54 protein-coding genes, 1 tRNA gene, 1 pseudogene and 2 other annotated features (2 of these 58 cut by a window edge) are annotated in these 57,671 nt (G+C 38.8%); of the genes and pseudogenes, 18 read left to right on the top strand and 38 right to left on the bottom strand.

The features are described 5' to 3' along the window. Nucleotides 1–175, top strand: partial view of a methylated-DNA--[protein]-cysteine S-methyltransferase gene (locus AB3217_RS10140; RefSeq protein WP_057784834.1) — the 3' portion only. 326 nt of this gene lie to the left of the window's left edge; the window shows 175 of its 501 coding nt (coding positions 327–501); its start codon lies off the left edge, out of view; its stop codon occupies nucleotides 173–175. On the opposite strand, the gene AB3217_RS10145 is transcribed toward AB3217_RS10140, so the two are convergent. Beyond that, nucleotides 172–624, bottom strand: a complete 453-nt coding sequence (locus AB3217_RS10145) for an ASCH domain-containing protein (RefSeq protein ID WP_057784835.1) — start codon at nucleotides 622–624, stop codon at nucleotides 172–174. The two genes, AB3217_RS10140 and AB3217_RS10145, sit on opposite strands and share 4 nt — an antisense overlap. A gap of 186 nt (nucleotides 625–810) precedes the next feature. On the opposite strand from AB3217_RS10145, the gene AB3217_RS10150 reads away from it, so the two are divergent. From AB3217_RS10150 to AB3217_RS10160, 3 genes are all read left to right on the top strand, one after another. Continuing rightward, complete coding sequence (locus AB3217_RS10150; protein WP_068805045.1) at nucleotides 811–1,827, top strand: tagatose 1,6-diphosphate aldolase; 1,017 nt, start codon at nucleotides 811–813, stop codon at nucleotides 1,825–1,827. Nucleotides 1,828–1,945: 118 nt separating this feature from the next. Continuing rightward, nucleotides 1,946–2,539 carry a hypothetical protein gene (locus AB3217_RS10155; protein ID WP_367366082.1) on the top strand — a complete coding sequence of 198 codons (594 nt, stop codon included), beginning with the start codon at nucleotides 1,946–1,948 and terminating at the stop codon, nucleotides 2,537–2,539. Continuing rightward, entirely contained in the window at nucleotides 2,536–3,147 is a 612-nt protein-coding gene (locus tag AB3217_RS10160; RefSeq protein WP_068805040.1) for a hypothetical protein, read from the top strand. The genes AB3217_RS10155 and AB3217_RS10160 overlap by 4 nt, the downstream gene beginning before the upstream one ends. 154 nt (nucleotides 3,148–3,301) lie before the next feature. Here AB3217_RS10160 and AB3217_RS10165 read toward each other — a convergent pair whose 3' ends face one another. From AB3217_RS10165 to AB3217_RS10190, 6 genes are all read right to left on the bottom strand, one after another. Then, nucleotides 3,302–4,105 carry a Cof-type HAD-IIB family hydrolase gene (locus AB3217_RS10165; protein WP_057784839.1) on the bottom strand — a complete coding sequence of 268 codons (804 nt, stop codon included), beginning with the start codon at nucleotides 4,103–4,105 and terminating at the stop codon, nucleotides 3,302–3,304. A gap of 91 nt (nucleotides 4,106–4,196) precedes the next feature. Continuing rightward, nucleotides 4,197–4,439 (bottom strand): hypothetical protein, encoded by a 243-nt coding sequence (locus tag AB3217_RS10170; RefSeq protein WP_068805038.1) that lies wholly within the window; start codon nucleotides 4,437–4,439, stop codon nucleotides 4,197–4,199. 153 nt (nucleotides 4,440–4,592) lie between these two features. Further along, nucleotides 4,593–5,858: a sensor histidine kinase gene (locus AB3217_RS10175; protein WP_367366083.1), complete on the bottom strand. Its 1,266-nt coding sequence runs from the start codon at nucleotides 5,856–5,858 to the stop codon at nucleotides 4,593–4,595. Beyond that, nucleotides 5,858–6,544 (bottom strand): response regulator transcription factor, encoded by a 687-nt coding sequence (locus tag AB3217_RS10180; RefSeq protein WP_057784843.1) that lies wholly within the window; start codon nucleotides 6,542–6,544, stop codon nucleotides 5,858–5,860. The genes AB3217_RS10175 and AB3217_RS10180 overlap by 1 nt, the downstream gene beginning before the upstream one ends. 107 nt (nucleotides 6,545–6,651) lie before the next feature. Next, nucleotides 6,652–7,308, bottom strand: a complete 657-nt coding sequence (locus tag AB3217_RS10185) for an ABC transporter ATP-binding protein (protein WP_057784844.1) — start codon at nucleotides 7,306–7,308, stop codon at nucleotides 6,652–6,654. A gap of 55 nt (nucleotides 7,309–7,363) precedes the next feature. Continuing rightward, nucleotides 7,364–8,797: an ABC transporter permease gene (locus AB3217_RS10190; RefSeq protein WP_367366084.1), complete on the bottom strand. Its 1,434-nt coding sequence runs from the start codon at nucleotides 8,795–8,797 to the stop codon at nucleotides 7,364–7,366. Nucleotides 8,798–10,217: 1,420 nt separating this feature from the next. Here AB3217_RS10190 and AB3217_RS10195 point away from each other — a divergent pair. Continuing rightward, the gene (locus AB3217_RS10195) at nucleotides 10,218–10,622 is read left to right on the top strand and encodes an iron-sulfur cluster biosynthesis family protein (protein ID WP_057784080.1); all 405 of its coding nucleotides are present in this window, start codon (nucleotides 10,218–10,220) and stop codon (nucleotides 10,620–10,622) included. A 50-nt stretch (nucleotides 10,623–10,672) separates the two neighbouring features. Here AB3217_RS10195 and AB3217_RS10200 read toward each other — a convergent pair whose 3' ends face one another. Beyond that, entirely contained in the window at nucleotides 10,673–10,990 is a 318-nt protein-coding gene (locus AB3217_RS10200; protein ID WP_367366085.1) for an ROK family protein, read from the bottom strand. A gap of 117 nt (nucleotides 10,991–11,107) precedes the next feature. Here AB3217_RS10200 and AB3217_RS10205 point away from each other — a divergent pair, with 117 nt between their 5' ends. Continuing rightward, nucleotides 11,108–12,484 (top strand): ISLre2 family transposase, encoded by a 1,377-nt coding sequence (locus tag AB3217_RS10205; RefSeq protein ID WP_367366086.1) that lies wholly within the window; start codon nucleotides 11,108–11,110, stop codon nucleotides 12,482–12,484. Nucleotides 12,485–12,734: 250 nt separating this feature from the next. On the opposite strand, the pseudogene AB3217_RS10210 reads toward AB3217_RS10205, so the two are convergent. Beyond that, nucleotides 12,735–13,274 (bottom strand): annotated as a pseudogene (locus AB3217_RS10210) (ROK family protein); the annotation flags it as partial. A gap of 98 nt (nucleotides 13,275–13,372) precedes the next feature. Beyond that, the gene (gene efp, locus AB3217_RS10215) at nucleotides 13,373–13,951 is read right to left on the bottom strand and encodes an elongation factor P (protein ID WP_057784076.1); all 579 of its coding nucleotides are present in this window, start codon (nucleotides 13,949–13,951) and stop codon (nucleotides 13,373–13,375) included. Nucleotides 13,952–14,254: 303 nt separating this feature from the next. Here efp and AB3217_RS10220 point away from each other — a divergent pair, with 303 nt between their 5' ends. Beyond that, nucleotides 14,255–15,967, top strand: a complete 1,713-nt coding sequence (locus tag AB3217_RS10220) for an aryl-sulfate sulfotransferase (RefSeq protein WP_260266690.1) — start codon at nucleotides 14,255–14,257, stop codon at nucleotides 15,965–15,967. A gap of 64 nt (nucleotides 15,968–16,031) precedes the next feature. Here the strand turns inward: AB3217_RS10220 and AB3217_RS10225 are convergent, their stop codons facing one another. From AB3217_RS10225 to licT, 8 genes are all read right to left on the bottom strand, one after another. After that, on the bottom strand, nucleotides 16,032–16,679 hold the full coding sequence (locus tag AB3217_RS10225; protein WP_057784073.1) for an FMN-dependent NADH-azoreductase: 648 nt from the start codon (nucleotides 16,677–16,679) through the stop codon (nucleotides 16,032–16,034). A 132-nt stretch (nucleotides 16,680–16,811) separates the two neighbouring features. Then, a complete protein-coding gene (locus AB3217_RS10230) occupies nucleotides 16,812–18,635 on the bottom strand; it encodes a glycosyl hydrolase 53 family protein (protein WP_260274266.1) in 1,824 nt (607 codons plus the stop codon). A 156-nt stretch (nucleotides 18,636–18,791) separates the two neighbouring features. Then, entirely contained in the window at nucleotides 18,792–20,069 is a 1,278-nt protein-coding gene (gene pepT / locus AB3217_RS10235) for a peptidase T (RefSeq protein ID WP_068805026.1), read from the bottom strand. Nucleotides 20,070–20,072: 3 nt separating this feature from the next. Continuing rightward, nucleotides 20,073–21,719, bottom strand: coding sequence for a peptide ABC transporter substrate-binding protein (locus tag AB3217_RS10240; RefSeq protein ID WP_057784067.1), 1,647 nt, complete (start codon nucleotides 21,717–21,719; stop codon nucleotides 20,073–20,075). A gap of 34 nt (nucleotides 21,720–21,753) precedes the next feature. Then, nucleotides 21,754–21,987: a binding site (T-box leader), on the bottom strand. 325 nt (nucleotides 21,988–22,312) lie between these two features. Further along, a tRNA-Thr gene (locus tag AB3217_RS10245) sits at nucleotides 22,313–22,385 on the bottom strand. Nucleotides 22,386–22,694: 309 nt separating this feature from the next. Beyond that, nucleotides 22,695–24,137, bottom strand: a complete 1,443-nt coding sequence (locus AB3217_RS10250; RefSeq protein WP_367366087.1) for a glycoside hydrolase family 1 protein — start codon at nucleotides 24,135–24,137, stop codon at nucleotides 22,695–22,697. 14 nt (nucleotides 24,138–24,151) lie between these two features. Further along, nucleotides 24,152–26,038 carry a beta-glucoside-specific PTS transporter subunit IIABC gene (locus AB3217_RS10255; RefSeq protein ID WP_260266688.1) on the bottom strand — a complete coding sequence of 629 codons (1,887 nt, stop codon included), beginning with the start codon at nucleotides 26,036–26,038 and terminating at the stop codon, nucleotides 24,152–24,154. 84 nt (nucleotides 26,039–26,122) lie between these two features. Continuing rightward, the gene (gene licT / locus AB3217_RS10260; RefSeq protein ID WP_057784060.1) at nucleotides 26,123–26,962 is read right to left on the bottom strand and encodes a BglG family transcription antiterminator LicT; all 840 of its coding nucleotides are present in this window, start codon (nucleotides 26,960–26,962) and stop codon (nucleotides 26,123–26,125) included. Between the two features lie 413 nt (nucleotides 26,963–27,375). Here licT and nagE point away from each other — a divergent pair, with 413 nt between their 5' ends. Then, a complete protein-coding gene (gene nagE, locus AB3217_RS10265; protein WP_260266687.1) occupies nucleotides 27,376–29,379 on the top strand; it encodes an N-acetylglucosamine-specific PTS transporter subunit IIBC in 2,004 nt (667 codons plus the stop codon). Nucleotides 29,380–29,480: 101 nt separating this feature from the next. Here the strand turns inward: nagE and AB3217_RS10270 are convergent, their stop codons facing one another. From AB3217_RS10270 to AB3217_RS10285, 4 genes are all read right to left on the bottom strand, one after another. Continuing rightward, complete coding sequence (locus AB3217_RS10270; RefSeq protein ID WP_367366088.1) at nucleotides 29,481–30,635, bottom strand: glycosyltransferase; 1,155 nt, start codon at nucleotides 30,633–30,635, stop codon at nucleotides 29,481–29,483. A 12-nt stretch (nucleotides 30,636–30,647) separates the two neighbouring features. Beyond that, complete coding sequence (locus tag AB3217_RS10275; RefSeq protein WP_260266686.1) at nucleotides 30,648–32,027, bottom strand: sugar porter family MFS transporter; 1,380 nt, start codon at nucleotides 32,025–32,027, stop codon at nucleotides 30,648–30,650. 251 nt (nucleotides 32,028–32,278) lie between these two features. Then, complete coding sequence (locus AB3217_RS10280) at nucleotides 32,279–32,800, bottom strand: GNAT family N-acetyltransferase (RefSeq protein ID WP_068805009.1); 522 nt, start codon at nucleotides 32,798–32,800, stop codon at nucleotides 32,279–32,281. 1 nt (nucleotide 32,801) lies between these two features. Beyond that, nucleotides 32,802–33,254, bottom strand: a complete 453-nt coding sequence (locus AB3217_RS10285) for a MarR family winged helix-turn-helix transcriptional regulator (protein ID WP_367366089.1) — start codon at nucleotides 33,252–33,254, stop codon at nucleotides 32,802–32,804. A 170-nt stretch (nucleotides 33,255–33,424) separates the two neighbouring features. On the opposite strand from AB3217_RS10285, the gene AB3217_RS10290 reads away from it, so the two are divergent. Then, nucleotides 33,425–33,700 (top strand): bacteriocin immunity protein, encoded by a 276-nt coding sequence (locus AB3217_RS10290; RefSeq protein WP_260266685.1) that lies wholly within the window; start codon nucleotides 33,425–33,427, stop codon nucleotides 33,698–33,700. Nucleotides 33,701–33,794: 94 nt separating this feature from the next. Here AB3217_RS10290 and AB3217_RS10295 read toward each other — a convergent pair whose 3' ends face one another. Continuing rightward, a complete protein-coding gene (locus AB3217_RS10295) occupies nucleotides 33,795–34,910 on the bottom strand; it encodes a 5-methyltetrahydropteroyltriglutamate--homocysteine S-methyltransferase (RefSeq protein WP_260274273.1) in 1,116 nt (371 codons plus the stop codon). Nucleotides 34,911–34,965: 55 nt separating this feature from the next. Then, nucleotides 34,966–35,212: a binding site (T-box leader), on the bottom strand. A gap of 326 nt (nucleotides 35,213–35,538) precedes the next feature. On the opposite strand from AB3217_RS10295, the gene AB3217_RS10300 reads away from it, so the two are divergent. Both AB3217_RS10300 and AB3217_RS10305 read left to right on the top strand, forming a co-directional pair. Continuing rightward, nucleotides 35,539–36,009 (top strand): NUDIX domain-containing protein, encoded by a 471-nt coding sequence (locus AB3217_RS10300; RefSeq protein WP_057784046.1) that lies wholly within the window; start codon nucleotides 35,539–35,541, stop codon nucleotides 36,007–36,009. Beyond that, on the top strand, nucleotides 36,002–36,412 hold the full coding sequence (locus AB3217_RS10305; RefSeq protein ID WP_068805004.1) for a peptide deformylase: 411 nt from the start codon (nucleotides 36,002–36,004) through the stop codon (nucleotides 36,410–36,412). Before AB3217_RS10300 ends, AB3217_RS10305 begins: the two co-directional genes overlap by 8 nt. Nucleotides 36,413–36,434: 22 nt before the next feature. On the opposite strand, the gene AB3217_RS10310 is transcribed toward AB3217_RS10305, so the two are convergent. Further along, nucleotides 36,435–37,247 (bottom strand): Cof-type HAD-IIB family hydrolase, encoded by an 813-nt coding sequence (locus AB3217_RS10310; protein ID WP_068805001.1) that lies wholly within the window; start codon nucleotides 37,245–37,247, stop codon nucleotides 36,435–36,437. Nucleotides 37,248–37,533: 286 nt separating this feature from the next. Here AB3217_RS10310 and AB3217_RS10315 point away from each other — a divergent pair, with 286 nt between their 5' ends. Beyond that, nucleotides 37,534–38,313 carry a helix-turn-helix domain-containing protein gene (locus AB3217_RS10315; RefSeq protein ID WP_367366136.1) on the top strand — a complete coding sequence of 260 codons (780 nt, stop codon included), beginning with the start codon at nucleotides 37,534–37,536 and terminating at the stop codon, nucleotides 38,311–38,313. Nucleotides 38,314–38,428: 115 nt separating this feature from the next. After that, a complete protein-coding gene (locus tag AB3217_RS10320; protein WP_367366090.1) occupies nucleotides 38,429–39,226 on the top strand; it encodes a Cof-type HAD-IIB family hydrolase in 798 nt (265 codons plus the stop codon). 372 nt (nucleotides 39,227–39,598) lie between these two features. Here the strand turns inward: AB3217_RS10320 and AB3217_RS10325 are convergent, their stop codons facing one another. After that, a complete protein-coding gene (locus tag AB3217_RS10325; RefSeq protein ID WP_057784034.1) occupies nucleotides 39,599–40,981 on the bottom strand; it encodes an amino acid permease in 1,383 nt (460 codons plus the stop codon). 328 nt (nucleotides 40,982–41,309) lie between these two features. On the opposite strand from AB3217_RS10325, the gene AB3217_RS10330 reads away from it, so the two are divergent. Next, a complete protein-coding gene (locus AB3217_RS10330) occupies nucleotides 41,310–41,639 on the top strand; it encodes a PadR family transcriptional regulator (RefSeq protein WP_057784032.1) in 330 nt (109 codons plus the stop codon). Further along, nucleotides 41,639–42,307, top strand: coding sequence for a hypothetical protein (locus tag AB3217_RS10335; RefSeq protein ID WP_367366091.1), 669 nt, complete (start codon nucleotides 41,639–41,641; stop codon nucleotides 42,305–42,307). The genes AB3217_RS10330 and AB3217_RS10335 overlap by 1 nt, the downstream gene beginning before the upstream one ends. A 121-nt stretch (nucleotides 42,308–42,428) precedes the next feature. On the opposite strand, the gene AB3217_RS10340 is transcribed toward AB3217_RS10335, so the two are convergent. Together AB3217_RS10340 and AB3217_RS10345 are read right to left on the bottom strand one after the other, a co-directional pair. Then, nucleotides 42,429–43,118, bottom strand: a complete 690-nt coding sequence (locus AB3217_RS10340) for a 2,3-diphosphoglycerate-dependent phosphoglycerate mutase (protein WP_057784028.1) — start codon at nucleotides 43,116–43,118, stop codon at nucleotides 42,429–42,431. A 112-nt stretch (nucleotides 43,119–43,230) separates the two neighbouring features. After that, nucleotides 43,231–44,157 (bottom strand): hypothetical protein, encoded by a 927-nt coding sequence (locus AB3217_RS10345; RefSeq protein ID WP_057784026.1) that lies wholly within the window; start codon nucleotides 44,155–44,157, stop codon nucleotides 43,231–43,233. 181 nt (nucleotides 44,158–44,338) lie between these two features. Here AB3217_RS10345 and AB3217_RS10350 point away from each other — a divergent pair, with 181 nt between their 5' ends. Beyond that, nucleotides 44,339–45,517, top strand: a complete 1,179-nt coding sequence (locus AB3217_RS10350; RefSeq protein WP_068804990.1) for a cyclopropane-fatty-acyl-phospholipid synthase family protein — start codon at nucleotides 44,339–44,341, stop codon at nucleotides 45,515–45,517. Between the two features lie 382 nt (nucleotides 45,518–45,899). On the opposite strand, the gene AB3217_RS10355 is transcribed toward AB3217_RS10350, so the two are convergent. The 8 genes from AB3217_RS10355 to AB3217_RS10390 all read right to left on the bottom strand — a co-directional run bounded on the left by AB3217_RS10355 (nucleotide 45,900) and on the right by AB3217_RS10390 (nucleotide 52,885). Continuing rightward, on the bottom strand, nucleotides 45,900–47,138 hold the full coding sequence (locus AB3217_RS10355; protein ID WP_057873206.1) for an ISL3-like element IS1165 family transposase: 1,239 nt from the start codon (nucleotides 47,136–47,138) through the stop codon (nucleotides 45,900–45,902). A gap of 151 nt (nucleotides 47,139–47,289) precedes the next feature. Next, nucleotides 47,290–47,622, bottom strand: coding sequence for an AzlD domain-containing protein (locus AB3217_RS10360; protein ID WP_057785030.1), 333 nt, complete (start codon nucleotides 47,620–47,622; stop codon nucleotides 47,290–47,292). A gap of 27 nt (nucleotides 47,623–47,649) precedes the next feature. Next, complete coding sequence (locus AB3217_RS10365) at nucleotides 47,650–48,426, bottom strand: AzlC family ABC transporter permease (protein ID WP_057785029.1); 777 nt, start codon at nucleotides 48,424–48,426, stop codon at nucleotides 47,650–47,652. Nucleotides 48,427–48,573: 147 nt separating this feature from the next. Further along, complete coding sequence (locus tag AB3217_RS10370; RefSeq protein ID WP_068804983.1) at nucleotides 48,574–49,086, bottom strand: GNAT family N-acetyltransferase; 513 nt, start codon at nucleotides 49,084–49,086, stop codon at nucleotides 48,574–48,576. A gap of 13 nt (nucleotides 49,087–49,099) precedes the next feature. Further along, a complete protein-coding gene (locus AB3217_RS10375) occupies nucleotides 49,100–50,383 on the bottom strand; it encodes a serine hydrolase (protein WP_068804980.1) in 1,284 nt (427 codons plus the stop codon). Between the two features lie 181 nt (nucleotides 50,384–50,564). Next, nucleotides 50,565–51,707, bottom strand: coding sequence for a sensor histidine kinase (locus AB3217_RS10380; RefSeq protein WP_367366092.1), 1,143 nt, complete (start codon nucleotides 51,705–51,707; stop codon nucleotides 50,565–50,567). 75 nt (nucleotides 51,708–51,782) lie between these two features. Next, nucleotides 51,783–52,472 (bottom strand): response regulator transcription factor, encoded by a 690-nt coding sequence (locus AB3217_RS10385; RefSeq protein WP_367365222.1) that lies wholly within the window; start codon nucleotides 52,470–52,472, stop codon nucleotides 51,783–51,785. A gap of 221 nt (nucleotides 52,473–52,693) precedes the next feature. Next, nucleotides 52,694–52,885: a hypothetical protein gene (locus AB3217_RS10390; protein ID WP_057784882.1), complete on the bottom strand. Its 192-nt coding sequence runs from the start codon at nucleotides 52,883–52,885 to the stop codon at nucleotides 52,694–52,696. A gap of 161 nt (nucleotides 52,886–53,046) precedes the next feature. Here AB3217_RS10390 and AB3217_RS10395 point away from each other — a divergent pair, with 161 nt between their 5' ends. After that, entirely contained in the window at nucleotides 53,047–53,310 is a 264-nt protein-coding gene (locus AB3217_RS10395; RefSeq protein ID WP_057784881.1) for a hypothetical protein, read from the top strand. Between the two features lie 667 nt (nucleotides 53,311–53,977). On the opposite strand, the gene AB3217_RS10400 is transcribed toward AB3217_RS10395, so the two are convergent. The 3 genes from AB3217_RS10400 to ychF form a co-directional block, all read right to left on the bottom strand. Continuing rightward, nucleotides 53,978–55,123, bottom strand: coding sequence for an IMP dehydrogenase (locus tag AB3217_RS10400; protein WP_068804780.1), 1,146 nt, complete (start codon nucleotides 55,121–55,123; stop codon nucleotides 53,978–53,980). A gap of 261 nt (nucleotides 55,124–55,384) precedes the next feature. Next, nucleotides 55,385–56,086, bottom strand: coding sequence for a DUF1129 domain-containing protein (locus AB3217_RS10405; protein ID WP_367366093.1), 702 nt, complete (start codon nucleotides 56,084–56,086; stop codon nucleotides 55,385–55,387). Between the two features lie 28 nt (nucleotides 56,087–56,114). Continuing rightward, nucleotides 56,115–57,221: a redox-regulated ATPase YchF gene (ychF, locus tag AB3217_RS10410; protein WP_367366094.1), complete on the bottom strand. Its 1,107-nt coding sequence runs from the start codon at nucleotides 57,219–57,221 to the stop codon at nucleotides 56,115–56,117. Nucleotides 57,222–57,500: 279 nt separating this feature from the next. Here ychF and AB3217_RS10415 point away from each other — a divergent pair, with 279 nt between their 5' ends. Further along, nucleotides 57,501–57,671, top strand: partial view of a hypothetical protein gene (locus tag AB3217_RS10415; protein WP_367366095.1) — the start only. The gene runs 2,163 nt beyond the window's last position; the window shows 171 of its 2,334 coding nt (coding positions 1–171); the start codon lies at nucleotides 57,501–57,503; its stop codon lies beyond the right edge, outside the window.

Here is a 57,671-nt window from a genome sequence, read left to right on the forward strand (position 1 = left end):
CCACCGACCAACTGCCATTCGAGCGGTTGCTAATGCAGTCGGAAGAAACCCCAATCAAATTGTGATTCCTTGTCATCGTGTATTGCGAAAAGACGGTTCAATTGGTGGTTATCATGGTGGTTTGCCTTTAAAACGTGACCTGTTAGCTCTTGAAGCGCGCACAAAACAAAGTTAACCTACCACTTCAAAAAGTTCACAAAGACAGTTCATATCTTCACTAAATGTTTTGCCAGCCTCTTTGTATTCTTGCTTAAAAAATGCCTCATGGACCTTACGCCAATAAGCTAATGTGCGATCACCTTCGCCTTCGTAGTACGCGTGTTCAGCGGTTACATTTTTATAAGGAACGACCTCCACAGCGAGTGTTTTTGTGATGCAAACTGGATGACCATGACCATCCAAAATCATGTTATATTCACCGACCTGCGGATAAGCCTCATCTTCTTCATATAAATCATATGCCGAAGTTGTGGCTGTTTTTATACCTCTGAATGTCAAATCAGCAAGTTCATTTGCCATCTCAGGTGTAGAGCCAAACGTCCAAGCACTGTAAACAGCACCATTTAACTGCTGCTCCTTTACAAACGTTTGCCAATAGGCTTTAATTTCAGCTTCATGTGACACCAAATCACCTCATTAAATATTTTTACCATTATAGCATTTTTACACGCCTCAAGTCCGTATCAATGTGCTACAAAATTGATTCGTTTTTCCTCATGGCGACTGGTCTTAACCATCTAATTAATTTAAACTTTCGGTCTGGTGTGATACGGTTTATTCAGGTAACTTAAATATAAGGAGATTATTTTTATGACAACTAAATTATCACGCGGTAAATTTGAAAACTTACAAAAACTAGCAGATGACGAAGGCACCATTAACATTCTGGGATTAGGTGAACAAACTAAATTTCAAGCGATGATGAAAACTGCTGAAGAGTCTGCCGGCCATCAATTTGAAGTTGATCAATGCATCGAATTTAAGCAAATTTTATCAGAGTTCTTATCACCAAATGTTTCCGGAGTGCTTTTGGATCCAACGCTGGGCACTAAAGCCATGCAATCTCGATCCAAGGATACTGGCCTAATCACCGTCTATGAGTTATCCGATCAAACACCTGACCACCTTTCCTTAAATCGTTTAGTTCATGCCAAAACGAATGGCGTCAAAGTTCGCGTGGTTTACAATCCCCACACTGATGAACAGACAACTGATCAAAAACTTGCGCTACTAGAACGCGTCGGCGCAGAAGCTTTAGCAGCTGATCTGCCCCTCTTTGTGGAACCCGTTGTTTATGATGATCAAGTTTCTGATAAATCAAGCGCCGAGTTTGCCAAATTGCAACCTGATCTGGTCATCGATACCATTAAGGAATTAACTAAAGAACGATATCACATTGACATTCTTCAAATAGAAACACCAATTAACTTTGCTTACACAGAAGGATTTGCAGAAAGCAATGCAACCGTTGTTTATTCTCAACGTGAAGCCGCAAAATTGTTGAAAGAAGCCAGTGACACCACCACGCGGCCATTTATTTTTCAAACTGGTGATAATTCTGTTGAAACCTTTCAAACTGCGGTTAAATTTGCGGGAAAGGCTGGAGCAAAATTTTCTGGTGTGATGACCGACTATTCTTTAGTCCAAGATGGCATCACTGCCTACGCTACTGAAGGGGAAAAAGGTCTCCATCAATGGTTAGAAACAACTGGAAACAAGAACTTAACTGATCTAAATGATATTCTCGAAAACTATGCAACTCCTTGGTACGATCGGTTTGGAGGTCAAAAAGATTTAGAGCTCTTTGACAATCCAATTAAATTATAAAAATCTAGAATAAACGCAATTTAGATTGTTATTTTGAACAAATGGTGCTATGATATCGGTGTGATATCAAGTAAACGGTTTCATATTCATTTTTATTTCTTAGAGGAGGTAGATTTTTATGAAAATTAGTGCTGATGTTTTAAAATCTCAAATTACGTTTAAGCCACAAAAAGATGGCGTTGATCCGTTTTTATCCTGGTGCCACATTCAGATTGATGGGGAAGAATATCCTCGTGGTGGGAAAAGTCTTTTAAAAAAACGAGTTTCTCGACCGAAAGTGCGTTCCAAAACAACCGTGGCTTATGACAAAGACAAAATTGATATCATAATTGAGGGTAATCTATATAAAAGTTATCCGATTACTGACCTTAAGTCATTAACAGTTTTCATCATGAGAGGCTTTGCTGTTTACTACCCTGGTCGTGTTTCTAACAACACGATTTCTATTTTAGAGTTTCCAGACACGCAATATTACTTTGACACACCAACCCCATTGCCGGCGGCCATTTTGTTGGCATCACCAATTTTCGATCACACTACCGTCAATGATCCGATGAATCTCAAAAGGTTCGGAAGTGGGCAAAGTTTACAAGATGTGAATGACCACATTGCTCGGATAGGTTACGAAAACTTGGTGAAAGATACGTCACTAAGTTGGTTGGCAACTACTTTTAATCCAGAAGAAGAGCCCTATCAACTTATGACCAATTGACAAAAGGCAGTTTGTGGCTTATCTTTGAGAAACTTAGACGTTTCAAACAGGAGGTCACAACTATCAGAGAACAGCATTTAATCAAACCTAAATATGGCTCACGTGCATTTTCGACATTTTTGTACTTCATTTTCATTCTAGCAACAATCTGTTTGTTTACAGTTTTCAATAAAAGTTTCGGTCAGATTGTAGCCACAAGCGATCCCATTGTGGACCGGATTGTGAGTGTTGTAAACGAAAAGCTACCTCAATATGATGGCTATTCCGTTCAACTCACTGAAGCTGTTATTAAACCTGATCTTAAAACTGCCGTTGGGCAAGTTTATGACGGTAAACAAATAAAAGTCGATCCAACAGCGTTTCAAAATAGTGTCAAACAACAACTTCAAGCGGACGGCGTGTCCACACTGATTATTAATTCTTCAATTGGAGCATCGATTGAGACAAAATTAACTAGTGAATATCAAAGTGCGTTTCAAAATCAATATTTGCTCGAATTTCGCGACCAGCTTCCAACCTACAAAATGATTACCTATCTCGTTATGCTAGTCACGTTTGTGTTTGGAACCTTATTTAGAATTCGGTATCGCAGATCAAGACATTATTAAACCCAAAGGGCAGTTAGGTTCTGAGCGCCGCCTAGACTAATCAGAAGAATCTGCCTTTTTCTTCAAAGTTTAGAAATAACATTCAGAAAATATAACGAGGCCGGACAAAACTATGTTTTTGTCCGACCTCGTTTTCTATTCTCCAGCTTTTTTGTTACCACGATTTTAGCAATCGATCAATTGTCACCAAGACCCCATTTTCATCATGGCTTGGCGCAATTTCGTCTGCAATATCTTTTATAGCTTGCGGCGCGTTTGCCATTGCAAATCCTTGTCCCGCTTCCTTTAGCATCTCCACATCATTACCACCATCCCCAAAAGTAACTACGTTTGCCATCGGCATATCCAGAAAGTCTGCGACGCGTTTAATCGCATTTGCTTTATGGGTATTAGGAATGATTAAATCAATATCGCCATGGCCTGAAGACACGGGTAATAATTTACCTGCAAGCTCATCATCCAACAACTGCAAAATTTCTTCCGTTTTCTCATCTGGACACGACATGCCAATTTTCATAACTGGATCGTCAATGGTAGCCAAATCAGGAACTAACTTTAGTTTATAGTAATATTTAGCCGTCATCTCGGCAAATGATTTAGGAGCTGAATCCAAAACATACGCACTTTTTTGTGCACTCACCACCGGATAGACGTCATCCAGACTAGCTAAAAATGAAATAGCATGCTGATAAACAGCGGGATCCATCTTTGCCGAATACACAATTGTTTCATCAGGTTGCTTCACTAATGCCCCATTATCCGACACAAACCAAATCGAATCTGCGGTATGGGGAAAAAACGCGCGTAACTGTGAATCCTGATTCCCGCTGGCCACTACAAACGTCACGTTCTTAGCTTGCATCCGCGGATACAACTCTAAAAAAAATTGCCGATCAAAATTTTGTTGACTGTTTAAAAATGTGCCGTCCATATCAACAGCAATTAATCTATTTGTCATGTCTAATCTCCTATGCGTTTTCATAATTGATTTAATCATAACAAAAAGCGCTTACAAAATAAAGTAAGCGTCGGCTAAGTTTGTTCGTAATTTATTGAACCATCTCATCTTCAACCGCTTTAATATACTTCTTTGCAATAACTACACGCCCATTAAAATCCGTAATCCGCATCAAGCTATGTCGGTTTTCTTGACAGACGGTCTCCAGGTCCAATTCAATCAAATAGGTATTTTCATATTCCTTAATGGCACGTCCCCCAAACCCATTCTTAATCATGGGACACTGATTACAAACAACCTCAAATCTTTGATAACTACATTCTTCATCCCTCATGACGGTCCTCCTACATTTTTCTTATACTTAAGATAAGATTTACTTTAAATAAAAAGTTTGAAGAATGTGTGAACAAAGTTTAGATTAAGATTGAAGTTATAGATTGCATAATAAAAAGAGGACAGGTAAAAAATAGTTTTGCCCGACCTCTTTTTATTTAGTAACCGGAAGAAGCACGGTAAATATCGTACCGCCACCCGGATTATCAGTAACCTTAATTTTTCCTTTATGCGCGCGGACAATCCATTCCGCAATTGACAAACCTAATCCATTTCCACCGGTCTGCTTATTACCCGATTTCTCTTCACGATAGAATCGTTTAAAAACTGATTTTTTGTTTTTATCACTAATTCCAATTCCTGTATCACAAATCTGAATTTTTAAATTACGAGCTTCAATATTACTATTAACGGTTATCGTCGCGCCTTTTGGTGTATATTTTATCGCATTATCCAATAAAATAACGATTAATTGGTGCACCCGTTTGGCATCTAACAAAACTGGGCGATCTACATGAATTGATTTCACCAAATTTTTATCTTCACTAGCAATCAAATCCGTATAAGGTTCCAGAATTTCATTTATGAAACTTGAAAATTCCACTGGTGCTTTTTCCAGCGTAATCACGTTGGAATTGGCCCTCGCCAATGTTAACATATCACTCGTTAATCCATTTAATCGGCGTATTTCCGAAAGCGACATGATAATAGCCCCCACCTGATTTTTTATGGTGTCATTGGGTTTAGTCATCAAGCCTTCAAGTTTGTTTTGGATAATCGTCAATGGTGTTCGGATTTCATGCGCCGCACTATCCACAAATTCCTCTTGTTGTTGCCAAGCTTTCAGTACCGGTTTCATATTAATCCTGGAAATAATGTAACTAATGATAAAGACGATTAATCCGAACACGATGAAAGAGGCTAACAAGAGATTCTTGAATCGATCAATACTTTGAATTTCTGGTGTAATATTTTTCAAAACCAATGCATATTTGGGCTGCTGGCTCGTCGGTAAGGTTTTCCCACTTCGGTTTACCATCAATTGAGAATTTACTTTTAAATAAACTCCCCGCATTGTGACACTACCAACCTTAATATTATAAATTTTGTTCAGCTGTGACTTACCAACTTTAACTTTGGAAACTGAACTCGACATATTACTCAAATTTTGTGAATTAACAATTTTCCCTTTCGAATTATAGTACACCGTAATCGTTTGAAAATCTGGTGGCCCCATCATATTGGTACTATTGGCAGCCATTGTGGCCCGCCGGCTCAGCGTATTATCAATACTGGTATAGGTATTTCGTTGATAAAAAACAAAAATAATCGTTCCCAAGATTGTAAAAACAATTAAAAAACTAAAGAACTCAAATAAAAATAGCTTAATTTGTTGCTTTCGATTTACAATTTTATCCATTAATTCACTTCCAAAAGAAACCCTACATTACGTAAAGTTTGAATCAATTTTGGCCGACCTGCCTTTTCTAGTTTGCGGCGAAGATTACTAATATAAATATTCACGACATTAATCGTCGTATCGGAATCCATCCCCCAGATTCGGTCAAAAATTTGTTCTCGCGACACAATAATGTTTTTATTCTGTGCTAAATACGCTAAAATCTCGTATTCTTTTCCCACCAATTTTAGTGGTTGCCCATCAACTGTAACTTGTCGATTCTCAGTATTTAACCACATGTCATCATCGACCATCAATCGTTTGTCATCTTGATAAACACCACTGCGTTTGAGCAAGGCTTTTACCCGCACAATTAATTCCTCTCGATGAAACGGCTTAGTTAAATAATCGTCAGCCCCAGTATCAAAGCCGGTAATTTTATCTTCCAAACTATCTTTAGCCGTCAAAACTAAAACAGGGGTCTCAATTTTTTCTTTTCGAATATTTTTGATAATCTCTAAACCATTCATCAGCGGCAACATCAGGTCAACGATGAACAGATCGTAAGGCTCTTCAGTTGCCAAGTATTCGCCTTCTTCACCATCAAACGCTTGCTTGACTGAACCAATATCAACTAAAAAGTCACGTACACTGTCCGAAAGCTGATGGTCATCTTCAATTAATAAAATTTTTACAATATCTGCCATCTTGCATCCCTAATTTCTTTTTTTGATTTCTTTACCATTTTAACCTACAAAATGGGGTTAAGACAAAGAATAATATTGTCTTAACCCCATTTTCCAAGTATTTGGTGTTATGCAACAACAAATTCTCGATTTTCCAAACTGATTTTAACATCGCCCTGATCCGCAATTTTTGGATCATGGGTAACAATAATAACAGTTTTATGGTGTTCATGTGCTAAGTCCTGGAACAACTTAATGATCATAGCCGAGTTTTCACCATCAAGGTTTCCAGTTGGCTCGTCAGCAATTACGATATTGGCATCCACCAGCATCGCCCGGATAATGGCAACTCGTTGTTGTTGCCCGCCAGAAAGTTTCTGCACGTTTTTCTTAGCATCAGCTTCCTCGATTCCGACGCCCTTAAGAGAATCAAGGACAAACTGTTTTTCGCCTTTATGTTCTGAATCAGTGACAGATAGGGCCGTTAAAATGTTATCCAATGCCGACATATAATTTAATAAATTATACTGTTGAAACACAATTGCAACTTTATGTTTTCGATAGTTGGTAGCACCAATCTTTTTAATGTTTATACCATCTAAAAAAATATCTCCTTTTTGTGGCTTATCTAGACCGGCAATAAAGGATAAGAAAGTTGTTTTTCCTGATCCTGATGCACCAACTATTGTATAGACTTTGTCAGAATCAAAACTTAAATCAACATCTTCATATAGTGGTTTATCTGCCTGTCCGTACCAGTGGGTTAAATTTTTTACTGTTAACATTTCTTCAACTCCTTATTTTTCTTGGATTTTTTTATTTTTTGAATTGCTATAGCTTTTATTCACCTATCAGGATATCCTTCGGCCTTAATCTCAAAATACTAATTGCCGAAACACAAACTGCTAAGGCAATAATAACTAAGCCCATTCCGCCTAATTTAATAACTGAGCTTGGACTGATACTTGTGTTTAAAGTCTTCAGTGCTTTCTTACTTGCAGAACTAGTTGTTGATTGAGTAGTCATAGCTCCACCACGCATACCACCGCCAGTTTGGCTGGATCCAGGAGCACCGCCGCCTCCAGGACCACCATTGGCTCCTGATGTAGAGGTTACGGACGTTGTTTGCTGTTGGGCCAACAGCTGATTACCCACTTTGTTGCCCACAAAATTTCCTAATAGCAGGGCAATAACCATGGCCCCGATTAAAATAACAAACAGTTCCGAGAAAAGCTGGCCGATAATGTGCATTTTTGATTCGCCCAGTGAAACTAAAACACCAATTTCTCTTTGACGTGTTCTTACGGACAGGATAATGATCAAACCGAGAATAATTGTTCCGGCAATTGCAACTAACCACACAATCTTCTTCGCAAATGCTTGAACGTTTTTCATTGGTTGCAACAATTGTTGATAACTTTCATCGTTTGAACTTACGCTAAACGAACTACTATTTATAATGCTCTTAATTTTTTTAGTTGTTGATTTTTCTTTTGCTGAGTTTGAAAGTGTATAGGTAACTGTACTTGATTTACCCTCTGTACCAGTAATTGTGGCAGGTAATGTGTAGCTGGTATAAATTGTGTTGCTAGGATCACTACCAGGCATACTGCTTGTGCTTGTCGATTTAGCTTTGTAAATCCCGACAACTTTCAATTTAATGCTCTTTTTACCAGAAGTTGTCATTTTTACGGTAATTGTATCTCCAACTTTGATCCCATTAGAACTTGCCAGTTCCTTTTCAATGACCACGTTCTTGCTATTGGCATCACTTGTCGTTATGTTCCGTCCGGAAACAATTTTATCTTCTTTAGAGATGAATGAAGAAGTAAGCTTTGTGCTTGAAACGCCATCAATGGTGATATTACCAGTAGATGCACCGCTGGCACCCCCTTGAGAACCAGTAGTGGTTGAAACGGTATCAAACGAACTAGCGTTTACTGAAGCTGTATTGGTAATATTATAGTAAGCAACAGTACTTAAACTACCTGCTTTCTTAAGTTTTGCGTTAGAGACTGTCGGTGTTGTGATAGTCTTTGTCTTTGACTTTGACGCACTTGAACGCATCTTCGAAAACATTTTGTTACGATTGGCCGAAACACTAATCGTAGTTCCTGCCGATTTTGTCACACTATTTGTCGCAGAAACTGCGGCGTTTTGAATAATGATTCCTGATAATACAAAAACCAGAATTGCAGACATAATCAACAGCAATAATAAGCTTTGCCCTTTTTTATGGGTCAAATAAAGCGTTGAACGTTTTAAATAATTCATTCTTTCATCTCCTTGAATTGATAAACTCATTTTACGTAAGTTACGTTAAACGAAGATTAAGAATTTTTAGGAATGGTTGTTTTTTATATCCTCTAAATTCATACTGATGACTTAGGCTGATTTTCGGGCCGAAAATCTTCTATGCTCCGGACGTTGTCCATTCTTGTGGCCGAAGTTCTAGCCGCAAGAAAAGTGGTGCGCTTAAACTGCTTTTGGATTTTAATTATCTGTCTTTTTAGACAGAAAAAGACCGAATCACATTCGCGGTATGATTCGGTCTCTAAGCTATACAGGGGAGTTAGCTTTCAATGATGTAAGTTAATTTTTACAGGGGAGTTGAACATATGGAAAATATTCCATCTTCTTCCAATTTGGAAGGTTATGAAAAAACCACTTCTTTCTCAAATACTAATGACTATTTTTCTCTCAAAAAAACTCATCTTCATTAAGAACACCAAATCATGCTACGTCATTAAAATGACCTGTTGGAGTGGTTCCTTCTTAATGAATAAACACATCTTAAAACCTTCACTTTAAACGAAGATTAAAAGCCAAAAAATATTCTTTTATTTTGATACCTCTTGCTCATTGCTGTAGTAAAAAGAACCACACGACTTTTTGAGTTGAATTCCGGGCCGAAAATCTTTCGTGCTTCGGACGTTGTCCATTCTTGTGACCTCAGCTGACCGCAAGAAAAATGGCGCGCTTAAACTGCTTTTGGATTTTAATTGTCTGTCTTTTTAGACAGAAAAAGACCGAATCACATTCGCGGTATGATTCGGTCTTTAAGCCAGCCGGGGAAGTCAGCTTTCAATGATGTAAGTTAATTTTACAGGGGAGTTGAACATATGAAAAATTTCATCTTGAAAGGCCATTCTGCTCTTCCACTAAAAGGGCTATTGAACTGTTGCTTTCTTAATGAATGAATTCATATTAATACCCTCACTTTAAACGAAGATTAAAAGTAAAAAACGATTTGAAATTTCTTGTAACTCCCTCTTCAATCATCCTTGTCGCCCCAACTCTGACCACAAGAAAAATGGTGTGCTTAAATTGCTTTTGGATTTTAATTTTTTGTCTTTCTAGACAGAAAAAGACCGAATCACATTCGCGGTATGATTCGGTCTTTAAAGCTATACAGGGGAGTTAGCTTTCAATGATGTAAGTTAATTATTACAGGGGAGTTGAACATATGAAAAATCTCATCTTGAAAGGCCATTCTGCTCTTCCACTAAAAGGGCTATTGAACTGTTGCTTTCTTAATGAATAAATTCATATTAATCTCCTTACTTTAAATAAACATTAAATAAGCAAAATAATTCCAAATAGGTTGTGAGCAGTTAACTTTACTTATTTATAGTAAGCATGTATGATACTTATTGTACTCAAGTAAACAAACCTTTGAAAGATGGTGAATTTAATGAAGATTAACATTAAAGATCAAGCAAAAGCCTACTTAACAAGCAAGATTCCTGCAGGAAAACATGTATTTTTAGCACTAGACGATGGTTCCAGTAAGTTTTCAAAACTTGGTGGTTCATGTTCGATCGGTAATAAATTCCAGTTGGTCGTAGCTGACCAATCAGATCCAGAATATGGTGTTGAATTAGAAAACAATGCTGGTTTAACAATGACAACCGCAGAACCCGAAACCACATTTCTTGGTAATGGTTTAGCGCTCGACTATAAGAATGCTTCATTAAAATTAACTGATGACAGTGGTGTACTAGATGGTGCCGTTACCGTTGACGCTTACACAACACCCACCGAAGATAAAAATGCTATGAAAGCAGAAATGTCCGAACTTGGCGGCAAAATCTGCTAAACAATTAAAAATCTAAACTAAAAGGATGGCAAATTTGCCATCCTTTTCTATTACCCATAAGTTTGTTCAAAATCAACAACAGCTCCCCTTAAATTAGCCTGGTCCGTATATTTACATGAGACCACGTCTGGTTTAAGCGAAGCAATCTTTACTTGTTTTCTAATTTTTTCGATGTTCTTTTCGATGTTTGGAATCAGATCTGGATTATTGGAAACTGCGCCACCAATGACAATTTTTTCGGGATCAAAACTATATTGTAAATTATAAATACCTTTTGCGAGTGCCCAGTACATCTTATTTACTTCAGCCTTCGCCGTTTCATCCCCAGCCTTAGCCAGATCGAAAACTTCTTTACCTGATTTCTCCAAACCTGTTGTTAGTGTAAAGTTTTAGTAGGAAAGTGAAAAAAAGCCTTTTCAAAACACGAGAAGACCGTTAATCTTCTAATTAGGTTGGTAGCCAAAAATTAGGAGGTAACGGTCTTCATGTCTCAAATCTTAACAGAAATCATGACAGTTTTAAAGGATAGTAATAGTTTATTTAATGCGGAACAAGATTTAATGATTCGGTGTCAAGCGTTGATTGCCACTGCTTTAGGTCAAGCACTAGAAGAGTTGGATGATCTTTTAATTGGTGAAACAAAATACCAAGAAATTGTTGGTAAACGCGAAAGAACTTTGAATTTCATGTGTGGGGCCGTAACTTTCAAACGCCGGTTAGTGAAGCTAGCTGATAAAAAGTATGTCTTTCCTTTGGATCGTTATTTGCAGTTAATTCCACGAAGTAGATTTTCACCCTTAATGGTCGAAAAGGTTGCCAAGCTAGCTTCACATAGTGTTTTACGGACAACAGCTTTGGCTGTTAACCTTTTAACCCCACTTTCTATCAGTCATCAAAAAGTTGGTCAACTTTATCAAGCAGCCGGTACGCAATGTGAAAAGCAGCGTGAAGAAACCACATTAGTGAACATCGAAAAGAAACGGCGAGTTCCTTATCTGTATTTGGAAGGCGATGCCTTTTGTGTGGCCTTAAAGGCTAAGCAACACCATAAAAATGTCTTTATTCATCGACTGCAACTAACGGAAGGTATTAGCCAAAATGGCCAGCGCCGACAGACGTTAAACCGACATGTATTTACGGGATTAAACCGGCAAGCAGTTTTTAATCAAGTACAAGATTATCTCGATCAGAATTATGATTTACGAGCAACTACAATGATTACCGGTAGCGATAATGGGAGTGGCTATGAACCATCCTGCTTTGATGAATTAGCGGTTGGGGCCAAAAAACATGAGCACTTTTTAGATCGTTATCACTTGAACCGAAAAATTCGTAGTCGATTAAGCAAGATGCCTAAAATTCTGCAAAGTAAACTATTTCAGGGTGTGCATAATTGGGATAATGATCAAGTTCAAATTGTCCTTGATACGTGTGAGTTCCAAGCCAATTATGCGGATAGTCTGGAAGCAATTCAGCTTTTACGGAGTTACTTGAAACGTAACTGGAATTATTTAAAGCCAGCTGACAAGCGAAGCTTAGCTACCGAAACCGTGTGTTTAGGTGGCTGTGAAAGTAATCATCGACGCTTTACCTATCGGTTAAAACATCAAGGTCGCTCTTGGAGTAAAGCTGGATTGAAGGCGATGATTGCGGTGATTACCAGTGAAATTAACGGGCAATTAGAAATAGCAATGATAAAGATGCCCAATACCTTGCCAATAAGCATCATGCCAGTTAAAGTGGCCGCTAGTTATTTTCTTAAACAGCCTTTTACGCAACATCAAGGAATTAGGCACGGCAGTATTTCATTAGACGCAGCAACTAGCAGTGCTATGGGTAATTTGGTGAAGGCTATTTCATAGGATTTGAATAACAGGTGGAGCGGAGGCGTTGGTGAAAGAGTGTGTCGATGTCACTTAGCGATTTATCGCTTAGAGACATGGGAGACTGGAGAGATCCACTTTTGGCCTGAAGGGCAAGAAGTTAGCTCGTAAGCGACCCACACGGCCCCGCATCAACGCCGGAACGAAACAAAAAGTAGTTAAAAACATAAATAAAATCTAATTAGAGACACTACCTACTAAAACTTGACACATACAAACCTGTTTTTTTATTATATCTTTTAGCTACTCGAACCGAAGTGCCCAACTCACTCAAAGTATAAGTATCATCCGATAAAGTAAACCCAAATTCACCACCAAATAAATGCGCGCCATGCCAAATTTTGTGATTAATAATGACTGAACCGCCAACACCTGTTCCAATCACCAAAAACAGTAAGCTGTCTGCCCCCTGTCCAGCACCATCCGCTAATTCAGCTAAAGCCGCACAATTTGCATCGTTTTCCATACTAATGTTCAGTCCAAATCGTTTTTCTAACTCCGGTTGAATTTTAAAGTTATGAATGTATGGTAGCGCGCTTGCGCCTTCAATAACACCAGTCTTCTTATTCACTGCACCGGGGGAACTAATTCCGACCCCTTCAATATGAAACTGGTTTTTCATTTTCAAAACTTCTTCTGTCAAAACATCGTAAAATTCGGCCAAAGTGGCTGGTGTCTTTCGAGAAGTATGTCCTGCCAAGTCCTGACCATCCCATACTGCAAACTTAATTGTTGTTCCGCCAATATCAATCAATCCAATGTTACTCAACTCAAATCACTTCTATCTTTTATTTTGAAATCGCATACGTATTTATTATACGATAAAAAAAGGATGATTTCTCATCGAAATCATCCTTTTAACACTTTTTAGTTTTCATCGTTATACTTTGAAGCACGACTTTGGTAAGTTCCCTTTTGTGTGTTGATATCAAGAACTTCCCCTTCTTTAATGAAATCTGGCACAGTAACAACTAACCCAGTTTCCATGGTAGCTGATTTACCAGAACCAGCAACAGTCGCGCCTTTAATTGAAGGTTCTGTTTCTGCAACCTTTAATTGAACTGTGTTTGGTAAAGTAATACCAATTACTTCAGAATTGAAGTAATCAATCTTAACGTTCATGTTTTCCAACATAAATTTCATTTCATTTTGGATCGTAGCTGTTGGAATTTCGTACTGTTCGTATGTCTCCATATCCATGAATACAGCTACATCGCCTTGAGTATAAAGATATTGAGCATCCTTTGTATCAACGATTGCTTGTTCAACCTTTTCTTCAGGACGCATTGTTTTTTCAACAGTAGAACCTGAACGGAGGTCATATAACTTCATTCGCATCACAGTGTTACCTTTTCCTGGCTTATGATGCTCCGAAGCCAATACTTTAATTAACTTACCGTTTTGTTCAAATGTCATTCCTGCTTTAAGATTTATTGCTTCAATCATGTATTTTCTCCTTGTACGTTACTTAAAATTTAATTTCGATTAACCTCATTTAATGATCGCGCTCCAGGTCCAGGACTCATATAGCCGACTTCCCTTCGTTTTAGTATCTATATCTAGTTTAACACTAAAATTACCAAAACAAAGTTTCTCATAATGAGATAAGCACATCTGATAGCGATGTTTGCTGAACTTTCCTCCAGATTATTTAATAAAATTTCCTAAACATTCGATTTTTCTGCCTAAAATACGTTAAATTAAAGCTATTCTTAAATTATCAAAACAAAACGATTAGAGGATCTTGTTATGAGGCGTAAGTGGCAAAAAATTGCGATTGGCTGTCTACTTCTAGTTTTTCTGGCCGGTGGATTGGCCTATTATGAGCGAGCGAACATCCGTACATTCTTTTTAGTGGATCAAATTCATCACAGTAAGCATATTTTAAGTACCGCGCAAATCAAACTGAATCTGCAGCCCACACTATCGACCAAAAACACTAAAACAACCAATCACTTAAGCCAAACCTATCGAAAACGGCTTGCAAACTTAAACACTGGTATCGGTAAAGCAAAAGTCATCGTAAATCCGTACAAGACCAGCCCTTTAACTGGCTTAATATTAGTCAAAACCAAAGCAGCGACTCGTGTCAGTGTATCTGTTCAAGGGGACAGCAGTAAAACCACCATTAAAAAGCGGTATAAATCTTATACTAATGCTCATAGCGTTGGCGTCTTAGGCTTATATGCCGACCGCACAAATCGGGTTAAACTAACCTTTGAAACTAAAAGTGGCCACAAGTTTTCCCGTGTTTACGTCATGAAAACTGGATCCTTACCTACAGATATTGGAACAAACGCTGTCAAAACAAGTAAGCCCTCAAAAATGGTCCTGGGATCTGGAAATACAAAATTAACATTTGCTGTAAGTAGCCAAGGCATAACTTATGGACTTGATGCTCAAGGAAAAGTCCGGTGGTACAGCACAAAATCGATCTCACATGTATTTAAACAATTGAGCAATGGTCATTTGTTAATTCTCACAAAAATTAGCGAAACAACTCCAAAATATAACGCCCTACAAGAAACTGATTTTTATGGACGTGTTTATCGCCAGTATAATTTTAGTGGCCTGTTTCCGACCCACTCGGATCATAAAAAATTAGCAACTAATACAGTTATTCATCATGACGCCATTGAGTTACCCAACCACAACTTGTTATTAACTGTGGATGATGGCTCCGCAAATTACGTTGAAGATACTATGATCGAGATCGACCGCCAAACAGGAAAAATAAAAAAAGTGATAGATTTAAAACGAATTTTGCCTCAGAGTGCCTATACGAAATACTCTGGTACTACCCGCTCAGATGGTAAAACTGACTGGTTCCATCAAAATTCCATGTACTATGATAAAAAGACTGGCAATTTACTTGTATCTGGCCGGAATCAAGATATGATTTTTGCCATTAATTATAAATCTACAAAACTAAAATGGATTTTGGCGGCTAATCAAAAATTACCCAAATCCTATCAAAAATATTTGTTGAAACCAACTACTAAAAACTACAATTTCAACGCCGGTCAACATGCAATTATGCTGATTCACACCAAGAAAAATAAGGGAAATCAGGTAGAATTGGAATTTTACAATAACAACGTGGTGGTAACCCGAGGTAACCAAAGCATTTCGGAAGATTACTCAGCCGCCAACATCGTAAAAATCAATCAACTTAAAAAGACAGTGACAAAAGTTTGGGGTTACGGAAAGTCACGTGGCACATCGGATTTCACCAATATTGTCGGCAGTAACTACGCAATTGGTAAAGGAAATAGTCTTATCAACTTTGGCTATGCGGATAGCGGCACAAGAAGTGAATTTGTAGAAATCAACCGTAAAACTAAACAGATTGTGTTTGACGTCAATCGAACTGGCTTTAGTAGTGGCGATTGGAGTTATCGTGCACAACGAATGTCTCTTTATCCAAAACATTTTGGTTTCTCCCTAAAGAAAATTAACTGACACGTATCTTTAAAATTTAAGAAAATAAAAATGCTGGTCAACTTTTGATCAGCATTTTTTCTATTTAAAACTCTTTGGCAACCTTTTCGGCTTCTTTAGCAATTGTTTCTCGATTGGCTGCCATATCATCAGGGTCTCGATGTGAATTACCTTCACAATAAATACCTTGATAATCCTTGACACCTACTTGGCCAAGTAACGCTTTTAGGTAAGCATCCCCCATATCGAGAGTTGCCATAAAGGCATTATCCGAATGATGATATGTTCCACCTGAGGATTGGATATGAATAGCTTTTTTATCATGCAAGGTTCCTTCTGGGCCATGCGCACCTTCCACCCATGTTTTGGTAGAAACAATGACCAGATCCAAATACATTTTTAAACGATTCGGCAAAAACAGATTATACATTGGACTAATAAAGACGTATTTATCAGCTTGAATGAATTGTTCTTGAAGCTGTTGTTGACGGCTTAATAAGATCTGCTCGTTTTCTGAAAGCTCCTGATAAGTAACACCATTGGTGAGTTTCTTCCAGCTGTCTAAATTGCTGCTGTTAATTTCCGGCACGCCTTCAGCATATAAATCATGCCCAATAATCTGATCTTCGGGGTGTGCTTGCCGATAAGTTTCAACAAAATGATCTCCGATGACCAAAGAATTAGAAACATCTTCGGTTGCAGGATGAGCCTTAATAACTAAAACGGTACTCATTTCATCATCTCCATTTATTTATTACGTTTATACAATACCACAATTTATATTAATCCTAGTCGAAAGTAGTTTTTAAACCAAAAATAACTTCTCTAATCGTTGTTAGCGATCAAAGAAGTTATCGAATCTAATTTACTTTAAATAGCCATTCCATACATAACCATGAACTTTTCCGTTTCCGGAATGAACATAGTAGTACAAGTATGTCTTGCCATTGTATTTTTTGACATAAGTCTTACGTGTCACAGTAAAGTGAGTCTTAGGATAATTCTTCAAATAATGAAGAGTTACATATTGAAAATCGTTTGAACTACCTTGGAAACCATAAACACTGCCTTTTTTATTCTTAACAACATAGCGATGCTTGTAACTTACTTTGACAGTTTTAGTGATCTTATTTGGACATTTCTTAAGATAGGAATGCCAGATCCAACCAGACTTTTTGCCTGAAGTAATGTGATAGTACAAATACGTTTTTCCATTTCTTTTAATTACATACTCAGCCTTATTAATCTTATAATAGCCTTTCAAAGAACTAAGGGCGAAAGCTTTTTTGAAAGTAAAATTGTCGCTTGTACCATTAAAAGTGTAAGCATAGGCCTTTTTAGCAACTTTGTATCGATCTACGGGCTTTTTAGCACTCCCAGAAACATAGTTCGTAATCATTTTCTTGAAGGTTAACAAAGACTGTAATGGATAGCCATGAGGATCAAACAGAGCTTGATTATCATATGAGGAAGCTCCCCAGTACGAATTAACATTTTCCTCTTGATCACTATAACCAGCATCACCGTAATATTTAGCAGCGTATTGAGTTGCCCAACCAGTGCCATATTTCACACTGATATCTCGGTTGTATTGGTAATTATCCCAACCAGCTTTGACAGGAATCCAGGCTGGTTCCCAATAAAACGCACCCAAAGCCTTGCCGTAACCATTTTGCATCACTGTCTTCCAAACGTCACTAATCGCGTCAGATTGCCCTTGAACTGAGATTGGGAATGGTGGGTTTGTAATGTCACCCACAATATTATTTTGTCCATCCATATCATCTGTTGTGTATGGATAGCTCATTTCCATAACGGCAAATTTTTTCTTATATGTCTTAGTAATAACCTTTTCAGCGCCAATTAATTTGCTATCAGGACCATTCCAATGTGGATAGTAAGTTGCGCCCATGACATCATAATTAACCTTATTAGCTTTTAATTCAGCGGCGATTTTGGCAAAGGAAGACTCAGAAGGAGACTCATAATGAACAGCTGCCAAAGCACCTGGTGCATACTTATGAACGGCATTAACCCCTTCAGCAATGTACTGCATGTATTTAGCAGGATCTGATTCTTGCATCATACCTTTAGTTGTTTCGTTACCAACCTGCACCATACCGATGTCTACACCGGCCTTTTTCATGGTTGTCACAACTTTTTTAGTATAGTTGTAAACTGCCGTCTTCTTTTGAGCAAACGTGTAGTTTTTCCAAGCTTTTGGAAGTGCTTGTTTTGCTGGATCTGCCCAAAAGTCAGAATACTGTAGATCAATTAGAACCTTCATATGATGAGCCGTTGCATCTTTAGCTGTTTTTACTTCATTAGCTAAAGTTGCATCCCCACCACCATATGTATGACCTTTACTATCATATGGATCGTTCCAGATTCGAAGACGGACATAGTTTACACCTGAGTCTTCCAAAGTCTGAAGAATATCTTGTTTCTTACCATTGTAACCATAGAACTTAACGCCGGCATTCAGTTCAGCTTGTAAACTCGAGATGTCAACTCCTTGAATAGAGTTCGTTGTCACCCCGTGAGCTGGATTGACAGTTACCTTGTCATTTTTAACATTTGTCGTACCGTCAGCATTCGCAAAAACCGAAGTTGTTGCGCCACTTAACGCCACTAAAATCCCAGCACTAGCAATCAGTGCCTGGGCAAAAAGTTTACGCCATTTTCTCATATGATTATCTCCCCAGATAATATTTTTGAAACTTTATAAGCTTTTAGTTACTGTTTTATTTTAAGTTTTTCTTAAAAGATCGTCAAGGTAAGTTTTAATCATCTGAACAATAAAAATAGCCATTCCCAATGAATAGCTATTTCAAAAATTATTAACTTAAAGTGGTTTTACGTCATGGTGTCCAAACTGACGGACATGTTCCCGTGCAATTGCAACGATTGTTTCAGCGACGACTCCCATTGCTTCTGTGGTAACAAATTCGTAAGGACCATGAAAATTATCCCCGCCATTAAATAAATTTGGTGTTGGAATCCCTTTTGCAGTGATGGCATTACCATCAGTTCCACCACGAAACGGCTGAATATCCGGTGTTAATCCGATTCGGCGATAAGCATCCAAAGCTAAATTAACAATGTAGGGATTTTTTCGAATTTCATCGCCAATATTTTGATACTGTTCAGTCAACTCTAAAGTGACTCGCGGCTCCACAAAACGGTCATTAATTTTGGCTACGATGCGTTTAAGCAAAGCTTCTTTTTGATGAAAGCGAGGCGTATCAAAATCACGCAAAATTAAATTCAGGCTGGCATGCGCCACTGCCCCTTCAAAATGATTAACTAAGATAAAACCATCGTGATCCCGACTCTTTTCCGGAACCTCATCTTTAGGCAATGCACTCACAATCTCATTTGCAATTGTCACGGCATTCACCATCAGTCCATAGGCATCTCCCGGATGAACGGCGGTCCCTTCGACCTCAATTTTGGCTTCAGAGGCATTAAAAGTTTCATATTCAAATTGACCCGGCTGACCATTGTCTAGTGTATACGCAAAATCAGTTCCAAAGCCTTTGGCATCAAACTGTTTAGCACCCCGCCCGATTTCTTCATCTGGTCCAAACGCAACCCGAATTGGTCCGTGCGCTACAGTTGGATTTTGAATGAAATAGTCTAGTGCGCCGAATAGCGCCGCAACGCCGGCTTTATCATCGGCGCCCAATAAAGTTGTCCCGTCTGAAGTGATCAAACGCTGACCCACAAACTTTTTCAAGTTGGGAAATTCACTAGCTTTCAATACAATTTGTTTAGCTTCATTTAACACGATATCCTGGCCATCGTAATTGGGGTGCACCTGTGGCTTTACATGGTCCGCTGAAAAATCGGCGGTATCCAAATGGGCAATGAAGCCCAACGCACTGATTGGTTTGTCGGAATTACTTGGCAAAGTCCCCGTCACATAGCCATTGGTTTCATCAAATTTAACTTTTGCTACGCCCAATTTCTTCAAATCAGCTGTGACCAGTTTAGCTAGCGCGACTTGTCCCGGCGTTGTGGGAACCGTTTGGCTGCGATCATCTGATCTGGTATTTACTTTTGCATATTTTACGAATAACTTTTCAATATAATCTTGATTGATTTCACTCATTTCTTTCATCCCTTATTTTGTGATATATGTTGTTTTCCAGTCATAAGGAACGCCGGCAGGATTATAAACAACGCTTTTAACGTTTGAACGTAGCAGCTGAGACTTAGCAACTTGATACAGCGGAATCGTGCCTTGATCGCTCATCAATAACTTTTCAGCCGCGACCAATTTAGCCCACCTTTTCTCTGGCTGGTTGCCATAGTCGTTTTCTGATTCGTCCAATAACTTATCAAACGTTTTGTTTTTGTATCCCGAAGTGTTGTAGCTCGAACCAGATTCATAAACATCCAAGAAATTAATTGGATCGGCAAAAACTGATTGCCAGGTCTGAATCGTCGCTTCATAGTTTTTCTCATTCTGTTTAGAGATGAGTTGGACAAACGGAATCGTTGAAATTGACACCTTCACATTTGGTAACCGATCTAATTCAGTTTGAAGGAATTCGGCAGTTTGTTTACTGCTATCTGTGTCTGAAGTTAGTAAAGTTACTTTGATATTCTTTACACCAGTTTGTTGGTAGCCCTTCTTCAATAACTGTTTTGCTTTTGCTAAATCAGAACTAACTGCTGATTTTACATATGCTTCTTTATCAAATGATTCACCAGTTTTGGGGTTATTTCCCATTCCAGATGGTACAAATCCCTTAAGAGGCTCTGAGCCATCTTGTAAAACGTCATTTGTCAGTTGCTTACGATTAATTGCAAGTGAGAATGCGCGGCGAACGTTAACATTCTTGAAGGCCTTTACCTTGTTTTGATTTAACTCCAAGCGTGCCGTTGCAGTTGGCAAACGTTTCACAAAATCTGCATTGTTTTTATTATTTTTTACTTGTTGACCACTAAGCAATGTTTCATCTGTTTGTTTAGCATTAAATAAGTTGTAACTCGTCGTGGTACTTTCCGTAACAAGCTCATTGATCTTAGTTAAATGAACTGCTTTTTTATCCCAATATTTATTGTTCTTAACCAACGTCCACTTCTTACTTTGTCCATTCCAGTTAGCCAACTTGAAAGGACCGTCAGAAACCGTGTACTTTGCCTGAGTTCCAAACTTCTTACCGTATTTATTAACTATCGTTTGATTCAAAGGATAGAATAACGGCCAAGCTAAAAGCTTTTTAAAATATGAAACTGGTTTTGTCAGTGACACTGTCAATTTATATTTACCTGTTGCCTGAATTCCGAGTGTCTTAACCGATTTTTTGCCATTATTGATGGCTTCTGCATTTTTAACTTGGTAGAAATAAAATGCATCTTGAGAGGCTGTCTTAGGATTAACTGTTCGCCGCCAAGAATAAACAAAATCTTGAGCCGTTACAGCATCTCCATTAGACCATTTTGCGCCTTTACGTAATGTAAATGTGTAAGTTTTACCGCCATTTGTAACCTTAGTCTTTGCCGCTAGCGCTCCCTTAGGTGTTCCTTTACTGTTTAAACGATAAAGTCCCTCTTGAGTATTCATTAACGTATTGAAACTTAAAGTGTCCGTCGCCTGTGATAAGTCTGCCGTTGCCAGCTCTGAACTTTCTGTCCAATTCAACACCTGATTTTTAGCCAGTTTGGTGTTGCTTCCTGCCGTTGCTTGACTTCCACAACCACTTAAAATTAACAACCCTAAAACTACTACAACCGATTTTATTTTTCGATTCATAACAACCATCCCCTCTAGAATATAAAAAAATCGTCCCTCATTTCTGAAGGACGATTTTCGTGTTACCACCTTAATTTGTGAAATACTCGCATATTCCACCTCAATAACTTCTGTTACCAAAAGTTTGAGGCATTAACGGGCCTCATCACGAATTAATAGCTTCCACTGTTAATTTACTCCAAGTTCATCTTCACACAACCTTCTGATCCACGCTTTCACCAACTCGCGGTCTCTATAAACATACTAATTGTGCTACTCTTCTTATCACGGTATCTCGTTTGTTTCGATTTAATACGTTTTTAATCATACCACCGTTTTCTATGCTGTCAATGAGAAAATTATGATTGTCTTCTAATTTTATCTAGATCACCCAAAATAATTAGGTATGCAAATCCTATTGAATATAGACTTGAATATTCAGAACCATAATTTACTTTTTTGTTCAAAAGCTACAAATATGATCTATCAGTCACAAAACGCTCGTTTTTATAATTAGATTTTAATTTAATGATTAAGATCCATTCAAATCACTAATCTCACAAAAACTGTTTGTCTTAACGAAAACACAAAAAAACACCCACATGTGTGTGAGTGTTCAACGATGCTTGTTACTGGACTTGAACCAGCGACCTCCGCTTTACTAGAGCGATGCTCTACCAACTGAGCTAAACAAGCAAACGATATATTCGTGAAAGAATCAAAAAGACTCCTTAACTAGTATACCGAATTATGTAGAAAATTCAAACAGTTTTATTTTGAAAACTACATAATTTGCTACAAATCTCTAAAATTATTGTATAAACCAGTGGATAGTTAGCACCTATCTTTAGTGTTTTAGATGCGTCACACAACATTTGAGATAGTGCCTGATTAAAAATGAATATTCCTAGCTTTTATCAATACAGAAAGGTGAAAAATTAAAAACCCTCCAAAAATAAATTGCTTTATATTTAGAAGGCCTTTATTATTCAATTTTGACTACCTTTAGCCTAAATTTTCACCGTTGCTCTTGATAACCTCTCTATACCAATCAAAAGAAGCCTTTTTGTAGCGGTTCAATGTCCCGTTTCCCTGATCATCTAAATCAACGTAAATAAATCCATAGCGTTTAGACATCTGACCAGTTGAAGCACTAACTAGATCAATGCATCCCCATGGCGTATATCCCATGAGATCCACACCATCTGTAATCGCGCCAGCCATTGCTTTGATGTGTTCACGCAAATAATCAATTCGGTAATCATCTTGTACATGGAACTGGTCATCTGGTTTATCAACCGCACCCAAACCGTTTTCCACAACAAACAATGGCTTGCGATAACGGTTATATAGTTCGTTCAAAGCAATTCGTAAACCGATTGGATCTACTTGCCAGCCCCAGTCACTTGTCTTTAAGAACGGATTTTTCACGCCCCCAATTAAGTTCCCGGAAGCCTGTTCACGATTCTTATCAGCCACATCAACCGTGGTGGACATGTAATAACTGAACCCAATATAGTCAACTGGATTGTCCTTTAAAGTTGCTAAATCTTCATCACCAATTTCCAGATCGGAAAAACTGAAACCAAACTTGTTCATCAGTTTTTCCGTATAGGCTGGATATTCTCCACGTACTTGAACATCGCCACAGAAATGATTGAAGGCTTGATTTTGTTCTAGTGTAGCTAATTGATTAACTGGATTTGCATCATAGGAATAAGTTGTGGCATAAAGAACCATACAACCGACTTTTAGATCAGGATCCAAGTCATGACCGATTTTGACGGCTTTTGCACCTGCCACAAACTGATTATGCCAAGCCTGATAGATATTCTGCTTATCATCGGCACCATTAGAGGCAACTAATCCTTGGCCCATGACAGGGAAATTAAAGGCACTGTTGATTTCGTTAAACGTCATCCAGTATTTAACTTGCTTATAGTAGCGAGCCAGCATTGTCCGCGCAAACCGTTCGTAAAAGGTAATTAACTGACGATTTTTCCAACCACCATATTTTTTCACAAGGTTTAAAGGCATTTCATAATGCGAAATCGTAATAACCGGCTCAATATCGTATTTCTGACAAGTCTCAATTACTTGATCATAAAATTTCAGTCCAGCTTCATTTGGCTGTTTTTCATCACCATTTGGAAAGATACGCGTCCAAGCAATTGAGAATCGGTAACATTTGAAGCCCATTTCTGCAAATAGCGCGATATCTTCTTTGAAACGGTGGTAATGATCAATCCCGTCATGATTTGGATAAGTATGCTGACTTTCATCAATTGTCCAATCAAAATCAGGAGCATTAACCAATTTAAAACGGTCGGGTCCACCAGGCAAAGCATCGGCAATTGATAAACCCTTGCCGCCTGCTTGATAAGCGCCTTCTAACTGGTTAGCGGCTGTCGCGCCACCCCACATAAAGTTTTTCGGAAAACTACTCATAGTCCATTTCCTCCTTAAATAATATATAAAGCAACATCATCATTAGTAACTGTCGTTTTTTCATTCGATACAATTTCAACAAAATCTTTTGTATTAGTGACAATAACTGGGGTTGTAATGTCATACCCCGCCTTCTTAATGGCATCTAAATCAACATCCATCAGAAGCTGACCCTTTTTAACCTGATCGTTGTCTTTCACATGAGCTGTAAATGGCACACCCTTTAAATTAACAGTGTCCAATCCAATGTGGATCAACAATTCAATTCCTGTATCACTCTTTAAACCAATCGCATGTTTCGTTGGGAAGACGGTCATAATCTGGCCATCAAATGGCGCATAAATTTTACCTTCTTCTGGGATAATAGCAACGCCATCACCCAACATTTTTTGAGCAAAGGTATCGTCAGAAACACTCTCTAAGTTAATCATTTCACCTTTAACTGGACTGTAAACTTTTTTAGTTTCTTTGGCACCAGAAGGCACCGTTGTTTTAACTGCTGGCTCGTCTTCCGACATAGCAGCTGCTTTAACTGGTTTTTCGTCGATTCCAAAAACAAATGTCAAAATAAAGGTCAGTACAAACGAAACAACTAGTACAATGATTGCATTAATTAAGTTGCTACTATCTGTCTTGCTAACAAACTGTGGTAACGAAATCAATGAAGGCACAGCAAACGCAAACGACTTCAAGTTGACAATTCCCATAAACAATCCGGTAACTCCACCTGAAATCATAGCTGCGTATAATGGTTTCTTATACTTCAAAGTCACACCATATAAAGCAGGTTCAGTTACTCCAGCTAGCAAAGCAGAAATTCCGGCAGCACTCGCAATCTGACGTGTGTTTCGATTCTTGGTCATAAATACGACGGCAAAACATGCCGCACTTTGCGCAATATTAGCAGCCAACATTGCTGGAAGAATCAAAGTATCTGGTGAAGCAACGGAAGCAGCTAAGAAGATTGGTGCAAAGGCCCAATGCATCCCAGTCATAACAATCAGCGGCATAAAGGCGGCCATCAAAGCCATCGCAAGCCAGCCTGCTTTTCCTTGGATAAATAAAATGATAAAGGATAATAATTTACCCGCATATGTTCCGATTGGTCCGATCAAAACAAGTGCTAAAGTACCTGTCACAAACAAAACTAACAGTGGTTTCAGAATACTCTTTAATGAGGCTGGGCAAACTTTATCAATTCCCATCTCAATATACTTCATTGCCCAAACTACTAACAAAATTGGAATAACTGATGATGAATAATTAACCAATGTAACAGGTAAATCCATAAAATGAACCGCTTTACCTGCTGTAACCATTGCTGTGAAGTTCGGATGAATCATAACACCGGCAATCGTGATTGCCAACATTGGCGTAACTTTAAAGTACTTGGCAGCTGTATAAGCTAACATGACCGGCAAGAAATAAAATGGCGCATCCCCAAAGATGTTTAAAATTGCATAGGTTTGTCCTTTTTCATTCAACCACCCTAAAAGCGGCAATAAAATCAAGATAACCTTAATCATCCCACCACCAATTAAGGCTGGAATTAACGGTGACATACATGATGAAATAAAATTGGCGAACCGGTTAAACAAATTAACTTTTTGTTTTTCTTCTCCCTGATCAGGTGTTTGGTCCGCATCACCTGTATCAATTTTGCCTAGTTTCAAAATTTCATTGTAGTAGTTTGTCACATCGTTACCGATAATAACCTGATATTGACCAGATTGATGATTAACACCCATGACACCTGGGATATTTTTAACTGCCTCATCATCTACAATACTTTCATCCTTTAAACGAAAACGTAGCCGTGTCATACAATGAATCAACGAATTAATATTCTTTTCGCCACCCACTGCCTCAAAAATCTGTTTGGCTGAACCTGCATAATCCATAATTAATTTCTTCCTTTCTTTCCATAAAAAAAGACCCAAATAGCCAAATAAGCTACTTAGGTCATGCTCAACTAAGATAACACCCTATAAGTTTTTAACAAGACGGCTAATGTGAACCGTCAAATATAATAATTCCGTACTGCTAATTTCATAGTTATATTTTTCCTGAATAAATGTTTGGATCTTCCGTGAACATTCATACGGACCGGCATACTTCTTTTCCAAGGTACGAAGCAAATCTTCATCATCGTCATCGTAGTGCTTATTTAAAAGGACGCGCTGGGCAAAAAACTTTAAATGCGTGATGAAACGATAGTAGTTTAAAGAACTTTCATCAAACTCAGTATGATAATAGTCCTTTACAATATCTTCGACTTCTTTAACCATGTTTGTGACGCCATAGGCCAAATTTTGTTCAGCCCCGGACTCTGTTTCTGCATTCACGAAATGCAAAGCAACAAAGGCACTTTCATCATCTTCTAGCGTGATCCCAAGTTCATTTTTCACAACTTCAACAAGTTTTTGACCGACCGCAAACTCGTCTGGATAAAAACGCGCCACATCCCATTTTAAAGGATTCTTGAGAATAATATGATCACGATATCTTTGAATCGTCGTATGCAAATGGTCTGTTAAATTCACATAAATAATTTCATTTAACTGTTTACCTAATTTGATCTTGGCAAAATTAATAATCTTTTCCGCAATCATAATCTCGTTCAACGGCACATCAATGACTAAGTCCGTAAATTTGTTCATTGTATCCGGATCTTTAATAATAAAAGTCTTTTCTACTTTTTCAATCTCAATCTCTTGTCCCTTTTTCTTACCAAACGCAATTCCAGGACCCATTAACAAAATGGCTAGACCGTCATGGTTCTCTGAAATTGCTGTATTATTGTTTAAAACGCGTTTTATTTTCAATCGGACCACCTAAAAAGACTTATTCATTGCAGCGAAAAAATCCCTCCAACAAATAAGTCATGCTCAAAATTTTGATAACACCTTATGATATTTAATTTAACAAATCTACTATCACACATGCTTACCCGAAGTAATAACATTGTGACAATGTTTCTATATTAGCAGTGAATGTATCCGCTGTCAAACTTTTACAAAAAATAAAGCCTGTTTTACATAACAATTTCAACATTTATTTCATTAATCGGCATTTTTTCATCGTCATTCATAGGTAAACCAATTTCAAAAAAAATCAAATAAATGCTGATACATGTGAGATCATGTAACATAACCACTTGCATTATTGTTTTCTGTAACCTAGACTAATAAATGAAATTATTTGTAAATTTCATTCTATTTTTCAGGAGGTTTTCATAATGAAAACATATTTTCAGAGGTTAGGTCGTTCTTTACAGCTTCCCGTGGCCGTCTTACCGGCGGCAGCACTACTTGTCGGCGTCGGCTTTTGGTGGGCATCCGCAGATAGTGGTTTTATTGCCCGGTTTTTACAAGCTGGTGGTAATGCAATTTTAAATCAATTGCCACTACTCTTCGCTGTCGGGACAGCATTAGGGATGGCTAAGGATAAGGATGGCTCCGCAGCTTTAGCTGGACTAGTTGCATTTGAAGTTCCCACAAATGTTTTGAAGTCTAGTTCCGTGGCGACCTTGCTTGGCACTAAAGTTTCGGCAGTGGATCCGTCATTTGCAGCAATCAGCAATGTTTTCATCGGAATTATGTCCGGTTTAATTGCCGCGGCCTTGTATAATCGATTCCACAACACCAAATTGCCAATGGCGCTTTCCTTCTTTAGTGGCAAACGGTTAGTCCCAATTATGGCGGCGCTCGTCATGTTAATTGTCAGTGCTGTCCTGCTTGTCATTTGGCCACCGCTTTACAACGCTTTGGTCATTTTCGGAAAATTTGTCGTCGGCTTAGGCCCTCTAGGAGCTGGTATTTACGGATTCTTCAACCGCTTGCTGATTCCAACTGGTCTTCATCAAGCTTTGAACTCTGTCTTCCTATTTAACGTAGCCGGGATCAATGATATTGGTAAGTTCTTAGCTCATGAAGGTCCGAAAGGTGTTACCGGAATGTACCAAGCTGGTTTCTTCCCTGTTATGATGTTCGGGTTACCAGCTGGAGCCTACGCCATTTATCGAAACGCGCGTCCTGAACGCAAACAAGAAGTTGGTTCCTTGATGCTAGCAGGCGCCTTTGCTTCATTTTTCACCGGTGTTACTGAACCTCTTGAGTTCTCCTTCATGTTTGTAGCTTGGCCGTTATACGTCATTCACGCCTTCTTCATGGGCTTATCAATGGCATTTGCCGCCTTCATGCACTGGACAGCCGGTTTTTCATTCAGTGCTGGTTTAATCGATTATGTGCTGAGTTTAAAAAATCCAATTGCAAACCATCCGTTAATGCTGATTCCGCAAGGATTAGTGATGGCTGCCATTTACTACTTTGGATTTAATTTTGCCATCCAAAAGTTTAACTTAATGACTCCTGGACGAGAACCATTAACTGACACTGATGACGGTGATGCTCCCCAGGCAACTATTCAAACCGATGATAAAGACGATAAATTCAGTATTCAAGCGAAAAAAATTTATGTGGCCCTAGGCGGTGCTGATAATTTAACTGCTGTGGATAACTGTACAACTCGTTTACGTTTACAACTGAAAGATACGGATAAAATCGATGAGGCTGCCATCAAGCGCAGTGGAGCTGTGGGCTTAAATAAGCTTGATAAAGTAAACCTCCACATCATTATTGGAACTGAAGTTCAGTTTGTAGCCGATGCTTTAAGCAAACTGTTTAACGCCAAAACGCCGCTTGCAGAACTTGAAGAAGAAGCAACGACTAAGACCCAATCTCCTGCTGAAACAACGTCGGATTCTGCTATCAAATCTGGTGTATTAAATGAGTTTTACAGTGTTGCTGATGGCACGTATATGAATATTGAAGATGTCAATGATTCAACATTCTCGCAAAAAATGTTAGGTGATGGATTTGCCATTGAACCCACATCTGGCACCATTACCTCTCCAGTTGATGGGACGGTTACCACCGTCTTTCCAACCAAACACGCCATTGGTTTTACAACTGATTCTGGTCTGGAGATCCTCCTTCACATGGGAATTGATACAGTCGAATTAAAAGGTAAACCTTTTGATGTAAAAGTTAGTGATGGTCAACACATCAATCATGGTGATTTAGTTGCTAACGTTGATTTACAAGCCATTAAAGATGCCGGCAAACAGACCCCCATGATGGTAATCATCACCAATATGGATGCCATTTCTCTCCTGAAATTTAAGGTACTGAATAATCAGGTTTCGCCGAAAACTAAAATTTTGGAGGCCACAACTAAATAAATAGATGTGACATCAAGAAGAGTAAAAAATATTCAAAAAAAGAAGAGAGACTACGAAAAACACTATGTTTTTGTTGCGGTCTTCTCTTCTTTTTTCATTTTTTATGCAACTGCGATCGAAATCTTTTCGATAATTGCCTCAAAATCTGTAAGCGTCTGTTTCCACGTAATGGACTTTAAATGAGAAACGCCCTTTTTCACTCGTTTTTCAATTACAAAACTATTCAATCTGGCGTTTAAAAAAGCCTGGGCCAAATATTTTTCATCAAAACTAGTCTGTAAATAAGAACCTTCTGGCAAGAAATATTTTCCTGTTCCTTCTTTAAAATCGATCAATGGAAGCCCACAACTCATCATTTCAAAAGGTACTAACGAGAAGTTTGTCATTGATGGAGCAATGCCAAAATCACAACGATGATACAAATCAATCATCTCATTTTTGGTTAGTTTGCCAAGATTTTCTCCATTAATAAACTTTGCGGCTTTATCAGTACCAAAATAATGTAAATTCAATTTCATATCATGTTTAGCTAAAATTGCCTGACAATTCTTCAAACTCAACTGAATATTAATTGGTGCTCGTCTTGGACTGCTCCACTTAGTATACACGGCCACATCAAAGCTACTTTTATTCTGATAATGACTAAAATCACGAGATTGATAAGGATACTGTTCCAAGTTGACCGGAAAATTAATCTGATCAATTGGACTTGTCACAGTACAATTCTCCTTAATCATTTTTGCGCACCATGGCCCCAACGAAACCATATGCAGTCCTAATTCATAACTTCTTTTGGCCATTTGATAACGATCACCATAAGGATAAAAATAAGGCTCATAATCTTGCACAAAATACATTTTGTAACCTGGTTTATTTTTAATCACATACGCTGACTCCCACAAAGTTGCGAGCCAGATATCCGACTTATGTGAATCTAACTGACTCATGTCCAAACAAGTACCTTCATAACCGGCATAGTTGAATTCAGCGTTTTGAGCCATCTCTTTACGAGTTTGCGGCACATAACTTAGATAATAAACATCGTATCCCTGTTGACTAAGCAATGTTCCTAAATGTAGCATTGTTGTTTGACCGCCGTCATAAGCAATAATTCCGGTCGTGACAAACGTAATTGAATGATACGCATCCTTTTTTGTCTGTTTCACAGGCTCACTATTAAAATATTTCAGAATCTGATCATAGCCGTGAATGTCACCTTGAGGGACATCCTTGGTTGCTGTTTCTACTGGTTTCACAATAATTCACTCCTATTTTAAAGCTTGAATACTTTCCGTTTGATTATTCACTTGATTAGATGTGACCATCGTTCTATTTTTGGTTTCAGGTACGACCAAGTAAACAAATATGAGACAAAGAACGCCACAACCCGCAAAAATTCGGAAAACTGCGGACAATCCTAACGCACTCATCAAAATTGGATAGATGAAACTAACTGCAAAGTCCGCCATCCAAACAAAAAACGTTGAAAAACTCATTCCAACATCACGAATATCAATCGGAAATAGTTCTGACAAAATTAACCAAATTAGCGGACTGATAAGTCCTTGCTGACAAATTAAAAATAACGTGATAAAAGCCAGAACTGTTATGACTAGCCCTAAGCCTGTCAGTAAACGAGTTACTAAACTCAAAGCGGCTAAAATTACCGAACTACCAATTAACCCCGCCAACAATAAATGACGGCGTTTGAATCGTCCAACAATTCGGACACTGATACCCACACTCAACACAGATACTAATCCAATGATGATGTTTCCATAAAGTGACGAACTTCGTGTTAACCCAGTTTTTTCTAACATTAAGGTACCGTAATACATAATGGCATTGACCCCCGTGATCTGCTGAGCAATTGCTAGTCCAACCCCTATTAATAAAATCTTGATATTACTCGAAAATAAGACGTTTCGCCAAGTTTGTGCTGGAGTAACTGAATCGTCATCAGTTTGAAGTTCTTCAACTTCTTGCTTAGCTTCCTTGGGTTGCAAATATCTCTGCATGACCAATTTAGCTCTTTTAAAATAGCCATTCTTCCATAACCAAATAGGGCTTTCCGGAACGGAACGATCCTCCAACAACAAAATTGCAGCCGGTAAGGACGCCATGACTAACATGACACGCCAAATCCACATAATATTGCTAAACGTCCCACCAATAATGGCATTAACGGCATAAGCGAAAAATTGCCCCAACACAATTTTGAAATCGTTACGGGTAACAACCATCCCCCGGGCATTAATCGGTGAAATTTCCGAGAGATAAACAGGAATTACTTCGGATGCCGCCCCGACGGCAATTCCCAAAACAAACCGAAAAATAATAAAAATAAATTCGTTCGGTGCCAACGCACAAAATACATTAGCGAGAATAAATAAGCTGGCAATCCATTGGACCACACGATGGCGCCCATAAAGTGCCGAAACTTTTCCAGTAAACATGGAACCTAAAGCGGCACCTAAAATTAAAATACTGGATACTAAACCTTGACCTGTCGCATTTAAATTTAGCTGCGATCTACTTGACATAAATGGCAACGCACCGTTAATCACACCTGTGTCATAACCAAATAACAAACCACCAATTGTGATTACGCTGGTTGTATGACGTAAGTTACGTGTTCTCTGATGCAAACAAATCACTCCTTAATAAAATAAAAAATGTCATCCTCAAATCAGTATTCTGTTTCGAAAGTTACCCTCCTCCACTAACTAATTTAAAGTGCTATCCAAGTAAACCCTACCACCAAATTTTGGCATAAACAAACAAAGCCCATTATAAAGCGTTTTCATTGAGGGCCACACTGGATTTTCTCTTCTATTTGGAGAGACAATTGCATATAAAAAAAGGCCAATTCTTATGTCTAGAATCGAACCTTTTGTAGTTAAAGCACCTTTTGCATCAAATAATCTGTCTGTTCATCATCGCCCATAAAAAAGGAATGTTGGCCAATGCGTTTGAACCCAAACTTGGCGTAGAAATGTTTAGCCGGTTCGTTATGTTCCCAAACGCCCAACCAAATTTTGGCCTTATGATTTTCACGAGTTAGTTTTTCCGCTTCTTGAATGAGGCGGGTACCTAATCCCTGGTGTTTAAAAGCTGGACGAATATAAATTCTTTCTACTTCCAAATTATCAGTTCCCATTTTTTCGGTTTGCGCATCATTTATATTTACTTTTAAGTACCCGGCTGTTTCTTGATCGACCTTCACAAAGTAAAAACTAGAATTAGGATTTGCTAACTCCCGCTGCAATTTTTTCGGTTCATACGCCTCCGTCAAATAAGCGTCCATAATATCAGGCGGGTTGAAAGGATCAAACGTATCCTTATAAGTTTCGATACTCACTTTTTGTAATTCTTGCCAATCATTGACGTCTAATTTTGTCAGTTGCACTTGTTTTATCATTTCAGTACCTCCGCTGATTTCCTTTTTTAACATAATTCCAATCTGACGAAACGTTTTCGCGCACTCGGGTTAATAATCGTTCAACTAATTGCCGTTCTTCATCCGTAAACCCATTCAAAGCCACCCTAGTTGAATACTTGTTTTCCCTTTGAATAACGGGGAAAATTGCCAGTCCTTTTGATGTTGGAAAGAGCTGTTTATTTTTCTTATTAGTGACGCCCATTCGTTTTTCAATTAACCCATTTTGCGTTAATTTCTGAATGGCTCGAGCCGCGGTAGTCCGATCCACTTTAAGCATTTCAGCTACTCGTTCTTGAATAATACCGGGATTTTCACAAATGCGCACCAAGTAAAGGTACTGTCCTTTGGTTAACTCATACTTTTTAAACTCAATATTACTAATCGAATCGAGTGCTCTTGAAATTGCGCCAATTTCGCGTAAAACATCGGCCATTGGAAATCACCTCGCTTAATAAAAAGCATTATAGCATTTTGTTGCAAATACAGCAAAACCAATTTTCAAAATATCAAAATATCAAAATTCATCTTAACAGAATGGTCGACTTGAAACTGATCTAACAAGGTGTATACCATATGTGATTCACAACATTGGGGGAGCAGGAAATGGACAAAAAACAAAAAGCAATTTTTAATTTAATTGATGAGGCCTACAAAGATCCAGAAATCAAACAAAATACAGAAATTTCAAAGTTTCTCTTAACTTATGCAACTGAATTAGAAAATAATGCTGAAGTCAAACTAGTTTGCGTAAAACTCAGTCGTGAAATTACACATTATTTACTTGCTCATCAATACGTGGCACCACATGCTTTAACAACTTTGTATGAAGGAATTGCCCATAATGCTGTAAAGTACTGGGGACCAGCATATCTTTACTAAACTATACAAAAATGAGGTTTGGGAATTTCCCCTTACCTCATTTTTGTGACTTAACTTATTTATCATAGTCGAAACTGAAGTCACTTTTCTAAATTTAATCTGACCACACCGATTTAGCCGTGTCGATCACAAGTTTCAACTTGTCCCATTGCTGGTCTTCGGTCAAGTGGTTACCCTCTTCAGTTGAGGCAAAGCCACACTGTGCTGATAAGCAAAGATCTTCCAAAGGTACATATTGGCTAGCGTCCTTAATTCGTGCTTTCAAAACAGCCTGTGGTTCAAGCTCTGGTTTCTTAGAAGTAACCAAGCCTAACACAATGCGTTGATGACGGCCATTATCGGCAATCTTCTTAAGAGGTTCAAAGCCACCAGAGCGTTCGTCATCATATTCCAAGAAATAACCATCAATATGGAGTTGTGCTAAGTAGTCGGCCACTGGATCGTAAGCCCCTGCCCCTGCCCATGTTGAAGCATAATTTCCGCGACACACATGCATCGTCAAGGTTAAATCTGCTGGTTTGTTATCAGCAATGGCGTTGATTGCACGAACAGCTGCTTTCGCAACGGGTTTTAAGTCAGGATTCAGCGTGCCCTTTGAAAAACTGGCCCACATTCCCCATGAGGTATCATCAATTTGTAGGTAACGACAACCTAAATCATAAAAATGCTGAACCGTTTTTTGGTAGGCAACAATCAAATCGTCCACAAAGTCGTCCAAATCATAGTCATAATAGTCATCAAAAATTTCTGCATCCTTATTAGGAAACAAAACAGATGGGCTTGGAATCGTTTGTTTAGCAGTCACGCCTTCTGGCACAATACTATTTAGGTATGAGAAATCCGCAAAGAAAGGATGATCAGGGTTATAAGTCACCTTATCTGTGATCTTGATGCCACCTTTACGGGTTTCAAGACCATTAAAATTATACCCCTTTTCAGGTGTGAAGAAATGGGCACCATTTAGACCATCGATAAAGTCCAAGTGCCACCAGCTACGACGGAACTCACCAGCAGTTACCGCCTTTAAACCAAGCTCAACTTGTTTTTTAACAATCCGGTCAATTTCTTGGTCTTCAACCTTTTTCAACTCATCCGTGCTAATTTTATTAGCATGAAATTTGGCCCGAGCCTCTTTCAAAGCTTCTGGCCGCAACAAACTGCCTACTTCGTCATAACGATATGGAAATTGATTCTTTACACTAACTGTCATCTCATACACTCTCCTATTTATTATTTGAACAATAAAAAACGCCCCTGGAATAAATTCCAAGGACGATTGATCTCGCGGTACCACCTTTTGTTTTTGTTTAGTTCACACTAAACAACTTAAAAAGTACGACAATAAAATTGCTATACTCTGCGCGTTAATGGGCGTACCCAATGTTGTCTAGTCAATGATTCAACAACATTTCTCTCCAAGACCATCTTCACCACTTGATTGTAGTTCCTTTCACCAAACGGAACCTCTCTAAAAGTCAATCGCATGACTACTCATCTTTTCATTGTTCATTTATTAATTTGATTTTAATGCAATTCTAATCGTGATAAAATGAATTGTCAAGTGGAAAAATAAATGAATAAAATACTAGTTATAAAAAGCTAAGTGTGCTTTATGTGGGATCGTAAACCTGCTGGAAGCGTACTTAGCATTTATAACCGTCTTTCAGAGGGTTCCTCCATCTAAATATAAAAAGCTTTAATCCTTTTAAACACATCGTCATTAGGGATTTGAACCCTTGCATCTACTGCAATAACGCTAACAATCAATATCACGCCTCTTCATTCAACATGATAAAATAAGTAAAAAAGAATTTTAATATAGAGAGGAAGCTAGCCTCATGGATCGAACATATCCTTGTGAACTTACTTGTATTTGTTTAATTAACTGTAATCAAAAAATACTTGTTATGAAAAAAAATGATTCCGAATTCGAACCATCACTAACATTTCCTGGTGGTCATGTGGAACCCAACGAATCCGTCACAAGCGCGGCCATTCGAGAGATTAAAGAAGAAACTGGTTTGACCATTGTGTCTCCCACACTAATGGGCTTTGTTAATTTCGACCGTCAAGACAGTCTCAAAGAACTCATCTTTGTATATCAAGCAACAATTCCCACAGAAACTGCAACACATAACCTAGCCGGAACAAAAAATGAAGGTCAAACATTGTGGTTGGCACGGAATCAAATGAAAAACTATAAGCTAAATTCGGTTGTTTCGGCCATTTTTACCGATTATCTCAATCATAAAAATAAAGAGTTGTACTTTCCAAGCAACCAAACATTTAAGGAGCAAAACCATGATTAAACCCATCAATCGCAACACAGCGTCACTATCACAAAAGGCAGTTAAAGCTACCAAAGCAGATGCTCAAGTGACAACTGATTTATTAGACACTCTCAAGGCGCATCAAGCTGATTGTGTTGGGATGGCGGCCAACATGATTGGTGTGAACAAACGCATCATTGTTTTTCAAATGGGACTATTGCCAGTTCCAATGGTAAACCCTATAATTACGAAAAAAACAGACGCCTATTCCACTAAGGAAGGCTGTCTGTCTTTATTAGGAGAACGTCCAACTACCCGTTACAAACAAATTGAAGTGGCTTATCAGGGCCAAAATTTTGTCCCCCACACTCAAAAGCTTTCGGACTGGATCGCCCAAATCATTCAACATGAAGTTGACCACTGTGACGGCATTTTAATTTAGCTATTGTTCCAGCATCACTCTCTTAGTTAAGCGCAAACTTCTGAATCGCTTTTGCTAAACCATCATTGTCATTGGTATCAGTCACATAGTCCGCATTCAGTTTGGCTAACTCAATGCCATTCCCCATCGCAACAGCCGTTCCTGCAAACTTAAACATCGGGATGTCATTTCTTTCATCCCCCACTGCCATCACTTCGTTTGCACTTAGATGTAATGCCATGGCAAGATCTTTCAGTGCCTGTCCTTTGTTTACCACAGGATTCATTAACTCGAGAAAGTTTTGTCCGGCTCGCACCACATAAAAGTCTTGTCCAAATGTGGCTCTAACTCCGGCCTCAATTGCATCAAGCTGGTCTTTTTCACCAACAAATAGGCCTTTTGCAATTTCAAAATTATCTGGTAACTCGTCTGGCGTGCGAATTAGCAACCCAGCACTATTTTCCCACGCCTGAACCACCGTAATCCGATTCACATCATGATCTGCTGTGTAAATCAAACTGTGTTCATCAAGCACGTTAAACGCAATTTGCTGGTGTTGCGCATAGCTAGTCATTTTTCGATAATCTTCATTTTTAACTAAATGTTTTGCCACAACCCGACCACTAACGGATTCAATCACCGCCCCATTATAGGTAATGGCGTATTGATCATCGCCATCAATCCCCAAAGCTGCATCGTAGGGTTTAACCCCGGCAAGTGGTCGTCCTGAACACAAGACAACTTTGATCCCACTGGTCGTTACCTTTTTGATTGTCGTTATAGTGTTAGGCAATAATTTCCCCTGTGAATCCAATAACGTATCATCAATATCAAGTGCAATTAAACGAATTGACATGTTGATCTCCTTTCAGCGTGACACATTGTTTTTACTGTACCTATCTCTTGCATATAGGTAAACTATAGCAGATGATAGAGAGATGTAAGCGCCATTTTTAAAAGTAATTGTGGCCATTTTAAGCATTTTTAGTTAATTAGCAATCAAACGATCTAGAATTAATCTTGGGGTGAACTCTAATGCAAATTCAACACGAAAACGTCCAAGTCATGCCTGGACTTCCTTTTAAATATTATGAACACAGTCTTTAACATCCATTAATGTTGCGCCTCACTGGCATCAAGGAATCGAATTAAATTGTTTAACAGCTGGCAAAACTTTAAAATTTGTTACGGACGGCAAGACTGCTGAATATCACCCTGGCGACATTTGGGCAGTCAATCGACGAAGTGTCCACAGTGCTTCTGGTGATCCCAACGTTGACTGGGCAGAATTTGGCTTAATTATAGATGATGATTTTTTACAGGCCCAACTACCGAAAAGTGCTAATTGGCAAATCACTTTAGTTGGTCCCCAAGCCAAACAAAATGATCCAACCGGTTACGCCGCTATTCGTACCCATTTGATTGCGATTCACGATATTCTTGCGCAGGGAATTTCAGATTTAGCGCGGTTATCTGTCTTAAGTCATTTTTACAACTTACTCGTTTTGCTGGCGCAGTCATTTACCATCCCTGTTGCCCCTCAAAATGTGAAAACTAATCCATCGTTGGCTGATACAGTAATGGATTATATTGATCACACGTATGCCCACCCCATTACTGGAGCAACGCTAGCCCGCCAATTTCACGTGTCCTTGACGACTTTAAATCAACAATTTAATGCCAATCTCCAAATGTCGGTGAATCGTTACCTGCGGCTGGTGCGCTTAATGAATGTCCGGCGGTTACTCTTGGAAACGGATAAATCCATTGATTACATCGCCAATATTTGTGGTTTCACCAACAATAAAACCTTGAATCGTAATTTCAAAGCATGGAAGAACCTAACACCAACCGCCTACCGCCAAACCTATGCGCGGTATCACAAAATTGATACCAGTTGCTTTCAAAATCGTCCTTTGTAAGGGTTGCTAAAATGGTAAACTACCTTCTGTAATTACATTATGGAAGGCTTTTTTGATCCATGAAAATTGTGGGCAACCAAACTGCCAACCAAATAAAATTTTGGAGAATATTAATATGATTAAACTAATTGCAGTTGATATGGATGGCACCTTTTTACGAGATGATATGAGCTATGATGAATCCAAATTCGCGGCATTACAGAAACAATTCAAGCAACGTAAAATTCGGTTTGTCGTCGCTAGTGGTAATCAGTATTTTCAACTGAAATCTTTTTTTAAAACTTATCCCGACACAATTTATGTGGCGGAAAACGGCGCTTATATTCGTGATCAACAAAATATTTATGCGCTACATTCATTTTCACCAACAATTGTCACTCACATCTTAAACGATCTCGCTTTGGTTGCCAACCTGAAAATTATAGTGTGTGGTCAAAAAAGTGCTTATATTTTGGCCAGTGAGGATCCAGCTTATATCACTAAGATGCGTCAATTTTATTATCATTTAGATTTAGTAGATGACTTCTCAAAAATCGATGATCATATTGTAAAATTTGCGATTGGTTGTCCACCAGAAAAAACTGACGCTATTGTCAAACAGCTCCAAACCCTTTTAACGGGCTTGGCTGAACCAACAAGCAGTGGTCACGGCGATATCGACCCCATTCAACCCGGCATGAACAAAGCGGCTGGTTTAAAAGAACTAGGCAGTATTCTTGGTATCGACCTTTCTGAAATGTGTGCGTTTGGAGATGGTGGTAATGATCTCGAAATGATCCGTGAAGTAGGATTAGGCGTTGCTATGCAAAATGCGCAACTGGCAGTCAAGGCTGTGTCTGATGACCAAACATTGGATAATCAGAAACAAGGCGTTTTGGTTTTCTTAGATCAATTATTAAAGTCCCAAAACTAATTAAAACTTGGTTTAAACCCATCATTGCTAATCTAAATCACTTGAAAAAGATTATAAAAACGAGAAGAAAGCCATAATTGAACTAATTATTTGTAACACAAAGACCCTTTCTCAAAGACCATCAGGCAGATTGTGTCGGTATAGATAATAATATGATTGAGGTCAATAAACGAATTGCTGTGGTTTAAATGGGAGTCTTACTAGTCACGCTAATCAATCCAATCATTACAAAAAAGCAGTCTTTGTGAAGGTAGTATGGAATCGTGTCCATGATTTCATACTACCTTCAAATTGGAAAAGGCGGGGATCATTGAACTGGGAATCGAAAAAAATTAACAAAAAAAGACGGTCTTAAAAGCCGTCTTTTAGTATTTAGATTTTCTGGCGATGACGGATCAAGTAAACCGTCGCAGCCAGAATCAAAACTACTGCTCCAACGATCACTGATATTCGCGTATCTGGATTGATAAACATGAACACCACAATAACCAACAACATTATGAATGCAAAATAATTGGCAAACGGATAAAGCGGAAGTTTAAAGGGGTGCGTCTCCATAAGTTTCGCATTGCCCTTGCGGAAGCGTAGTTCGGCCAACAGAATCACAAACCATGGTACCATTCCCGGCAGCACTGAAGAACTGAACACCACAACAAATAAATTTGAAGTAGATTTACTGTAGATTGAAGCCACTGTATCAACGATAAAGCCAAGTAAAATTCCACCCGAGATTCCTAAAATGGCTGCATCAGGTACAACTCGTTTAGACAACCGACCTAGGATCTTGGGTGCATCCCCTTCATGAGCTAGTTTAAACAGCATCCGACTCGAAGAATAAATCCCTGAATTGGCACCCGAGAGTGCCGCTGTCAAAACCACAAAGTTGATCACAGAAGCCGCCGTTGTAATACCAACCTTGGCGAAGGTCGACACGAATGGCGAACCAATCGAACTCAGTTGATTCCATGGGTAGATCGTTACAATTACAAAAATTGCCCCAACATAGAAGATTAAAATTCGGAGCAGCACAGATTTCACAGATTTCACAATCGCTTTTTGAGGATTTGCCACTTCACCAGCTGAAATTCCAAGTAGTTCAATTCCTTGATAAGAACCCACAATAATCGACATGGAGAAGAAAAATCCACGAAAACCACCGGTAAAGAACCCGCCGTGGCTCCAAAGGTTACTCAACCCCACTGGGTGACCACCGTTTCCCCAGCCAAGAAAGATAATGGCAAATCCCAATATAATCATCATAATAATTGTCACAACTTTAATCATGGCAAACCAAAATTCCAGTGACCCATAGGCCTTTGCACTAGTGAGATTGGCTGCAACTAGGAATAAAATCACAATAATTCCTGCAATAAATGAATTAGTGTGCGGCCACCAATATTTTAAGTACTCGGTTGCGGCGACAACCTCAGACATCCCAACCACAATATATTCAAAAACGTTTGCCCATTTTGCCATGTAACCGGCAAGTGGATGGACATACTCAGTTGCATAATCGGCAAAGGAGCCGGTCCCTGGATTGACATAAACCATTTCCCCAAGGGCGCGCATGACAATGTAGAGAATGAGCCCTACAAACATATAGGCAAAAATGACAGAAGGACCCGTCCATTTAATTGTAGAGGTTGCCCCCATAAAGAGGCCCACTCCAATTGCACCACCCAGAGAAATCATTTCCATTTGATTTGCGGTCATTGAACGTCGCAATGTTGGCGCCTTTTCTACTTTTTGTTTCATTTTTCCTCCAGATATGTTGTTATTTGCTTTTTATGTAATTAGGCGCTGTGCAAATTAGTTTTTCCTTGTTTATAATTTACCGCAACTAGACAAATAATACATTAACAAAATTATCAATGGTTAAGTCCGTAAAATTAGCTGAATTGCGATAAACCTTTATAATTGTAATAATTATACCATTTTCAATCTTACTAATTTCGGAGTTAAATAAACAACATGATAACCTATGAAAGGGTCCGCTTAGCCAGGAACTAAGTTGCTTTACAACCTAGTTTCACTTTGCTACACTATATCTATGTAGTAAAGCAACCTATATGGAAGTGAAAAAATGAAGCAAACACAATTAATTAAAGGTGTGTTAGAAGGCTGTGTTTTAGCAATTGTTGCTCAAGATGAAGTTTATGGTTACGAATTAATTCAATCTTTACATCAACACGGCTTTACAACAATTGCTGGTGGTACTCTTTATCCTTTATTGATAAAACTCGAAAAAAACGGTGCCTTAATCAGCAAAGTGAAACCCTCAAAGGATGGGCCTGATCGTAAATACTATTCAATTACACCTCAAGGACTACAAGAATTTCGAGAATTTAATCAGCAGTGGTTTCAATTAAAAAATCATGTCGACAAAATTTTAAAAGAGATGGATGATGAATAATGAAAAAAGCAAATCAGTACCAGCAGGAGATTAATCAGCTAAAAACACAGCTTAACTCATCTGATTCAAGATATTTTGAAAAGTTACAAACCTATATTTTGAGTCAAAACATCTTTTACAATGACGAAACAATTAACTTACAGTTATTAAGCATGTTACAGGATCTAATTGATGCTGAAAAAGATAATTCAGATGCGACTGAATTGTTTGGTAACGATCCTCAAAGTATGGCAAATGAAATCTTAGCACAGTTGCCTAAGCCAAAATTACGTGATCAATTGTCAATGAGTACTCTAGTCATTGCCATTAGTTGGTTTTTTCTTTTGTTAAGTAGCACTAGTACTACGTCAGGAATTATCATAAACCTATGGGCATTCATTCTGGCTCCATTTCTTGAACTTATTACAATCAGTTTAATTCTCAAAATATTGCATAAGTCAGTTTATTCAAAATCTGCTAGTTTTTTCCAATCCGTTCTTCCTAAAATATCGATAGCTATCCTCTTCTTATTATGTGTTGGCTTGATTCTGTTAGTGAATAACTTATTAATTATTGGTCCCACTATCACGCTACCAACTCCATGGAACTTTTTTTTACAGGGATTCATTTTGATAGCAACGCTTAGTTACTTCTTTTATACATTAACAAAACAGAAACACAAAAAATAATCTTAATAAAAAAACCGAAATCATTTTCTGCCTTGAAGTGAACGCCATATAAGTTAGTCAATTATTTTTATAAAAAATAGGCATCCACCCCCTGAGGGAGAATGCCTATTAAACGACTAAATTAGTCTAATTTTTGTTTGTTTTGAACTTCAAGTTTGTCGTTGAAGTCGTAAACAACTGGTTCGCCAGTTGCCATTTCAAGATTCATAATATCTTCGTCTGAAATGTTTTCGATATACTTACTTAAAGCACGCAATGAGTTACCATGTGCAGCAATGATAACGTTCTTGCCATCTAATAACTTAGGAGCAATTTCGTCTTCCCAGAAAGGAATAACACGTTCCAAAGTAACTTTAAGATTTTCACCACCAGGAATCATGCGTGGATCCAAGTTAGCGTAACGACGGTCTTTTGCTGCTGAACCTTCAGCGTCTGCATCCAACAATGGAGGCAATACGTCGTATGAACGACGCCAGATATGAACCTGTTCGTCGCCCCATTTTTCAGCTGCTTTAGCCTTGTTTTGGCCTTGTAAAGCACCGTAATGACGTTCGTTTAAGCGCCAGCTCTTAACTTCTGGAATCCAAAGTTGGTCGGATTCTTCCAAAGCATAGTGCAAAGTCTTGATTGCACGAGTTAATACTGAAGTGAAAGCATAGTCGAATTCAATGCCTTGTGCTTTGATTAACTTACCAGCGTTCTTTGCTTGTTCAACACCCTTTTCGCTTAAGTCAACATCGACCCAGCCAGTAAATTGGTTAGACAAGTTCCATTCACTTTGACCATGACGGATTAATACTAATTTTGCCATAATGTGAGAAAACCTCTTTCTTTTTTAAGTTTACAATAGCCATTTTACACTAAAACAGAATAATTTGCAGTCTCAATTCAAACGTTTGAAAATATTAAACCTTTTGACGAGTTTACTGGGCAGCTTCACTAACTGAAATGCCCTTTTGGGCCGCTTCTTTAATGATATTTCGAATATCCTGATCACTGAATTGGTTTGACTTCGTGCCAAGTTCTTGACGAGCCGCATTAATTTGCGCCTGTGTAATCACTTTGCCGTTTAATTCTGTATCTTTTTTGGTAACCGTATATTCGTTACTGCCAGAATAGTTATCAGCAGCCTGTTTTTCCGAAGAACTCAGGTTAGGTGCTGGTAACGAGGAAACACCGTTGCTATTACTAGAACCAGATGTAGCTCCCGTCGTAGTGTTATCTGCTGAACTGTTATTACTGGAAGGACTTTGTGCCGAACTTGAAGTTGATCCTGGCATTACAGCCTGCGACAAGCCAGTCTTATTGCTCTTTTGAATCTGCTTAGCCGTCTTCCACAGCGACGTATAGTAACCCTTCTTAAATTCTTTTGTGTTAAACAAGCTATCTAACTGCACATTCGACAAACTGAACTCTTGGGCCTCGTTCAACTCACGCGCATATTTTGTAACTTTATTGTATTTAGTAATGTTCTTTTGAACCTTACCGATTTCAGTAATTTTTTCATGAGCACGCAAGTTCAGGACTTTTGACCCATGATGAATTTTATAAACTTGTGCAAATGTTTTTTTGGATGTTGAGAAACGATGATTTTCTAATTGCGACATTGCCGTGACAAATACCTTAGTTTGTCGCAATCGATGTGTCGCTACTGAATCATTATTTCTCCGCGTCAAAGCTGCCTGAAAATACGTTTCAGCTGCTGAATAGTTTTCGTCATTAATTGCAGCCGCTGCGTTTTCCATATCTACGTGGTACTGTTTTTCAATTGATTGGTGTCGTGAGAAAGCATAGCCCCCCACCATTAAAATCACAATAAATGTGACGATTACCCATGTCCATTTTCTCAAACGAGCCGCCCCCAATTCTACTGATCCCTACAAAGCCAATATATAAAATAATTATAGCATGTTATCTACTTTAAAATTGATTTTCCGTTTGACATTATTCTTAAAATTCGAAAAATCAATCTAGGGAGCGTATAATAATCTTATTTAATCTTGTTATTCATAAGAGAAAGGATTCTAATCGATGTTAGAGAAAAAATTTTACAAAACGTTTTTTAAGCACTCCTTCAATATTCCCCTCAAAGTAAACTACTGGGATGGCAGTTCTGAGGTATACGGTGATGGCACACCAGAAGTCACCATTACTTTGAACGAAGCTGTACCTGTTAAGCAAATCATCAACAATGCCTCTATTGCACTTGGTGAGGCTTATATGGATGGCAAAATTGAAATTGACGGTAGTATTCAGGCTTTATTGACGTCTGCATACGAAACAGCTGGCAGTTTCTTCCACAATAAAAAGTTTATCCATTTTCTTCCTAAACAAAAGCATGACGAAAAGGAAAGCAAATCGGATGTTCAAGATCATTATGATATTGGAAATGATTTTTATAAGCTATGGTTAGATCCAACAATGACTTATTCTTGTGCCTATTTCGAGAAAGATACGGACGATCTTGAAACAGCGCAAGTTAACAAAGTTCACCATATTTTGAATAAGTTGAATCCACAACCTCGTCGTACTTTATTGGACATTGGTTGTGGCTGGGGAACTTTGATGCTAACTGCTGCAAAGGAATATGACTTGCGGGTTGTTGGTGTAACTCTTTCTCAGGAACAATTTAATTTAGTTAACCAGCGTATTAAGGATGAAGGATTGGAAAACGTGGCTGAGGTCCGTTTACAAGACTATCGTGAAATTAAAGATGAGCAGTTTGACTACATCACCAGTGTTGGCATGTTTGAGCATGTTGGTAAAGAAAACCTACAGACTTACTTCAAGTGTGTTTCTGATTACTTGAAAAAAGATGGCGTCGCTTTGATTCACGGAATCACGCGCCAGCAGGGTGGTGCGAACAATGGTTGGTTGAACAAATGGATTTTCCCAGGTGGCTATGTGCCAGGTTTGGAAGAAAACATTCACCATATTATTGAAAATGACATGCAAATTGATGATATGGAGCCATTGCGTCGTCATTATCAAAAGACAACAGAAATTTGGGATAAGAATTTCAACGAACATCGTGATGAAATTGTAAAGATGTTTGACGAACGGTTTGTGAGAATGTGGGATTTGTACTTACAAGCTTGTTCGGCATCATTCGAATCAGGTAACATTGATGTGATCCAGTATTTGTTAACAAAGGGTGCAGGAGCAAGCAGCAATGTGTTGCCAATGACAAGAGCGTATATGTATAAGTAGTGAGCGGAACAAGTCGGTAGCTTTTAGAAGATAAGTGAGATGGAGGCGGGATCGCAATCCCGTTGGAATCTTGCTTATCTTCTAAAGGCTGACTTGTGAACCTGTCATAGTTATAGTGAGCGAAACAAAATGGAACAAAACAAAAAGAACCAGCTTAACTCAAGAGAGATTATTACAACAACCCCTTGCACTAGTCTGATTCTTTTGGAAGTTTGTCAAATGGTGTTGAAGGATAGTTTCTATCCTTTGGAGATCTCCTCGTGTGAGAGATCTTTTTTGTTGTTTTATTAGTTGCGGCGTTTAATCTGGTGTGTTGTCTGAATATCGTACTTGAAGGCATAACAAATAAGCCTACCATCGTGACGTTATTGTGGTAGATAATCTAGGCAATCAACTGGTAGACGCGTGTGAACATATTGGCCTGATTGGAGAAGCCATAACAAGCACGTTTGAGCTCCTTGATCTTACGGTTGATGCCCTCTATCGGTCCGTTAGAGTAGGACGATTTGGCGGCGTTAATTACTCCATTAAGATTCTTTCGTAGGGTATGCATGGCCGTATCTAGGGGCGTGCCGTTAGGCTGATAGTTAGTGATGATATTCTTGAGTTCATCAGCGTGACGCCCCATCAAAGCATCGTGGAGATCGATGTAGGTTTCATAAGCTGTTTTGAAGGCCGGAAACGTATCGGTTCCAATATCAATAGCGTTCTGTTCGGTCGAGTACTCATTCAGGCCGAAGAGGTAGCGGCTCTTTTGTGCGTCAGGGTTGGCCTTGTGGAATAGGCGCCATAGTGATTTCAGTACTTTATATTCCCGCGAATGCTTGTCGAGTTGCTTTAAACATTGAGTGCGAATGGTATCCATCGTCCGGCCCATTAATTGAATAATGTGGAACCGATCAATAATGAGTTCGGCGTTAGGGAATAGTTCGTGCACAAATGCCTGATAGGAGGCGTTCATGTCCATGATGACGCGTTGAACCGCGGCCCGTTCTGCGGTGCTGTACTGACTAAGAAAGAACTGTTTGATGGTTCTATTAAGGCGGTCGCTAAGTACTTTAACTGATTTGTGAGTGTCGGCGTCAATGCAAATAAACGACATGGAGCCGTGCGTGGAACGGAATTCATCAAAGCATAGATTAATCGGTAACCGGCGGCTCGCGTGTGGATGAATATTAGCCGTCAAAATACGCTGAACTGAGTTTGTCGAAATACCGGTGAGACTGGCGATAGTCTTAGCCGGGAGTGATTTACTGGCTAGCTTCAGCACATGAGTCGCTAGTCCGTGACCGATGGCGTGGTTGGTTGATACCACTGGAGTGGTGGCCGTACAAGTGCTATGGCAGTTACTACAACGCCAGCGTTGCTTGTTTAGCTCTAGAATTACGGGCCGGTCCATGGGTCCTGCAATGTGGACATGAGTGAGCTTGTGTCCGTTAGGGTGCAACGTATTGTATCCACAGCTGGGACAGCGCCTGAGTGTGTAGGTAAGCTCTGCCTGGATGACCAAATACTTTTTGCGACCCGAGCCCCGACCATGAAATTCCTCACGAGTACCGAACACCTGAATGTTTGTGTCTGTAATTCCCAGTAATTTAAGTGTATTATCTAGTTGAGACATCTATTCCTACCCCGCTTATCTTGAGTTTCGTCGCTTAAAGCATAGCACTAGGGAGGCTTAGATGCCTTTTTTGTTATCAAAAAGGGCCTAGTACTTTTGGCATGGAAATACTTTCCAACACCAAAAATTCTAGACCCATTCTTTTTTAGATTTAAATTAACATGGATAATAACATCACGGCAATTAAGCCAAAAACTACCGAAATAGCCATCGATCGCGTCCAGTAAGAAATAATAATGACAATAATCGAAGCCAGAATCAAGTCTAAGTTCCCAGAAGAAATGAAATGATAGGATCCCGAAATAAAAATATCTTTCACAACAATTGCCGTAAACAAAGAGACCGGAACGTATTTCATCCAGTCATTAAACCAGTCTGGTATTTTTCGATTTGAAAAGAATAAAATCGGTATATATCGAGGACCAAACGCCACAAAAAAACCTAAAATAACGATTAGCAAGTGGTCAGTTACACTATAATGCATATTACAATCTCCCGAAATTCGTCTGAATTAGATTTCGATATCTTCCTTATCGACTTCTGGTTGCCCTGATGGATCATGAATTTTATACAACAAATGACTATTAGGCCAACGTTTAGATACATATCCTTCAATCATAAACCCTAAGAATGATGCCACTAAAGTAGAAATAACCAAACCGAGAGTACTCTTTGTCAACAACATAAAAAAGGCTGCCAAAACCCCAGCAACAACTGAGATCAATAAAATCAAGCGGGTTTTAATTTGCATCACAATCATATACAAGAACAACGCTGTCAATGCAAAATTAACAACCGTCAAATTAATCTGAACAGCACTCCCAATTAAACTGCCAATGATATTAGACACGGTCCATACTAACAAAGACCAATGTTCTACCTGAAGGGCATCTTTTGGTGTCCAGTTACGATCAGTCACAAACTTTAAATAATTAATGGCATAGTTTTCATCATTCATTGAAACAGCAAATAAAAATAAAAAGCGATGATTTTGACCTTTTAAATAACTAGCTAAACTAGATCCCAGCAACGCATAACGTAATTCCAGGAAAAAAAGCATCAAAATAATTGTCAGAATTGGAGCTGTTGTTGTAAGCATTTGGGCGATCATAAACTGAGCACCACCCGAGAATACAAAAATAGAAACCAGCCCAGTTAAAATCGTATTAAATCCAGCCGCATGTAAGAGGATCCCACAGGCCAGTCCAATTGGTGTGTAACTAAGGCACAACGGCCAAGCCTCTTTGAGAGTTACCCGCCATTGTGGTCCATTTTCAAGTTGTTTCACAATTCTTTCCTCCAACGGATCTTTAAAGTTGGATCATCAATACTGAAATTCATAGAAAACACTGCGAAATCATTTTAACATTTTCAAAGTATATTGAATAGTGCCTTTTTAAGACTTTCAGGCTAAATCGAAAGCTATTAAATGAAACTAGTTTGAAACTAGCTGAATGCTTTTTCCGAGAATTTTCAAATCCATTAAACGGCCATCCAACTCTGCAACCTTTGGCAAAGTTCCCCAGGTTTCATAACCCAGTTTTTCAAACAGCCCTAAACTTGGTAAATTTGCCCCAAATATTAAACAAACAATGTTCTTAATTCCCAGTTTTGGAGCAGCAAGTTCAGCATATTTCACCATTTTGGTTCCCAGACCTAAATGCTGAAATTGACGGTCGATATAAATGCTAATTTCTGACGTAATATGGTATGCAGCCCGCGGGTGATAGGGTGACAAGCTTACCCACCCCGCACGCTTGCCATTTAGCCAAACTACCCAAATGGGATGTTCAGTTGATTTATGGGCTTCAAGCCACGGCAAGCGTTGTTCGACCGTCACTGGTACGAGGGATGCTGTCACTACATGACTCGGAATAGTTTGATTGTAAATAGCCACGATAAAAGGTAAATCTGCTTTTGTCGCCACTTTAAATTGAATTTCATTCATTAGCTAGACCTTCTTAAAAGACACTGACGATAGATCGCCAGAAACGAACTAACACATTGGCTTTTTCAACAGATTTTTTGGTAGTCAACTGTAACTCAGCATCGGAGCTTTGGAGATAGTTCACTTTTTGATTAGCTACCTTGACAGTTGCCTTACCAACTTTTTGTCCTTTTTTCACTGGCGCAGATAGTCCTGCTTTGCTTTCAGCTTGTTTGCTACGAAAACTAATCGTTTTAGTTGATTGGTTTTTAGCAATCCAAACAGTTGTCGGTTGTTGTAATCCAGCCTTGACGGTGGTCGTTTTGCCTTCCGGGACTTTAAAAGTCGATGCTTGCTTTAAGGCCGTCCCTTTTTTATAACTGACCGGTTTGAAGTTGTTATAGACATCTTTCATAATCGTTTGGGTGTCTGTAAAACGAGCATTTCCTTCGTTTTTCGAGCTTGATCCCATGACAACTGTAATAATCCGATGCCCATTCTTTTTGACGGTCCCGGTAAAACAGGCCATCGCTTTAGTTGAAGTTCCCGATTTAAGCCCATCCACATTATATCCTTTTAGATAATCCGCCATATGCGGTAATAAGTAGTTATGGGTGGTCATCTTCACTGCATCAGTGGTTCCCTTGGCAAACCAAGCACTTGTTTGTTTCGTGGTTTTAAGAACTTCTGGGTAATCCTTTAACAAATTTGATGCCACAATCGCCACATCTTTTGCCGACATTTCATTTTCATCGTTTTTAGCTGTATTTGGATACGCTTCTTTACCAACTTCACTTTCTGTCAGCCCAGATGCATTATAAAGTTTAGCGTCTGTGATTCCCCATTTTTTGGCTTGTGCCCGCATCTCATTAACGAATGCTTTTGACGATCCGGCTTGGGCAATCCCCAGCGCCATTACGGCCGCATTCGCTGAATAAATTAATGACGCTTTGTAAAGATCGCGCACGGTGTAAGTACGGGATGTACTCAATGGGACATTAGTCAGTTCAGTATCTTTACTAATTTTTTCAATATTGGCATTAATATGAACCCGTTGATTCCACTTTAATTTACCTTCATGAATACTTTTTAAGACAAGATAAATTGACAGCATTTTTGACATTGACGCAATCGGAAGGGCCTTTGAGCTATTTTTAGCATACAAAATCTGTCCTGTTTTGGCATCAACTGCTATTCCTGACTTGGCTGAAACTGAAACAGTGGCTGCTTGGGCCTGTATTGGTGCCATTGCTAATGTACTCAGCATTAAAATTGTACTGAAAATAATTGCTAGTTTTTGTTGCCATTTTTTTAACATTAATTTGCCACCTTTTATAACAAGAATATAACAAAATACGCACTTTGCGTAAACCTTTTTTATTTTTCACAAAAAAAGCGAAAATCCAATCGCAAACCAGCTAGCCAAAGCAAAAATATAATTTGTTTGGAAACCAATTTTACGCGAATGGTTTTCGTTTTTCCTGAATTATAGAAACTTATTAATTTGCATCCTTAGTACTTTTTTGTGTCACCGGCAATTCCACCTTAAAACTAGTTAATTTCTCACTAGATGTCACACTAATCTTTCCGTGATGCAATTCCACAATGCTCTGCGCAATTGCCAGGCCCAATCCGGTACCGCCCGTTGCCTTTGATCGTGACGACTCCACTCTGTAAAAACGCTCAAATAAGTGCTTTAGCGATTTTTCTGGAATCTGTTCGCCATCATTGGACACCTTAAAGATAATTTGATCGCCTTTTTGTGTGGCTTCCAAATTGATATGTTTACCACCCTTAGCGTACTTCAAAGCATTCAAAATTAAATTGTTAAACAATCTCCCTAGCTTTTCTGAATCGCCTTCAATTTTAATGTTTTTGGGTGTGGCTTTGGCATCAATTTCCATACCCTTTTTTTCAGCTTCCAATTCAAAACTAGCAGCTAACTGCTCCAACATCGGTTCAACTGAAATTTGGTTAAATGTCATTTTAGTCGAAGCTTGACGCACTTTGGTATATTCAAAAAGATCTTCAACCAAAGATTTCATCTGCTCAGCCTTTAAGAATGCTGTATGGGTGTACTTTAACACGTCATCTTCATTCTTGTACTGCTGGTTTTCGATCAATCCCAAATAGCCGATAATGGAGGTTAGTGGCGTCCTTAAATCATGGCTCACATTTGTGATTAACTCATCTTTTGACTGTTCAATTTTTCGTTCTTCATTCATTGATTCAATGACCGAATCAACTAAGGCATTTACACTATCAACAACGCGTTGGTGATCACCTTTCAGTGTAAATGGAATACGATGATCAAAATGGCCATCGGCAATATAGTGTAGTTCGCCAATAATATGGCGCAACTGTATTTGTTTATATCGCCGCATTAAACGCCAATAAACAACCCAAACATCTACAATTGCCATGAAGAAAATAAAGAAGTTTTGGTAACTCCAAACCCGATAATTATTGGGGCCAATCGTAATTGACTCCTTGATTTGAAAAATACCACTTTCCAATCCAGGATTACTTCGAATAATTTCAGTGGCCAAAACCAAGATTGATAGGTTCAAAAGGAGCAACAAAATAACGGTGACAATTCCTTCGCCTAATAATTCACTTTTTTCCCGTGCAGTTAATTTCAAAACTTTTCCTCGTTTCGATGTCCATTCTCACTACATCGCTAAAGCGACTAATCAAAATGACCTCACAAACTCACTCTAGTGAGACTCAATTTTATAACCGACGCCCCAAACCGTTTCAATAACCTTTTCGCCACCAGTTGCTTCTTCAATTTTGTCACGTAAATGGCTCACGTGAACCATAACGGTTTTTGCAGAAATAATACTCTCCTGCTGCCAAACCCGTTCAAAAATATCATCTGCTGAAAAAACACGATTAGGGTGACTTGCCAAAAGGTATAAAATACCAAACTCTAGTGCAGTTAACTGAACTGATTTACCTGTTAAAGTTTTCACCTCATGAGAATCACTATTTATTGTTAATGGGCCAATGTCCAAAGCTTCCGGTTTGTCCTGTTTCAAATCATTTTGGCTACGACGCAAGAGTGATTTAACCCGCGCCATAACCTCCAATGGATTAAACGGTTTGGTGACATAATCATCCGCACCGGTCAGCAATCCCTTAATTTTATCCATATCTTCTGTTTTGGCAGACAAAATCAGAATGGGTAATTGAGAATCACGCCGAACTTCACGGACGACCTCAATTCCACTCATTTCAGGCATCATAACATCCAAAATCATTAGTCCAATTTCTGGATCTGTATGCAGCTTGGTAAGTGCTTCTTTTCCATTAAACGCAGAAACTGGCTCATAACCTTCATTTTTAATATAAATATCGAGGAGTTCAACAATTTCTTTATCATCATCAACGACCAAAATTTTCATTATGCGAAATCTCCTTAAAATGCAATTTCCTTTAGTGTAGCAAAAAATAGATCAACAAGAAATTATATAAGCCAAGGTTTTATGTAATGTTAAGAATAATCATAAAAGGTTGAAACTACAAAAACTTATCTTGTTGCTTGATACGAAACCGTTCGTGGCAGCAAAATTAGATAATCATTCAAATTTCAAAAAAATGAAATCAACTTAGGTTCTCAAACAACTTATGGTCGGATCGTTAACGTCATAATCGACACAATCCCCACGGTCGCGATCACAACCACAATTAAGACTAGAAACCAGATCAAAACTATGAGATTAAAGAAACCATTTCGTCTAATAGCACGCACTAAATTGAAGCAGACATACAGGGCAACCAGTCCCATCACTATTATATATATTGTTAGCCAAGTCATTGTTTAGTGCTCCTTTACGCATTTTTTGAACGTTTTTTAATAAAATGAATCCAACGCCGTCATTTCCAGGAAAAGTATATCATATTCCCTATTTTGTTATAAACCTTGGCTGTTTAACCCAAATGGTGTATGCTACACTAATTTTCAAGGGGGAGTTATTTATGTTAAAAAGAGCTATGCTTGAGAGTGCATCATTTATTGGAATTATGTTGGCACTAGATGTTTTGGCCATTCCAATTGATCTATTAACACATCGACCAATCTTGAATGGGCTAATTACCAATTTTGTGCAATCCTCAAATCGGGCTACATTACTTGGATCTATCTTAGCTGTAGCGATTGGCTGTTGGCTAGTCCTGACACTCATAATTTGGTTTTTTCTTTCACTGAATCATAATTTAGCCAAACATGATTATAAAAAATGAAACTAGATTGAAGTTTATTAGGTTGATGTTTTACCTCCTAATAGGCTTCTTTTTCATTTTGAATAAAAGTTTGTTTCTGCATTTTTGGGTTAGGACAGCTGCTTGAAACAGCTACAAACAGACAAGCACGTCTTACCGCGGGATAGTCATCCCGCTATCGACATTCTTATCTCTTTGTAGATTATCGTTTCAATCCGCTCACTACTTTAGGACAGTTGCTTGAAACAGCTACAAACAGATAACCACGTCTTACCGCGGGATAGTCATCCCGCTATCGACATTCTTATCTGTTTCTAGCTTATCGTTTCAATCCACTCACTACTTTAGGACAGCTTCAAAAAACAAAGGACTGAAAATAAGTCCGACTTCCACGGGATTACGATCCCGTCTGCGTCGCCCTTATTCTCAGTCCTTTACCGTTTTGTTCCGCTCACTACTTTTAGGACAGCTCGACAAGTCAAAGAGGCACAGATAAGCATGACTCACAGCAGGATTACGATCCTACCTCCGTCACACTTATCTGTGCCTCTTTACCGACTTGTCTCACTCACTACTTCTTAGGACAGCTTCATAAACCAGTCTCTGTTCTTTAAGCAAGGCTCACGACGGGACACAATCCCGCCTCCGCCCCGTTTAAAGAACAGAGACTACCGGTTTATTCCGCTCACTATTTTTTATAATTCGGTGCCATCTTTGTCATCTGCACATCATGTGGATGCGATTCGATCAAACCCGCATTTGTAATCTGGATAAATTGGGCATTCTCCGTCAAAGCCTCAATCGTTGGTGCGCCAACATATCCCATGCCTGAACGCAAACCACCAACCATTTGGAAAATAATATCCTCAACCGATCCCTTATATTCCACACGCGCTTCAATACCTTCCGGAACAAGCTTGTTAGCTTCATTCACACCGCCTTGAAAATAACGATCCGCTGATCCGTTCGACATTGCACTCAAACTGCCCATTCCGCGGTAGCTCTTATACTTTTTACCATTATCTTCAATTACTTCGCCTGGTGTTTCATCTGTACCAGATAACATACTTCCCAGCATGACAGCATTCCCGCCAGCAGCTAATGCTTTTACAATATCGCCAGAATATTTAATTCCGCCATCAGCAATAATATGTTTGCCATAAACACGCGCAACCGTTGCAGCATCATAAATCGCAGTAATTTGAGGAACCCCAACGCCTGCAACAACACGAGTGGTACAGATTGAACCAGGTCCAATTCCAACTTTAACAACATCAACACCAGCATCGAAAAGTGCCTTCGTGCCTTCACCAGTTGCCACATTACCAGCAATTAGCGTTGCATCTGGAAAATGTTCCCTGATTTCTGCAATTTTACGCAAAACCCCAGCGGAATGACCATGAGCCGTATCAATAACAATAGCGTCGGCACCAGCTTGAAGCAAAGCATTGGCACGATCAAAAGTATCACTCGTAACCCCAACCGCAGCTGCAACTAATGGCCGACCAGCTTCATCACTTGACGCGTGTAAATATTTCTTTTCATCAGCTTTTCCAGCTGCTTTAACTTCTAAAACTTGAGTTGCTTGATCTTCAATGGACATATTCTTATGAATAACGCCCATTCCGCCTTGTCGTGACATTGCAATTGCCATTGCCGACTCTGTAACTGTGTCCATCCCTGCGCTAATAATGGGAACATTCAGCTTGATGTTATCTGCTAATTGCACTGATAAGTCTGTTTCATTAGGTAAAACGTGGCTTTCTGCCGGTATCAGTAATACATCATCGAAAGTTAAACCTTTTTTCACAAATTTTGTATCCCAGTTAGACATAATTAAGATCTCGCTCCTATTCGTTTTTTATTGACTATTTTGCTTTCAGCAAAATCCTATACTCACTACGGATGTCCGCCATGTTTCTTGCGGTCTGCCTTTCGGCCACAAGAATGGTCATCGCCCGAAACATCCAAGATAATTAGCGTATCTTGCTAATTATCATCCTTCCTGTGGAGTAGTTCCTCGCTAAGTGCTAAAGCACTAAGTCGGACAGGCTCCTATTCGTTTTTTATTGACTATTTTGCTTTCAGCAAAACTCTACATAAATCCGCCAGTCACATGATAACGGCGTTTGAACCACATACGGACCACAAACAAGACTGCCGCAAGTACCAAATAAGCTTCAAATGGCAAAATTGGATTCAAACTTTGTGGCAATGATGAGAATAGCATGTAGGCTACCATCCATACCAAAATCATCCCTGTTGCCATTCCAATTGTCTTCCAAATCGATTGACGTTCCTTCTTTTTGGAGGTTGGTTGCAAACGGTCCGTTAAGAATGGCGCACATGCCCCACCAATAATTGAAATGGCAAGCATTGCGGTGATTCCTGCTGGTCCTGGTTCCGAAGTAACTGACTTAGGCTGGAAAATCATCATGATTCCAAACATTAATGCAAAAATCATTAAGAACACCATACCATTGTCCAAAGCTTTCATCCAATACTTAGTTTCTACGGGTGTCTTCTTAGGCCCTTCGATGATTTCTTTAACACGATCAGTTGGTGTGCCATAGATCTGTTTGGCCGTTTCACCTTTTAACTGGCCTTCAAGTAAGCGCAACTTAGTGTCTTGCAAAGCCTCTTCTTTTTTCTCTTCAGATAATTTATCATTTTCATTCAGTTCTTTTGTTAAACGAAACATGAAATCTTCATTTCGTTTTGTGTAGGTCTGCTTGGCTTTTCGTTCTGAATGAACCTGCTTCCCCGCATTTCGTTCCGTTGTCTTATCTTCACTCATTTGATTCTCTCCTCTGTTTTGCGATTACTTACACATTGAATCGGAATTCAATAATATCGCCATCTTGAACCACATACTCTTTACCTTCCAAGCGAAGTTTCCCAGCTTCACGAACAGCTTGCATGCTACCATTCTTATCAAGATCAGCATATGAAACTGTTTCGGCACGAATAAAACCACGCTCAAAATCAGAATGAATAATTCCGGCACATTGGGGTGCCTTCATACCGCGTTTGAATGTCCAAGCACGGGTTTCAGGGCCACCAGCTGTAAAGAAGGTTTCTAATCCTAAAAGCTTGTATGAAGAGCGGATCAAACGATTTAAACCAGGTTCCTCAATTCCTTCTGCTTCTAAGAAATCTTTTTTGTCGTCGTCCTCTAATTCAGCAATTTCTTCTTCAGTTTCAGCAGAAATTCCCAAAACTTCAGCTTCAGGATCATCTTCAGCCACATAATCCTTGATTGTTTTGTAGTACTTTGAGTTTTCAGGATCGGCCATATCATCTTCGGCAATGTTTGCAACATACAAAACAGGTTTGGAAGTTAATAGGAAGAAGCCACGCACAATTTTCATTTCATCTTCATCAAAATCAATTGAACGTACAGCTTTACCACTTTCCAAAACCGGCTTGATTTTTTCAAGAACTGCCAATTCAGCCAAAGCATCCTTATCACGGCTTTTAGCCGCCCGTTGCACTTTGCCCAAACGTTTATTAACAGCGTCCAGATCCGCAATACTCAACTCCAAATTAATGGTTTGAATATCTTCAATTGGATCTACTTTACCAGAAACAGTTGTGATGTTGTCATCATCAAACGCACGAACAACATGCACAATGGCATCAACTTGGCGAATGTTTTCAAGGAACTTGTTTCCTAACCCTTCACCCTTGCTGGCACCCTTAACGATTCCAGCAATATCAGTAAATTCAAAAGTAGTTGGCACAATTTTTTTAGCTGGAACAATTTCTTGAATTCTAGCTAATCTTGCATCTGGAACTTCAACCATCCCTACGTTAGGATCGATCGTTGCGAATGGATAATTCGCCATTTCCGCACCGGCCTTAGTAATTGCATTAAACAAAGTTGATTTTCCAACGTTAGGTAAACCAACAATTCCTGCTGTTAATGACATTTTTCACACGCTTTCTTTAATAATTTTAATTTAAGTGTATACATGTAATATAGTAACAAAAAAGGGCAGCTAGGGACAGGGGCAGTATTCAAAAACCTAGATTTATTGGTAAATTTAACGCCATTCCAAAAAATAATATTAATAGGTGCCAAATTCTAATTTTTCTGTGTTAACAAGGAAAGTTTTTTTCGTATTTTATCTGCCCAGTGCTAAACTATAAGCAACTCGGTTAAAAAAATAAGAATTTATACATTTTTTAAACCAACTTCAGGGGAAATTATGCAAAAAATTAAACTATTCTTCGTGCTGGCCACTGTTGCAATTGTTGGCTTCTGCCTACCACCAACAATTAACGCAGCAGACACGACAACTTCAAAGCCATTTCCCAACAACGAAATTTTAGGTGTGGGATCGTACTTTAACGCGTTTGCCGCTGGAACCATGACAATC

This window comes from Pediococcus parvulus (assembly GCF_964063155.1).
Classification (GTDB): Bacteria; Bacillota; Bacilli; order Lactobacillales; family Lactobacillaceae; genus Pediococcus; species Pediococcus parvulus.

What these genes read in the sequence shown, in the direction of transcription:
- AB3217_RS10185 (WP_057784844.1), bottom strand. Translation starts at nt 7,308, where the DNA reads ATGTTAACAGTAAAAAATTTAACCCACTGGTACGGACAGGCAGATAAA.
- AB3217_RS10350 (WP_068804990.1), top strand. Translation starts at nt 44,339, where the DNA reads ATGTTAGAGAAAAAATTTTACAAAACGTTTTTTAAGCACTCCTTCAAT.
- AB3217_RS10220 (WP_260266690.1), top strand. Translation starts at nt 14,255, where the DNA reads ATGAGGCGTAAGTGGCAAAAAATTGCGATTGGCTGTCTACTTCTAGTT.
- AB3217_RS10155 (WP_367366082.1), top strand. Translation starts at nt 1,946, where the DNA reads ATGAAAATTAGTGCTGATGTTTTAAAATCTCAAATTACGTTTAAGCCA.
- AB3217_RS10255 (WP_260266688.1), bottom strand. Translation starts at nt 26,038, where the DNA reads ATGGATTATGCAGGTTCAGCCAAACAGATTTTTGAGGCAGTGGGTGGC.
- AB3217_RS10320 (WP_367366090.1), top strand. Translation starts at nt 38,429, where the DNA reads ATGATTAAACTAATTGCAGTTGATATGGATGGCACCTTTTTACGAGAT.
- AB3217_RS10325 (WP_057784034.1), bottom strand. Translation starts at nt 40,981, where the DNA reads ATGAAACAAAAAGTAGAAAAGGCGCCAACATTGCGACGTTCAATGACC.
- AB3217_RS10360 (WP_057785030.1), bottom strand. Translation starts at nt 47,622, where the DNA reads ATGCATTATAGTGTAACTGACCACTTGCTAATCGTTATTTTAGGTTTT.
- AB3217_RS10190 (WP_367366084.1), bottom strand. Translation starts at nt 8,797, where the DNA reads ATGAATTATTTAAAACGTTCAACGCTTTATTTGACCCATAAAAAAGGG.
- AB3217_RS10340 (WP_057784028.1), bottom strand. Translation starts at nt 43,118, where the DNA reads ATGGCAAAATTAGTATTAATCCGTCATGGTCAAAGTGAATGGAACTTG.
- AB3217_RS10335 (WP_367366091.1), top strand. Translation starts at nt 41,639, where the DNA reads ATGAAAAAAGCAAATCAGTACCAGCAGGAGATTAATCAGCTAAAAACA.
- AB3217_RS10395 (WP_057784881.1), top strand. Translation starts at nt 53,047, where the DNA reads ATGTTAAAAAGAGCTATGCTTGAGAGTGCATCATTTATTGGAATTATG.
- AB3217_RS10310 (WP_068805001.1), bottom strand. Translation starts at nt 37,247, where the DNA reads ATGTCAATTCGTTTAATTGCACTTGATATTGATGATACGTTATTGGAT.
- nagE (WP_260266687.1), top strand. Translation starts at nt 27,376, where the DNA reads ATGAAAACATATTTTCAGAGGTTAGGTCGTTCTTTACAGCTTCCCGTG.
- AB3217_RS10170 (WP_068805038.1), bottom strand. Translation starts at nt 4,439, where the DNA reads ATGAGGGATGAAGAATGTAGTTATCAAAGATTTGAGGTTGTTTGTAAT.
- ychF (WP_367366094.1), bottom strand. Translation starts at nt 57,221, where the DNA reads ATGTCATTAACAGCAGGAATTGTTGGTTTACCTAACGTTGGAAAATCA.
- AB3217_RS10230 (WP_260274266.1), bottom strand. Translation starts at nt 18,635, where the DNA reads ATGAGAAAATGGCGTAAACTTTTTGCCCAGGCACTGATTGCTAGTGCT.
- AB3217_RS10240 (WP_057784067.1), bottom strand. Translation starts at nt 21,719, where the DNA reads ATGGTTGTTATGAATCGAAAAATAAAATCGGTTGTAGTAGTTTTAGGG.
- AB3217_RS10205 (WP_367366086.1), top strand. Translation starts at nt 11,108, where the DNA reads ATGTCTCAAATCTTAACAGAAATCATGACAGTTTTAAAGGATAGTAAT.
- efp (WP_057784076.1), bottom strand. Translation starts at nt 13,951, where the DNA reads ATGATTGAAGCAATAAATCTTAAAGCAGGAATGACATTTGAACAAAAC.
- AB3217_RS10330 (WP_057784032.1), top strand. Translation starts at nt 41,310, where the DNA reads ATGAAGCAAACACAATTAATTAAAGGTGTGTTAGAAGGCTGTGTTTTA.
- AB3217_RS10375 (WP_068804980.1), bottom strand. Translation starts at nt 50,383, where the DNA reads ATGTTAAAAAAATGGCAACAAAAACTAGCAATTATTTTCAGTACAATT.
- AB3217_RS10195 (WP_057784080.1), top strand. Translation starts at nt 10,218, where the DNA reads ATGAAGATTAACATTAAAGATCAAGCAAAAGCCTACTTAACAAGCAAG.
- AB3217_RS10405 (WP_367366093.1), bottom strand. Translation starts at nt 56,086, where the DNA reads ATGAGTGAAGATAAGACAACGGAACGAAATGCGGGGAAGCAGGTTCAT.
- AB3217_RS10300 (WP_057784046.1), top strand. Translation starts at nt 35,539, where the DNA reads ATGGATCGAACATATCCTTGTGAACTTACTTGTATTTGTTTAATTAAC.
- AB3217_RS10250 (WP_367366087.1), bottom strand. Translation starts at nt 24,137, where the DNA reads ATGAGTAGTTTTCCGAAAAACTTTATGTGGGGTGGCGCGACAGCCGCT.
- AB3217_RS10175 (WP_367366083.1), bottom strand. Translation starts at nt 5,858, where the DNA reads ATGGATAAAATTGTAAATCGAAAGCAACAAATTAAGCTATTTTTATTT.
- AB3217_RS10385 (WP_367365222.1), bottom strand. Translation starts at nt 52,472, where the DNA reads ATGAAAATTTTGGTCGTTGATGATGATAAAGAAATTGTTGAACTCCTC.
- AB3217_RS10150 (WP_068805045.1), top strand. Translation starts at nt 811, where the DNA reads ATGACAACTAAATTATCACGCGGTAAATTTGAAAACTTACAAAAACTA.
- AB3217_RS10305 (WP_068805004.1), top strand. Translation starts at nt 36,002, where the DNA reads ATGATTAAACCCATCAATCGCAACACAGCGTCACTATCACAAAAGGCA.
- AB3217_RS10355 (WP_057873206.1), bottom strand. Translation starts at nt 47,138, where the DNA reads ATGTCTCAACTAGATAATACACTTAAATTACTGGGAATTACAGACACA.
- AB3217_RS10370 (WP_068804983.1), bottom strand. Translation starts at nt 49,086, where the DNA reads ATGAATGAAATTCAATTTAAAGTGGCGACAAAAGCAGATTTACCTTTT.
- AB3217_RS10400 (WP_068804780.1), bottom strand. Translation starts at nt 55,123, where the DNA reads ATGTCTAACTGGGATACAAAATTTGTGAAAAAAGGTTTAACTTTCGAT.
- AB3217_RS10295 (WP_260274273.1), bottom strand. Translation starts at nt 34,910, where the DNA reads ATGACAGTTAGTGTAAAGAATCAATTTCCATATCGTTATGACGAAGTA.
- pepT (WP_068805026.1), bottom strand. Translation starts at nt 20,069, where the DNA reads ATGAAAGAAATGAGTGAAATCAATCAAGATTATATTGAAAAGTTATTC.
- AB3217_RS10390 (WP_057784882.1), bottom strand. Translation starts at nt 52,885, where the DNA reads ATGACTTGGCTAACAATATATATAATAGTGATGGGACTGGTTGCCCTG.
- AB3217_RS10225 (WP_057784073.1), bottom strand. Translation starts at nt 16,679, where the DNA reads ATGAGTACCGTTTTAGTTATTAAGGCTCATCCTGCAACCGAAGATGTT.
- AB3217_RS10280 (WP_068805009.1), bottom strand. Translation starts at nt 32,800, where the DNA reads ATGATAAAACAAGTGCAACTGACAAAATTAGACGTCAATGATTGGCAA.
- AB3217_RS10285 (WP_367366089.1), bottom strand. Translation starts at nt 33,254, where the DNA reads ATGGCCGATGTTTTACGCGAAATTGGCGCAATTTCAAGAGCACTCGAT.
- AB3217_RS10165 (WP_057784839.1), bottom strand. Translation starts at nt 4,105, where the DNA reads ATGACAAATAGATTAATTGCTGTTGATATGGACGGCACATTTTTAAAC.
- AB3217_RS10180 (WP_057784843.1), bottom strand. Translation starts at nt 6,544, where the DNA reads ATGGCAGATATTGTAAAAATTTTATTAATTGAAGATGACCATCAGCTT.
- AB3217_RS10290 (WP_260266685.1), top strand. Translation starts at nt 33,425, where the DNA reads ATGGACAAAAAACAAAAAGCAATTTTTAATTTAATTGATGAGGCCTAC.